Source organism: Fulvimarina thalattae, assembly GCF_040239565.1.
Taxonomy (GTDB): Bacteria; Pseudomonadota; Alphaproteobacteria; order Rhizobiales; family Rhizobiaceae; genus Fulvimarina.
In genome coordinates, this window is the sequence record NZ_JBEHWS010000015.1 from 56,817 (window position 1) to 111,659 (window position 54,843).

Genomic DNA, 54,843 nt, shown 5'->3' on the forward strand with positions numbered 1-54,843 from the left:
GACCGCCGATACCGTCAAAGAGCGCGGATCGCTGCGCTGCGGCGTGAACACCGGCCTGCCGGGCTTTGCCTCGCAGAATGACCAGGGCGAATGGCAGGGTCTCGACGTCGACTATTGCCGTGCCGTTGCAACCGCCGTTCTCGGCGATCCGCAGGCCGTCACTTTCTCGCCGCTCTCGGCCGTGCAGCGCTTCCCGGCACTGCAGAACAACGAGATCGATCTTCTGGCCCGTAACACGACCTGGACGATGGACCGCGACACCGCGCTCGGCCTCGATTTCGCAGGCGTCAACTACTATGACGGCCAGGGCTTCATGGTGAAGAACGACCTCGGCGTGAATTCTGCGCTCGAGCTGTCCGGCGCGACCGTCTGCGTCCAGTCCGGTACGACCACCGAGCTCAACCTCGCCGACTATTTCGAAGCCAACGACATGGATTACAATCCGGTCGTCATCGAATCCCAGTCGGACGTCAACTCGGCCTATGATTCCGGCCGCTGCGACGTCTTGACGACGGACGCCTCGGGTCTCGCCGCGTCGCGTCTCGAGATGAGCAATCCCGACAACCACACCATCCTGCCGGAGATCATCTCGAAGGAGCCGCTCGGGCCGGTCGTACGCCAGGGCGACGATCAGTGGGGCGACATCGTCTCCTGGACCCATTTCGCGCTTCTGAACGCGGAAGAGCTGGGTGTCACGCAGGCCAATGTCGAGGAGATGAAGAACTCCGAGAATCCGGACATCCGCCGTCTTCTCGGCCAGGACTCCAACTTTGGCGAGCCGCTCGGCCTGCCGCAGGACTGGGCCGCTCAGGTCATCTCCGCCGTTGGCAACTATGGAGAAATCTTCGAGCGCAATATCGGCGTCAATACGCCGTTGAAGATCCAGCGCGGCCAGAACGCGCTCTGGACCGACGGTGGCCTGCAATACGGTATGCCGGTTCGCTAAGGCCGATAGTGGAATAGCGGACGCTTTCGCGACCGCACCCGCCTGAAGGCATTAAGAAAGCGGGATCGGCCGGCATCGGCCGGTCCCGCCCTGACAAATCAAAAATATAAAAGCCCTTACCCGAAGAGGTTTGAATGGCTACGGATATCGAGACGTCCGGTGGCGCGCGTGCGTCATCTTCGTCGTCTTCGTCAGGATTGTTGAACAATCCGGTCTTCCGGTCGATCGCGATCCAGGCGACGTTGATCATCGGGCTCGCCCTGTTTGTCTGGTGGCTGGTCGACAACACCGCCCGCAACCTTGCCCAGGCCAACATCGCTTCCGGCTTCGGCTTTCTTGGCGACCGGGCTGGTTTCGACATCGGGCAAACCCCGATCGAATATTCGAATTCCTCGACCTACGGCCACGCGTTGATCGTCGGCCTCGTCAACACGCTGATAGTGGCAGGCGCCGGCATCATCTTCGCGACCTTAGTCGGTTTCATCATCGGCATTGGCCGGCTCTCTCAGAACTTCCTAGTCCGGCTGCTTTCGACGGTCTATGTCGAGATTTTTCGCAACATTCCACCGCTGCTGGTCATCCTGTTCTGGTATTTCGGTGTGATCTCGGCGCTCGGAAGTCCGCGCGGCATCTCCGAGAATCCCTTCGGCTTCTACCTCACCAATCGCGGTCTTCAGACGCCGAGCTTTGCGTTCGAGGTGCTTGCATGGGCGAGCTTTGTCGTCTTCGCCATTGCCGTTGTTGCCGCCATCGTGCTCGCCCGGCGCAACAAGAAGCATCAGCTGAAGACCGGCGACCGTAAGCCCACGCTGTGGCCGGTTCTGGGCCTCGTCATCGGCCTGCCTCTGATTGCTTTCCTCGTCACCGGCATGCCGGCCACGATCGAAGTGCCAACCCCCGGCACATTCAACCTTCAGGGCGGCTTCCAGATGAAGCCCGAATTCGTGGCGCTCTTTCTCGCCTTGTCGCTCTACACGGCGGCCTTCATCGCGGAGATCGTGCGTGCCGGTATCATGTCGGTCTCCAAGGGGCAGACTGAAGCATCCTCGGCGCTCGGTTTGCGGCGCGGTTTGACGCTCCGGCTGGTGATCGTGCCACAGGCCTTCCGGGTCATCATCCCGCCGCTGACCAGCCAGTATCTAAACCTCATCAAGAACTCCTCGCTGGGCCTTGCCATCGGCTACCCGGAGCTCTTTGCCATCGGAACCACGGTTCTGAACCAGTCGGGCCAGTCGATCGAAATCATCGTCATCTGCATGGGGATCTATCTCACGATCAGCATCGTGGTCTCGATCTTCATGAACTGGTTCAATTCCAAAATGGCCTTGGCCGAGCGGTAGGGAGCCCGATCCATGCAGGAACATGCCAACGCCTACGTTGCGACCGAAGAGCTGCCGCAGCGTCCGCCGCCTGAAAGCGATGCCGGTCCGATCGCTGTCCTTCGGAAGAACCTTTTCGCGACGCCCACCGATGCCATACTGACCATCGCCTGCGGCAGCTTCATCGCCTGGGCGGTGTGGAATCTCTTCAATTTCGTCTGGCTCGACGCCGTGTTCGAAGGGGCCAGCCGTGAGGCCTGCCTCGTCGAGGGTGGTGGCCATGGTGGGGCCTGTTGGGCCTTCGTAGAGGCGAAATTCGGCCAGTTCATCTACGGCACCTATCCCACCGCCGAGCGCTGGCGGGTCGATACCGTGTTCGTGCTTCTCGCGCTTCTCGTCGCCGGCCTTCTGATCCCGAGCGTGCCCTATAAGCGGATCAATGCGATCCTGCTCTTCGCGGTCTTTCCGGTCGTCACGCTGGTGCTTCTGACAGGCGGCGAGTTCGATCTTGCCGGCGGCGCGATCGCACTCATCTTCGTGCTGGCGGCTGCCGCCACCCTGAGTGCGGTGGGTTCGGTGCCCCGCATCAGCTTTTCCCGGCTCGATATGCGGATCGCGATCTGGCTCCTTCTCGGCGCCCTTGTGCTGATGTTGCTCGCGGTCGTGTTCGGGACGGCCGAGTTCGAGATCATCGGCTTCTCCTTCAGCCTGCTGACTGTGCTCGCTTTCGTCGCCGCGCTCGGCGCCATCGCTATCGCGGTGAAGGTCGGTCTCGGCTCAGGGCAGACGACGATCAAGAGCGTGGTGACGCCGGCCGTCATCGCGGTCCTCTTCATCTTCGCCATGACGGCCGATTTCGACCTGCGTTACGTGCCGACCAATCTTTGGGGCGGACTGATGCTGACGCTCGTCGTCGCTCTGTCGGGTATTGCCGCGTCCCTGCCGTTCGGTGTGCTTCTCGCCCTCGGGCGGCGTTCGCAAATGCCTGCGGTCAAGCTGATCTGCGTCATCTTCATCGAATTCTGGCGCGGCGTTCCGCTGATCACCGTCCTCTTCATGGCGACTTTCATGCTGCCCCTCTTCATGCCGGAGGGCGTGAACTTCAACTCGCTTCTGAGAGCTCTTGTCGGCGTTGCCCTGTTCGCTTCCGCCTACATGGCCGAGGTTATCCGCGGCGGCCTGCAAGCGATTCCAAAGGGTCAGTATGAGGGTGCCGATGCCATGGCGCTCAGCTATTGGCAGAAGACGCGGCTGGTCATCCTGCCGCAGGCCCTGAAAATCGTCATTCCCGGCATCGTCAACACCTTCATCGGGCTCTTCAAGGACACCTCGCTCGTTTACATCATCGGCCTGGCGGACCTCCTTGGCACGGTGAAGCGTGGGTTTGCCGATCCCAACTGGATCACGCCGACGACGCCTGCGACCGGGCTGCTCTTCGCCGCCTTTGTCTACTGGTGCTTCTGCTTCGGCATGTCTCGCTATTCGATCTTCGTCGAGCGTCGCCTCGACACCGGACATAAATGATAAGGACCGACCACCCATGTCGATGACACAAGAATCAGCGCCGGCTCCAACGAAGAAGCTGGAGATTTCCGACGAGGTCGCGGTGGAGATGGACCACGTCAATAAGTGGTACGGAGAGTTCCACGTGTTGCGCGACATCAATCTGACCGTCCACAAGGGCGAGCGGATCGTGATCTGCGGCCCATCCGGCTCCGGTAAATCCACGATGATACGCTGCATCAACCGGCTGGAGGAGCACCAGAAGGGTCACATCGTAGTCGATGGGATCGAACTCACCGGCGATCTCAAGAAGATCGACGAGGTGCGCCGCGAGGTCGGCATGGTGTTCCAGCACTTCAACCTCTTTCCGCACCTGACGATCATGGAGAACTGCACGCTCGCGCCGATCTGGGTTCGCAAGATGCCCAAGAAGAAGGCCGAGGAGATCGCGATGCACTATCTTGAGCGCGTCAAGATTCCGGAGCAGGCGAACAAGTATCCCGGCCAGCTCTCCGGCGGTCAGCAGCAGCGCGTTGCTATCGCGCGGTCCCTCTGCATGAACCCGCGCATCATGCTCTTCGACGAGCCCACCTCCGCGCTCGATCCGGAGATGATCAAGGAAGTGCTGGATGTCATGGTGGGGCTCGCCGAAGAGGGTATGACCATGCTCTGCGTCACCCACGAGATGGGCTTTGCCCGCTCGGTTGCGAACCGGGTGATCTTTATGGATCGGGGGCAGATCGTCGAACAGAACGAACCACAGGCCTTCTTCGAGAACCCGCAACACGAGCGCACAAAGCTGTTCCTTTCGCAGATTCTGCATTGATATCGTCACGCGCTGCCATGTCAGCAGACGCCAAGGCGATACGATTTTGTTCCGCTGGCAAACGGTCGGCTTGACGAGCCAGATTGACGGCTCATCTCGCCGGAACGCTCGATCACGTTTCGCGTTACCAGTCGGGACGCCGTATGAGCACGGGTTGCCCTGCTCAAGGACATGGCTTTGGCAAAAAAAGAAGAAAAAGCGGCTAGCGACAATTCGAGTTCCGCTACTGCAATCGGGCTTGTCACACGGCAATCGGTGGAGGTCGGCCCACGCTGGGCCGTGATCGGCATCTTTTTCATGATGCTGTTCGGCGGGCTCTATCTGACGGCGAGCTTCGTCCTGCCAGTCATCATCGCGGTTCTTTTCGCGCTCGTGATGAGCCCGATCGTGCGGTTTCTTCGGCGCAGGCTTAAGATCTGGGAGCCGGTCTCGGCATTCTTCCTCGTCATCGGATCGCTGACGTTTCTCACGCTCGGTTTCTACATGCTGAGCGATCCGATCACGAATATCATCACGAATGCGCCCGAATATGCACGGGCCGTGGATCGGGAAATCCGCACCGTCCAGGCCCGTTTTGAGCGTTTGCAAGAGGCGAGCGAGAATGTGGGCCAGGGAGACGGCAGCGATAGCTCCAGTGAGCTTCCGCCTTCGCCATTCGCGCAGCCTACGCAACCGGAAGATGACGGCCCGGAAGAGGTCGTCGTAAAAAATCCGGGTCTCATCGACAATGCGACCGACGAGCTACCGACGATTCTCGCGTCCATCGTTTTCGCTCTGGTCTTCCTGTTCTTCCTGCTCGCATCGGGTGACATGTTCTATGCCAAGCTGGTGCGGCTGATGCCGACGCTGTCAGACAAGAAACGCGCCCTTCATATCGCCCACGATATCGAGCGCGAACTGTCGCGCTACTTCCTGACGATCACGATCATCAACACCGGCCTCGGTCTCGCTGTGGGAACCGGGCTCTGGTATATCGGCATGCCGAGCCCCGTCGTTTTCGGCGCGCTTGCGACACTGCTCAACTTCATCCCCTATCTCGGGGCGCTCTTCGGCATGGCGCTCGTCGGCGTCATCGCGCTCGCCGAATTTGGAAATCTCGCGGGCGCGGCCGGCCCAGTGCTCATCTATCTCGCCGCCACGACAATCGAGGGACAGTTCGTGACGCCGCTGATCGTCGGACGCAGGCTGCAGATGAATGCTGCGGCAGTGTTTCTGTCGGTTGCCTTCTGGGGCTGGATCTGGGGCGTCCTTGGTATGTTCCTCGCCGTGCCGCTGATGGTCGCGATCAAGGTCTTCGGGACCTATACGGAAGCGCTTTCGACCTTCGGCGCCTTCCTTTCCGGCGAAGATACGCCCGACGACGACGATTAAGCTGTATTCTTTGAAGGAAAAAAAAACCGGGCTTTGGGCCCGGTTCTCATGAATTCTTCAGTGGGTCGTTCGGATGTCGCTCCGAAACCGGATGTTTCTCAGAGAACACCCACGACCATCGCCCCGATGAAGGCGAACGCGGCACATACCATCAGCAAGTTGAATGAACGCATGACTTCCATGTGTCTGTCTCCTTCTCCGGCGTAGCGCCACTTCTCTGGAGAGAGAAACGGCGGGCACGCCCGAATATCCACCGGCCGGACTCGTCATGGAGCCCATAATGATCGGCAGGTATCGGTAAGATTGGTCGAAGGGGCCGGGGCGTACAAGAGGGTTTTAATGCTGCAGTGCACTCGCTAGAGCGCAAGACGCCGTAGCGGCACTGATGCGAACCCGCCCACAAGGGCGCTTGCGCCATTTCGCAAACGCACATCAAAACTTTGAATGGAAACTTCTCTGATAAATCTATGCCTTGGAAATAGCTTCTTCCAAGGTAGCCGCGATTGCCAGCGCGCGGGCATCTCGCCCGAAACGAGCTATGATCGATATCCCCAACGGCAGACCGCTTGACGTAGCAAGACCGGGAACGTTGACGACTGGATTACCTGTGAGCGTCCAGAGCTTCGAGATTGTCGGGTCACCCGTGGACGAGAGCCCCTCGGGCGCCGGGCCATATGCGGAAGGCGCAATAATGGCATCGACGCTTTCGAAGAGTCCGTTGGCCGCCTTGCGCGCGACCCGTGCCGCCCGGCGTGCCGTGTCGTATTCCTCGGGCGTGACAGCGACGCCATCGTCGAGGATCGCCTTCACTTTCGGCCCGATACGCGCGCCCGCGCTTCGATGTTCGTGCATGAGCGCCCGGCTCGCCTCGTAACCCTGGATCGCCATATGCGCGTCCCGGCCTTCTTCGAGGGCGCCCGGCTCTTCCATCTCGATGATACGCGCGCCGGCTTTCTCGGCAATATCGCGAATTCGCTCGAGCGCCTCGACCATGGACGGCTCGATGTGATGGTCGAGCGTCGTGCGATAAAATCCGAGTGTCAAATTGGAGAGCGTTTCCGCTTCCCCGATACGCAATGCCCGGCCCGTGAGAAGATCGGCGAACATCGCGACATCCCGAACACTTGCGGCGAAGAGCCCGGCTGTATCGAGAGACCAGGCAAAGGTTTTCATCCCGACTGTCGGCAAAAGGCGGAAGCTCGGCTTGAAGCCGGCGATACCGCAATAGGCGGCCGGTCGCACCACCGAGGCACCGGTCTGTGAGCCGTAGCTGGCGGCGCAGAATCCGGCGGCGATCGCAGCGGCAGAACCCGAAGACGAGCCGCCCGGGGTGTGACCGGGAGCGGCCGGATTCTTCGTGTCGGTCGGATCGAGCGAGGCGAGCTCCGTGGTCACGGTCTTGCCCATGATCGTCGCGCCCTGCGTCCTGGCCATGGCCACCAGCGATGCGTCGAACCGGGGTTGATGGCCGGCATAGAGTGAAGAGCCCATCTCCGTCGGCATGTCGGCTGTATCGAAGATATCCTTTATGCCAATCGGGATGCCGGCGAGCGGGCCTTCGGGAGCGTCGCCCTTATCTTCGGAAAGACATGCGAACGCGCCGATATCACCGTCGCGCGAAACGATCCGGGAGCGGCTCTCGGCGACGACATCAGCCGGAGCGAGCGATCCCTGACCAATCGCTTCGAGAATTTCGCAGACGCCTAGGCGGTCGCGGTCGAGAACGGATGGTGACATTGGGCACTCCTGCGGACATCGTCTTGCCAAGAGGCCATAGAGTAAGGCTACAAACTCTAGAAGCCAGCCGGACACCAGACCTCATCCGCGATACGCAACGTCCGCCGGAGATCCGAAAACCTCCGGCGAACGTCATCACCACACTCGACTGCGCCCCGCAGATGAGTGTGGTGTCGTTCGACCGAGAGGGTCACGGCCAAACGTCTCTATGATCTCGAAGGGTCTTGATTCCCCGCCTGGTGCGTCGAACCCGCGCTCGATGGCCATGTCCGTCTGAACATGCCGTCGTCTTCAGTTTCGCGTTCTGAGCTCTCGCCCCAAAATAGTAAGTTCCATGTATGGAGTGGTCGCCGTATATTCAATTCTCGTTATGTATAATTTTTTGAGCCGCGCGGTTCGGTCGCGGTAGTCCGTATTTTGAATATTATCGTACGAAGCTGACGTTCCGAGGCGTATGCTCGAGGACCCAGGCAACGCAGGCATCGACGCTTTCGAGCGTGAACTGCACGCCTCGAAGGACCGGGCGTACGATCATCACGACCGGGATGCCAAGCGTTTTGGCGGCCTCGATCTTGGCGTAGGAGCGCTCCCCACCGGAGTTACGGCACACGAGATGTGTGATGCGGTGAGCACGGAACAGATTGGCTTCGGCCTTGGCGCTTGCTCCCGGCCGTCCGCGAATTATCTCGGCCGGAATATCGAGCGGCAAATCCGGCGGCTCGATCATGCGTAGAACCGGCTTGAGATCGTACCGGCCGGCGAATGGGCTCAGATGTTGCCGCCCGAGCGCGATGAAAGGGTGTGATCCTGAGGGGAGGGCGGATGCCGCTTCCATCTCGTCCGCGACGATGAGCCATTGGTCGCCCGTTTTTTGCTTCCATGGCGGGCGGAGCAATTTCGCATGAGGCACGTCGGCCATGTGCGCCGCGTTCACTGCATTCTCGGCAATCTGCCTCGCGAAGGGATGGGTCGCATCGATGAGGACTGTAATCCTCTCCGCCTTCAGATAGGTCGCAAGACCTTCTGCCCCGCCGAAGCCGCCGCTGCGAACGGCGACGACATCCGGCAGCTCTGGATCACGGGTTCGCCCCGCCAGGGAGAGGATGATATCGAGATGTGGTGCCTGCGTAACAAGCTGGCTGGCGAGTGTGTTGGCTTCGCTTGTTCCCCCCAGGATAAGGACGCGGCAGCTCTTTTCATCGAACATGGGTGATCACCGTGCCAGCCCTATCGACCACGATCACATCGATCGCGATCGGCACTGCTAGGCAGAGCCGTTCGGCGGTTCGTTTCGCTGCCACGCCGACGCGGCGCGCGAGATCGAAATCTTCGGCCATCGCCAGCGAAAGCGCATGACCGGCCGTATTGGCTGAGCCAATCTCTTTAGCGAGGCTGTGATGTCCGGCCTTTTCGGCAAGGTCCTTCAGAAACGCGAAATCGACCTGACTGCGGCCCGAATGAAGGTCCATCGCGCCTTGGGCAAGTTTGGTGAGCTTGGCGAAACCGCCGGCGATCGTCAGGCGCTCGACGGGATGGGTCCGCAGATATTTGACGAGACCGCCCGCGAAGTCCCCCATGTCGAGAAAAGCGAGATCGGGCAGGTCCGGATAGACGCTGCGCGCCGCCGCCTCGCTCGCCGATCCCGTGGGACCGACGAGGTGTTCTATACCAGCGGCGCGGGCGACATCGACGCCGCGATGGATCGCGTGGATCCAGGAGGCGCAGGAAAACGGATGGACGATGCCGGTGGTGCCGAGGATCGAGAGCCCGCCGACGATTCCGAGGCGCGGATTCCACGTTTTCTCGGCTAGTTGTTCGCCATCCGGGATCGCGATCGTGATCTCCACGCCGCAATCGCGATCGTGGATCGCGCGCAACTCATCGACGACTTCGCGCATCATCGAGCGTGGCACGGGATTGATCGCGGGCTCGCCCACTCCGATCGGCAGCCCATCGCGCGTCACGGTTCCGACGCCGTCTCCCGCGCGGAACACGATGTCCGGCGGCCCGTCGAGCAGCCGCACGGTCACGATGATCTCGGAGAGATGGGTGACATCTGGGTCGTCGCCGGCATCCTTGATGATGCTCGCCGTCGCCGTCTTCCCGGAAAGTTCTTGTCGGCAGAGCGCGAAGGCTGGCGTCTCGCCCTTCGGAAGGCGGATCGTGACCGGGTCGGGGAAATCGCCGGTGAAGAGCGCGCTCAAGGCAGCTTTTGTGGCGGCGGTGGCACAGGCACCCGTCGTCCAGCCGCGCCTGAGGCCGGTGGTTCCGTCTTTCCTGCTCGCCTCGTTCCGTTCGTCGCTCATGGCGCTGTTATAGGCATCCGTGCAGCTTGCGAAAATCTCATGCGAAGCAAAGGCCGAACAGGGCTGCGATCTCGGTGAGTTGCTGAACAGCGCCGAGCGTATCGCCGGTCTGGCCTCCGAGGCGGCGCTTGAGCCACCACCGAAAGCCGGCGAATGTCAGGGTTCCAAAGGCGAGGGCGAGCAGTGCAATGCCGATGCTGAAGCCGAACCCTGTGAGACAGACGAAGATCGCGCCACCGATTGCGAGCGCGATCCATGCGTCGTGCCTGTCCGGCCGACCGACACTCTCCGCAAGCCCGCCGGCATCGGCCGTCGGCAGGCTCGCCCAGAGGAGAGCCATGAACCCGCGGCTTAGGGCGGCCGCGCCGAGCGCGCCGAGCGCTGCCGTGAGCGGGGAGAAGGCAATCAGTTCGGCGAAGATTGCGATCCGCGCTGCCGCCGAGATGATAAGCGCAAGCGCACCATAGGTGCCGACGCGGCTATCCTTCATCACTTCGACCGCCCGCTCTCGCGGGAGGTGACCGAAAAGCCCGTCCGCGACATCGCCAAGCCCGTCCTCGTGCAGAGCCCCCGTCATCAAGACCGCCGCCGCGACCGCTATGACCGCGATGAGGAGCGGCGACAGGCTGAATTGCGGAATGAGAAAGAGGACGAGCGCCGATGGAGCCGCGGCGATCAGACCGGCAACCGGAAAAGCGGTGACGTCCTTCCCAAGGGGATGAGGACCGTCGTCGAAGGCGGAGGCGACCGGCGGCAAGCGCGTCAGGAATGCGAGCGATCGAAGGAGGCGTTTGACGGGGTCCGGCATGGGCTCGCGCAGTTGGGGCGGGATGGCCCCAATCTCTCGCAGGCTTGGCACGGGCGGGCAAGCGGGCGATGCGATGCCGGTCGGGCCGGTGTCATCTGCCGCTTTCAGCTGAGCACTACCAGCGCAACAACCGCCGGCCGATCAGAGCCCCTGTCGCGACGAGGATCGCGCTCGCGATCGGATACCATGTCGCGACGAAGAGGGGCGAGTCGTCGGTACAGTGGGCTGCATAGAAGAATGCCCCGATGGCGGCGGCCGCCAGACCACAGAGCGCGCCTTGCAGCGTGGGGCGCAGAGGTGCTCGCTTTGAGGATGCGTAGAGGAACAGGCCCAGCGGAACGATGCCGAAGAGCGGGATCGTGGTGAGGCAAGAGGCAAAATTCGTACCGACCATCCGTGATTCCCATAACCCTTGAGGAATCGTCGCAAGCTCGGCGATCACCGAAGCACAGAGCATGAGCAGCGGAACGCTTAGGAACGCCAGCTTGCGCTTGTCACCAGTCGGACGTGCGAGCTCCTTAAGGGCAAGAAGCGCCGTGCCGGCGAATATCGCCGTCAGCAGGAACTTGAAGTTGAAGCGCACTGTCTCCAGCGCGGAGAAGAAGTCGGGCCGCACGCCGATCGTCGCGACCATCGCAAGAGCGGTGGCCACGATCCCGCCGAGCGCTGCAAGCGGCCAGCCCAGGACTGCGAGTCGGGGATTTTCGGCGGCTTCCGCCTGAAGCTGTGATATGAGTTGATCGGTTTGCATCGGCTACGATCCGTCGCGCTCGGAAAGAATCTTGAGGCCGCGATGGAAGGCCACCCGCACCGCGCCGCGGCTGATTTCCAGGCGTTCTGCCGTTTCCTCAATACTGCGCCCCTCAATGGAGATCGCCGTCACCACTTCCCGCGTGCGGCCATCCAGCGTATCGACCGCCTTCTTCACATCGAGCGCAACGAGGCCGGTCTCGTCAGGTTCGATCGCCATCGCATCGACATGATCGGAGATGTCGACCTCGATCCGCTTTCCGTGCTTTCGGAAGGCATCGATCGCCTTGTAGCGCGCGATCGCAAAGAGCCAGGGTTCGACCGGCTCGTCAGTCCGCCAGGTATGTCGTTTGGCGTGGACCGCCATCAATATCTCCTGAACCAGGTCCTCTGCATCGAAGCCCGGCAGCCCCGGCGGCAGCTTGCGGGCGCAAAAGCCGCGCAGGAGCCGTGCAGCGCTTTCCAGAAATTGGCCGTAAGAGCGATTGTGTCCTGAGAGGCCCGCCCGAAGAAGGTCAGACATCTCGCTCAGCGCCCCGGTCGTTGCGGACTTCACGATAATGCTTTCGGTCGGGAAGGGATCATCGTTACGCGGCCCCTGGCGAAAAATTCGAACGGACGGTGTGAAAGAAATTGCGGCCGGCCTGAAGTTCGAGGATGCTTTTCCCTACACCAGTTCGGCCGATTCCGCATCCATCATGCTCGGTGTCACACCGTCGCTCAAAATCGGGATGACCGTTTTACTGCTCCGTGATATGTCGATTGCCATGACGTTCGTGCCCGATCTTTCCACGCTGTTCACCTTCTTTCTCGCCGCGATCGTCCTCACGATTACGCCGGGACCGGATATGACTCTGTTTGTGGGGCGGACACTATCTCAGGGTCGGGCGGCCGGCATGGCGTCGATGCTGGGCGCGGCGAGCGGCATTCTCGTCCACACCTCGCTTGCGGCCTTCGGCATTTCCGCTCTCATCGCGGCTTCGCCCGAGGCGTTCTTCGTCCTCAAATTATTCGGCGCTGCCTATCTCGTCTTTCTCGCCGCGCAGGCGATCTTTTCCGGCTCGGCGCTCAGCCTGAAGACGGGCGAGCGAAAGAAGGCGAAGTCCCTCTTCAGTCACTGGCTGACGGGTATCGGCATCAATCTGCTCAACCCGAAGATCATCCTGTTCTTCGTGACCTTCCTGCCGCAATTCGTCTCTGCCTCCGACCCGCACGCAGCCGGAAAGCTCGTCTTTCTCGGCGTTTTCTTCATCGTCGTCGCCGTGCCCTTGAGCGTGCCGATGATTCTGGCGGCCGAGTCGCTTTCCGAGATGCTGATGCGAAAGCCGAAGGTAACGCGCGCGATCGACTGGCTCTTCGCCGGGGTTTTTTCGGCCTTCGCGGTGAGAATTCTCCTTGCTCAGGGCAAGTAGCTTCCACCCGGAAAACCGCCCTTGCACCGCGCCGGAAAAGGATTTATCTCGGACCCCGATCGCGGGAAACGCTCCCGCCCGTGCGGTTGTAGCTCAGTTGGTTAGAGCGTCGGATTGTGGCTCCGAAGGTCGCTGGTTCAACTCCAGCCAACCGTACCATTCACTTTTCGCAGGAAACTTAGTGAGTTGAGGCTTTCGCCATAGGCGCGCGCCGTGGTTTTTACGCCGCATCCACGATGCCGCGGCTGTTCTTGATTTGCGAGGGTTTCCCGGTACTGTCGGCAGTTCTATGCGATATGGAATGGAACATGTCGCGGCACGGGAAGGGACGCCCGCAATGAACCGCAAACTTCGCTTTATGCTGTGGAACGCGCTGATAGCCGGCTTAGCCGTGTTGGCCTTCATTGTTTTCTATCAGACTCTGCTATGACTCAGTGAATTGCCCAGCGCCTTCTATCGGCCCTCGCAGGATCACCAGAATCAGCGTGTCGGCCTCCATGGCACGCGGAAACGTCCAACACGCTATCTTTTTGATGATAAGGGTGATCGGCCTCGCGATCGCACGGTTCTTCTGTGGAGTAAGACGGCCGATGAGGAACATTGCCGATGCCGATGGGGGCGTTAGGTCTCATGGAGGCGACGGCATTCAAGCAGCGCAATGACAGGATAGTTTCCGATGGCAGAGAACACCAAGACTGAAACTGTCACGAGGACCGGTCCAACGGCTCCGTCGAACCTTCACGATGGTATGCCGATCGCCGACAAACGGGTCGGCTTCGGGAAGGGCGCAGGCAAGTGGCTTCTGGTTTTCTGCGTTGCTATCGTTGGTGCCCTGCTGCTGTTCGGCGGAATTTTCTGAACGACGAGAGCGACCCGCCTGTGATCCGACGAAGGCCTATGCGGGCATCCTTATCTATTCACGCCTTATAGTGCGTTATTCGTCTCTCCGCTGAAATTGCAGCAGAGCGCTGAGGCCGAAAGGGTTTGATAAGTAATGTCCGGATCGACGAAGCTCTTGATAGCCCGAGAGCAGAAGCCGGCGCGGAACAGGCAAGGTAGGTGCTTGCGAGAATTGCCTGTTTGGGTGCGGTTAACCTGAGCCTAACCATTTGCGGCCGCTGATCTGAACTTTCGAGCGCGTGTTCGCTTATCGCGATGAAGCTCTCGAAGGAACCAGCCCATGCAAGGCAAATCACTCTTACAACAGCTCGAAGACCATGGGATCGGCCTCCTCCCGATGCTGAAAGAGATCGACAGCGCCGAGGTGCGCCACGCGATCCGCGAGTTCATATCGACGGTTCAAGCCGTCCGCCTCCTCACCGAAAAATTTGGTACGGACGAGCCGTCTTCGTTGTCAGATGCAGCGGAGACATCTGAGACGACTGCGGACGTCGCCTAGCGAACGGATTAACCCGCTGAATATCAACTGTTTACATTTGTCGCGCAATGTCGCTGGCGGCCTCATGTAAATAGCGAGTTGAACGGAATGACCCAGCACATCGGCGACCTTGTCGTCTCAGGCGAGATCGAGCAGTCGGGGCAGGTAACTGGCACGACCTATGTTCGCTCTGGCGGACGTATTGTCGCTCACGGCCAGCTTCTGGGAGGTTTGGTTATCGAGAAAGGGGGAGCCGCAATTCTCCACGGGCAAAGCGCGCGGAACGTCGTCAATCACGGCCACTTGCTTCTGTTCGGTCAGATTGCCGGTCAGCTGATAGGCTCTTCCCCGCTGAATTCGCTTGAGCGTGGCCAGATCATGGGGCGCGATCTGGAGCTCCCGGCGGGAATGCACCAGACCGCCTGATTGTCACGTGTCGCACGACGCCCGGCAATGGGTGTGCGGCAGTCGAGCATCATTGCCCTTTGCATTGGTGTCTTGCCATCGATGGTTCCCTCGGTTTCATAAGTCTGTCAGCCGGTTCGCGTAGCGCTCCGCGGCGCTTCAATCGAATCGAGGACGGCCGTCAGTGGCAACGCACGAAACCAGCAGCGAGACACTTCCCTTTCCGCGTCGGCGCAAGCGGCTTGCCGGTCTCGTCATCGTCGGCGGTATTGGCTTCGGCGCGCTTCATCCCGATACGATTCCGGTGCTCATCGTCTTCGTTGCGGCGATCCTCGCACTCCTCTTTTGGCCATCGAAGAGAACGCGGAACCCGGCGCCGCAGACGGAGACACGGCCGGAGCGGGATCGGCTGGATGCCGGCGCGGAGGCGGTGGTCGAAGCGCTCGCCGAGCCGGCTCTCGTCGTCGACCGCGAGTTGACGCTCACCTACCAGAACCCGGCATCCGTCGCGCCGCTCGGCCGTCTGCAACTCGGCGAGCCGATCCATCTGCGGTTCCGTGCGCCTCACGTTCTCTCCGCGATCGACGATGCGATTGCGAGTGGCCGGCGCACCGCGACCGCGCTCGACGAGCGTCGCGGTGCAGACCGCAGCTTCCAGATCGAAGTGCTTCCGGTCCCAAGCCGAGACGGCGGCGAGCCGTCAGTCTTCCTCGTCATCTTCTACGACCGCACGGTCGCGCGGCAGACAGAGCGGATCCGGACCGATTTCGTCGCCAATGCGAGCCACGAACTGCGCACCCCGCTCGCCTCGCTTACCGGCTTCATCGAGACCTTGCAGGGTCCGGCGCAGAACGACGCGGAGGCGCGCGAGAAGTTTCTAGCCATCATGCGCGATCAGGCAGGCCGCATGTCGCGGCTGATCGACGATCTTCTTTCTCTCTCGCGAATCGAGATGAAGCGGCACCTGCCGGTTAGCCAGCCGGTGGAGCTCGGCGAGATCCTGCGCAAGGTGGCAGATCAACTCGCCCCTCTGGCGGATGACATGGGAATCGCCATCGAGACCGACATCGGCGAGGAGCCGGTGCGAGTCGCCGGTGAACCCGACGAGCTGATGCAGGTCTTTTCGAACCTTCTCGAAAACGCCTGCAAATACGGCCGGGAAGGCGAGCGCGTCGTACTTCGCCTCAAAACCGGCGAGGAGCGCGGTCGGCCAATCGCCGACGCCACCGTGGTCGATTTCGGCCCCGGCATCGCGGCCGAACATCTGCCGCGTCTTACAGAACGGTTTTATCGGGTCGACGTCGGCAGTTCGCGCGCGATGAAGGGGACCGGCCTCGGCCTTGCAATCGTTCGCAACATTCTCCTGCGTCACAAGGCCCGGCTGATGGTCGAGTCTGAGGTCGGGGAGGGCGCAAGTTTCACGGCACGATTCCAGAGATTGTCGGAAAGATCGATCGTATCCTGAAAAGCGAATGCAATACAAAAGCTTAGGGTGTCATAAAAGCGTAGTTCAACTGTCATATATCGTTCGCGGAAACTCGTTAGGCATAGGCCGAATTCGGGGCTCTGGCACTGCAGCATGAGGCTGCGAAGGGCACCGCTTTCCCCCTTCAAACTCCACCAAGGAGAACTCCCCCGTGAACACCAAGCTTTTCACCAGCCTGATGGTTGGCACCTCGCTCGCATTCGCTGCTCCGGCTCTCGCCCAGTCGAACAAAGCCGTGCAGGTCGCCGGCTCCTCGACCGTGCTTCCCTACGCCCAGATCGTCGCCGAGAACTATGGCGAAGTCTTCCCGGACTATCCGACCCCGGTCGTCGAGTCGGGCGGTTCCTCGGCTGGTCTGAAGCAGTTCTGCCAGGGCGTCGGTCCGGACACGATCGACATCGCGAACGCGTCTCGCCAGATCCGCGACTCGGAAGTCCAGGCCTGCAACGATGCCGGCGTCACCGAGATCAGCGAGATCAAGTTCGGCTATGACGGTATCGTCTTCGCCTCGGCCGCCTCGGGCGCATCCTTCGCGCTGACCCCGGAAATGGTCTACAAGGCCATGGCCGCGCAGGTCCCGCAGGACGGTGAGATGGGCGCGAACGCCTATGCCAACTGGTCCGATGTCGATGCCTCGCTTCCCGATCAGGAGATCGCGGCCTTCATTCCGGCCTCGAACCACGGCACCCGCGAAGTCTTCGAAGAAAAGCTCCTGCTTCAGGGTTGTGAAGACTCCGGCGCCATGAAGATGATGATGGACGGCGGTATGGACGAGGACGGTGCGGAAGACGCCTGCATGCAGGTCCGCAACGACGGTTCGATCGGTGAAATCTCCGGCGACTACACCGAGACGCTCGCCCGCATCGATGCCAACCCGCAGGCGGTCGGCGTGTTCGGTCTGGCCTTCTACGAGCAGAACCAGGACAAGCTGCAGGTCGCGACCGTCAACGAAGTTACCCCTTCGGCCGAGACGATCGCTTCCGGCGAGTATCCGGTTTCGCGCCCGCTGTTCTTCTACGTTAAGCGCGCCCATCTCGGCGTCGTTCCGGGCCTTCAGGAATATGTCGAGTTCTTCCTGAACGAGCAGATGACCGGCGAAGGCTCACCGACGGTCGAATACGGCCTCGTCCCGCTTTCCGCTGACGAGCGCCAGACGCAAATGGACCAGTTCGAGAGCGGCGAGAGCGTCTCCGTCTCGGGTTAAGCGGCCCACCGCGTGGAGGCGCCGTTCCGTTTGGCGCCTCCGTCTTGCCTTATGAGCATAAACCCGGCAGCCATCTCGATGCGAAGCCGGGTTTATTTAAAGGGCGCCGTCCATTGCGGCGACGAGGCCCGGCAGGCTCCGTTCGACAGCGAACGTGACGCTGACTAGCCGATCCGCAACTTTTTCAGAAAGCGGACACCGTGTCGACAAGCTTCATCATCCTCGCCGTTCTGTTGATCGGCGCGATCGGTGCGTTCTTTGCCTATCGGCGTGCGAGCGAACTGAGAGCCGAGAAGGGCGCCAAGCCCCATTCGCGTCCGGTCTATCACGCGAGCTACGTCCTCTCATGGGCCTGGGTGCCGTCGCTTCTGCTGCTCGCTACCTGGTTGATCGCTTCGCCGATCCTCAACGAAATCCAGGTCCGCAGCTCGTTTCCCGAAGGCGCCGTTGCCGAAGCCGGTCTCACCGACGATCTTGCCTCGGGCATCGTTGAATCTATCGGGGCGGGTCTGCGCGCCCTGCCAGATGACGAGCGTGGAGAGATCAGCGAGACGACCAGGATCGAAGAAGCGCTGCCGCTGTTCCGCGACTATGGCATCCCGATTGCCTCGGCGAGCCAGGACTGGATGCTGCCGATCGCCATCCAGAGTAATTCCTTTGGTGCAATCAGCCGCTGGCTGATGACGGTCGCCGTCCTTCTCCTCGCAATGGGAGGCGCCTTTTACGGTTACCGTAATATCCGCACGCGTCTTCGTGCGCGCAACAAAGTCGAGACGGTCATCAATGCGGCGCTGATCGCAGCTTCCTCGATCGCGATCATGACGACCGTCGGCATCATCTTTTCCATGCTTTTCGAGAGTGCCGACTTCTTCTCCCGCGTCAACGCATGGGAGTTCTTCTTCGGCACCACCTGGGAGCCCCGTTTCAGCGCGGCCGGTTCCGGCGGCGAGACCGGCCAGTTCGGCCTCATCCCGCTTCTTGCCGGCACGCTCTATATCGGCGCGGTCGCCATGGCCGTCGCCGTCCCGATCGGGCTCTTCGCCGCCATCTACATGGCCGAATATGCCGACAACCGGACGCGCTCCGTCGCCAAGCCCCTGCTCGAAGTTCTCGCCGGTATCCCGACCATCGTTTACGGCTTCTTCGCGCTCGTCACCGTCGGTCCGTTCTTTCGCGATCTGTCAGCCCAGATTTCGGGGCTCCTGACCGGTGATTATTCCGCCTTCATTCAGGCCCAGAGCGTGCTGACGGCGGGCTGCGTCATGGGCATCATGCTGATCCCCTTTGTCTCCTCGCTGTCGGACGACATCATCACATCGGTGCCGCGCTCGCTGCGCGACGGCTCCCTCGGCCTCGGCGCGACGCGCTCGGAAACGATCAAGCGGGTGATCCTGCCGGCGGCGCTGCCAGGCATCGTCTCGGCGCTGCTACTAACGGCCTCTCGCGCCATCGGCGAGACGATGATCGTCGTTCTCGCGGCCGGCGTCGCGGCAAACCTCACCATCAATCCATTCGAGGCGATGACCACGATCACGGTCAAGATCGTCCAGCAGCTGACGGGCGACCTCGAATTCACCTCGCCCCAGACGCTGGTCGCCTTCGCGCTCGGCATCACGCTCTTCGTGATCACGCTCTGCCTCAACGTCTACGCGCTTTACATCGTGCGGAAGTACAAGGAACAGTACGAATGACCGACGCGACCGCGAACGGCATTTCCGATCGGTCCGAGGCCGCAACCGGCCGCCGCGACATCGGCATCAAGAAGCGATACGCCGCCGAACGTCGATTCAAGGCCTATGGCATGATCGCCATCGGACTCGGCGTCGCCTTCCTCTTCATCCTTCTGTGGAGCGTCGTCTCGAAAGGCTACACGGCGTTCTGGCAGAGCGAGATCGAGGTTCCGATCACGTTCTCCGAAGAGGTCCTCGGAACGGTGGAGGATGGCGCGAAAAACCAGTCCAAGCTGATGATGGCGAACTATCCCCAGCTTGCCCGTGACGGCCTCATCCAACTGCTCGACATCGATCCGGAGAACAAGGAAGCGGTGAGCGCGGCCAGTGCTCTCGTCTCACAGGGCGTCCGCGTCGAATTGCGCGACATGGTGCTGAACGACCTGTCGATCATCGGCAACACCGAGGATGTCTGGCTCTATGCGAGCTCCGAGTTGGACAGCGCCCTCAAAGGCTCCTACGACCTCACGGTCGAGGAAAGCCGCCGCCCGATCAGCGATCTCCAGCTCGAATATATCGAGCGCCTGGAAGAGATCGGCGCGCTGGAACAGAACTTCAACTGGGGCCTCTTCACCTTCGGCGCCTCTTCGCGGGCCGAGACGGCGGGCCTTGGCGTCGCGATCATCGGCTCGGCCTATATGATGCTGATCGTGCTGGCGCTGGCATTGCCGATCGGCGTCGCGGCCTCGATCTATCTCGAAGAGTTCGCGCCGAAGAACAGGTTCACCGATCTCATCGAGGTGAACATCAACAACCTCGCGGCCGTCCCCTCGATTGTCTTCGGTATTCTCGGCCTCGCCGTCTTCATCAACTGGTTCGGCCTGCCGCGTTCGGCGGCGGTCGTCGGCGGACTGGTGCTGACGCTCATGACGTTGCCGACGATCATCATCGCGACGCGGGCAGCCCTTCGCGCTGTGCCACCCTCGATCCGCTGGGCGGCGCTCGGCCTCGGTGCCTCGAAGACGCAGACCGTGTTCCATCACGTCCTGCCGCTCGCAGCGCCCGGTATTCTCACGGGCACGATCATCGGCCTGGCCCAGGCGCTGGGCGAAACCGCTCCTTTGCTTCTCATCGGCATGGTCGCCTTCGTGGCCGACTATCCGCAGACGCCGATGGACTCGGCGACGGCACTGCCGGTCCAGATCTACATGTGGGCGAACGAGGCCGAGCGCGCCTTCCAGGAGCGGACCTCGGGCGCAATCATGATACTCCTCGGCTTCCTCGCCCTGATGAACCTGACGGCGATCTTCCTTCGCCGCCGCTTTGAACGCCGGTGGTAGGCTCGTTAAAGGGACAAGACCAAATGGATATGTCGAGAGCGATTTTCGAAAAAGGACCAGCCGTGTCGGAAGACAAGAACAAGAAGATGGTGACCAGGGATGTGACGGTCCACTACGGGCAGAAGCAGGCTCTGAACGGCATCAGCCTCGATATCAAGGAGCGTCAGGTCACCGCGCTCATCGGTCCGTCCGGCTGCGGCAAGTCCACCTATCTTCGCTGCCTCAACCGAATGAACGACACGATCGAGAGCGCCAAGGTCGGCGGCAAGATCATGCTCGATGGTGAGGACATCTATGACCCTGATCTCGACGTGGTCGAACTGCGGGCCCGCGTTGGCATGGTCTTCCAGAAGCCGAATCCCTTCCCGAAGTCGATCTGGGAAAACGTCGCCTACGGACCGAAGATTCATGGCCTTGCCAAGAACAAGACCGAGCTCGAGGAAATCGTCCATACGAGCCTCAAGCGCGCCGGCCTCTACAAGGAGGTGAAGGATCGTCTCGATGAGCCCGGCACGGGCCTTTCCGGCGGTCAGCAGCAGCGCCTCTGCATCGCCCGTGCGATCGCCGTCGAGCCGGAGGTCATCCTCATGGACGAGCCCTGCTCGGCGCTCGACCCCATTGCGACGGCGACGGTCGAGGAACTGATCGACGAGCTCAAGCAGAACTATACCATCGTCATCGTCACCCACTCGATGCAGCAGGCCGCCCGCGTCAGTCAGGTGACGGCGATGTTCCATCTCGGCGATCTGGCGGAGGTGGATGACACCGAGAAGATGTTCTCGAATCCCGAGGACAAGCGCACGCAGGACTACATCACCGGCCGTTTCGGCTGATTCTGGAGCAAGCGGCCGGCCGAACACCCGGCAAGGCCGCGGCAGACGTCCAAACCATTCAGGGAGGCCTTCATGGCTTCGCATATCGTGTCGTCCTATGAAGACGAACTGAAATACATCGTTCGCCGCATCTCCGAGATGGGCGGTCAAGCCGAGCGCATGCTGGAACAGGCGGTGACCGCCCTCGTTCGCGGCGATGCGGGGCTTGCACAGTCGGTGATCGCCGACGACGTCATGCTGGATTCGGCCCAGCGCGAGGTCGACGAAAAGGCAATCATGACCATCGCCAAGCGCCAGCCCATGGCGATCGATCTGCGCGAGATCGTCGGTGCGATCCGCATCTCGAACGATCTCGAACGCATCGGCGATCTTGCCAAGAACATCGCCAAGCGCGTTCTCGCGGTCCATCACCACGCCCAGCCGAGCCAGCTGGTACGCGGCATAGAGCATCTGTCGGAACTCGCGGTCGACCAGCTGAAGGACGTGCTCGACGCCTATGGCGAACGCGATCACGAGCGGGCGATTGCCGTGCGCGACAAGGACGAAGAGATCGACGCGGTCTACACCTCGATCTTCCGCGAACTCCTCACCTATATGATGGAGGATCCGCGCAACATCACGTCCTGCACGCATCTTCTGTTCAGCGCAAAGAACATCGAGCGCATCGGCGACCACGCGACGAACATTGCCGAGACGATCTACTATATCCGCACGGGTGAAGAGATGAAGCCGGATCGGCCTAAGGGTGATCGGTCCGCGACCGTCACTCAGAAGAGCGTCGAGGAAGCCGTGGAAGGTGCTACGGGATGAGCCTTCGTGTGACCGTGGTGGAGGACGAGGAGGCCCTCGGTGTGCTCCTCCGCTACAATCTTGAAGCCGAGGGCTACGAAGTAGAGGTGATCGCCCGCGGCGACGAGGCCGATCTGCGGCTCAAGGAGGACACGCCAGACCTTCTGGTTCTCGACTGGATGCTGCCGGGCCTGTCGGGCGTCGAAATCTGCCGCCGGGTGCGCCAGCGCCCCGACACGGCCCAGCTGCCTGTCATCATGCTGACGGCCCGTGGCGAGGAAAGCGAGCGGGTTCAGGGGCTTTCGGTCGGTGCTGACGACTATGTGGTGAAGCCGTTTTCGATGCGTGAATTCACGGCCCGCGTGAAGGCGATGCTTCGTCGCACGAGTCCTGAAAAGATTGCGAGCCTGCTTACGGCCGGTGATCTCGAACTCGATCGCTCCGCCCACCGCGTACGGCGCTCGGGACGCGAGCTGAAGCTCGGACCAACGGAATTCAAGCTGCTCGAATTCTTCATGCAGGCGCCCGGTCGCGTCTTTACCCGCGAACAGCTGCTCGACGGCGTCTGGGGCCGAGACATCTATGTCGATGAGCGGACGGTGGACGTTCATGTCGGCCGGCTGCGCAAGGCGATCAACCGGGTGCGAGACCGCGATCCGATCCGCACGGTACGCGGCGCCGGCTATGCGCTCGACGAGCAGTTTCTCGCTGGCAAGACAGCGCCGTCTCGTTCGAAGCTGAAGGAAGCGGCAGGGTAGGGCGCCTTCGCTTTCGCTTCCTGCTGAAAGCGTATCACCGAAGTTCATCGGCCGATCGCGAAACGTCATGCCTGGCTGATATTGCGCCGTGGTAAGTCCGGAGAACAGGGTCGGCGCGGGCGCTGCGCTCGCTGTTCTTCGATGGAGTTCGCAGGATGACTGCTTCCTCACCTTTTCACGGGCTGTCCGCCTTTCCGATCACCCCTGCTGACGGTGAGGGGCGCGTCGATACGGAACTCCTCGGCCGGCTTCTGGAACGGATCTGCGCGTCCGGCGCGGACTCGATCGGGCTCCTCGGCAGCACCGGCACCTATGCCTATCTCTCGCGCGCAGAGCGCAAGCGCGCCGTCGATGCGGCTGTCGAATGCGTTGGGGGCCGCCTTCCGGTGATCGTCGGGGTCGGTGCGCTCAGAACCGACGAAGCGCAGGCACTCTCCCGCGACGCCGAAGCGGTAGGCGCGGATGCACTGCTGATGGCGCCGGTCTCCTATACGCCGCTGACGGAAGAGGAGGCTTATCAGCACTATCGTACGGTGGCCGGTTCGACGGGGCTCGATCTCTGTATCTACGATAATCCGAGTACAACGCATTTTTCTTTCAGCAACGATCTCGTGAAACGGCTTTCCAAGGTCGATCGGATTGTTGCTGTGAAGCGCCCGCCCGCCGTTGACGGTGATTTCGATGGCGAGATTGCCGCGTTGCGGTCGCGAACTGGGCTTTCGATCGGCTACAGCGCGGACTGGACGATCGTCCCGGCCTTTCTCGCAGACGCCGATGCCTTCTACAGCGTCATTGGAGGCACGATGCCGGACCTGGCGGTGCGTCTCGCTGCGGCTGCCCGCTCCGGACAAACCGAGCAAGCACGCCGGCTCGACGCGGCCTGCGCGCCGCTTTGGGATGTCTTCAAGGCCTATGGCAGCTTGAGGGTGATGTATGTGCTGCTCGATATTCTCGGATTGGGCGAGGCCGATCTGCCACGTCCGCTGCTGCCGCTCGGTTTTCCCGAGCGGCGCCGTATCGAAAAGGCGCTGGAAGCGCTTCCAGCCTGACGTCTTGATGGCAATGCGTTATGCCGCGCCATGCCTGCTGCCGTGGAAATGATGCACCGGACCGTTGCCCCCGCCCACTGAAAGCGTGTCCGCCTCGGCGATCGCCGCGCCGATATAGGCTTTCGCTCGCCGCGCGGCCTCGATCGGCGTGAGCCCGAAGCCGAGGCCCGTCGCGAGAGCCGAGGAAAGGGTGCAGCCGGTGCCATGCGTGTTCTTCGTCTCGGTTCGCGGTGCACGCAATTCGAACGTCTCGTCACGCGTGACCAAAAGATCGGTCGCCTCGTGGTCACCCGGCAGGTGCCCGCCCTTCATCATCACCGCCGTGCAGCCGAGTGCGAGGAGCAGTTCGCCCTGCCGTCGCATGCCGGCGATGTCATTGGCCGTTTCCTGACCGAGGAGGTCCCCCGCTTCCGGCAGGTTCGGCGTCAAGACTGTCGCGCGGGGTAAAAGAAGTTCACGCAGTGCCGCCACAGCTTCTTCCGCCAGCAAGCGGTCGCCGCCTTTCGCGACCATCACGGGATCGAGGACGACTGGCGCGTCGATTGTCTTGAGGACATCGGCCACCGTCCGAACCGTTTCGACATCGCCGAGCATGCCGATCTTGATCGCGTCGATACGAATATCGTCCCGGATCGCCACGATCTGCGCACTGATCATGTCCGGTGCGACGATGGTAAACCCGCGAACGCCCTGGGTGTTCTGTGCTGTCAGTGCGGTTATGGCGGCCATAGCGTAGCAGCCATTGGCCGAAATCGCCTTGATATCAGCCTGTATGCCTGCGCCGCCAGATGGGTCCGAGCCTGCGATGGAAAGGATATTGGGGATCATCGGGGCCTTCGGCTGATGAGGAATAAGATTGAACGCATGTCCGAGGGCTTCTGCCACAAATTTCGTCATCCATCATCTTGAGTGCAAGTCCCTGATAAGGAATGTGTCCGATAATGCGCGCCGGGCGCAGCGCGATCCTGCGTAGCGCCTTTTTCCATTTGGTTCGTTATATCAAATGCCGGATGCGAGGGGACGTTGGATGGCGGAGAGATCACTGGGAGAGACGGTGTTCGCAGACGACATCGAGAGCGCGCTCCAGAACGAATCGAAAGACATCGCTGGCGCGGTCTTCGATCTTGCGCCTGTCCCACTCTGGCTAGAGGACTTCAGCGGTGTCAAAAAAGTGCTCGACCACTGCCGGCAAGATGGGGTCGTGTCGCTGCGCGAGCATCTGAAGGAACATCCGGAGATTGCCGCAGAAGCCGCGCGTTCCATTCGTCTGATTGCCGTCAACGACAAGGCGATCGATGTTTTCGAGGCTAACAACTTCCAGCATCTCAAAGCCAATCTGTCGACCGTCTTCTCGGGCGACATGTTCGAGACTCACATGGCCGAGCTCATACAGCTCTGGGAAGGCAATGGGGGCTTTGAGAGCCATGGCGTCAACTACACGCTGACCGGCCGGCGGCTGGACGTGCAGGTGAAAGGCCGCATTGTGCCTGGCTACGAGAGCGACTGGAGCCGCATGCTCGTCTCGACCGAGGACGTGACCGAGCGCGAGGTCGCCCTGCGGCGGCTTGGGCGCAGCGAGGAGTTTGCGCGCGGCCTTTTCGAGCACTCCCCGATTTCCCTCTGGGTCGAGGATTTCAGCAGCATCAAGGAGCTGCTCGACGACGCACGCATGCGCGGCGTCGAGGATTTCCGCACCTTTCTCGACGTGCATCCCGAATTTGTCGAGCGCTGCATGAGTGAGATTCACGTCGTTGATGTGAACCGTCACACCATTAAAATGTTTGCCGCAAGGGACACGAACGACCTTCTCTCCAGGCTGACGGAAGTCTTTCGCGACGACATGCGCCCGCATTTCAAGGAACAGCTGGTCGAACTCTGGGCCGGCACGCTATTCCAGTCCCGCGAAGTCGTGAATTATACGCTCGAAGGCGAGACGCTGAATCTTCACATGCAGTTCTCGGTCTTCCCGGGTCATGAAGAGGACTGGTCGCTGGTGCTAGTGGCGCTCACCGATATCACTGCGCGCAAGAAGGCCGAGGCCTATCTCGAATATCTCGGCAAGCACGATATCCTCACCAAGCTGCACAACCGCTCGTTTTTCGACGACGAACTGAACCGGCTAGAGCGGCGCGGCGTGTCGCCGGTAACGGTGATCGTCGCCGATCTCAACGGCCTGAAGAGCGTGAACGACAGTCTTGGCCATGCCGCTGGAGACGCACTTTTGCGACGGGCTGGCGAAGTTCTGCGGGAAACCGTGAAACGGCCCTACCAAGTTTCGCGCGTCGGTGGCGACGAATTCATCATCTTGATGCCGTCGGCGGACGAGGCGGAAGGCCGGCACCTCATCGCAGAGATTGAGGAACTGATCGACATCAACAACCAATTTTACAGCGGCTCGACCCTGTCTTTTGCCATGGGGCTTGCGACAGCTCGCACGGGAGAGCGGCTGGAAGAAACTGCCCAGCGAGCCGATCAGGCGATGTACGAGGCGAAGAGCGCCTTCTATTCCGATCCTACGCGCGAGCGTCGGCGCTGACCGACGCTCTTCGGTGACGTTTCAGGCATATTCATAAGGCCCGCCGCGCTTCAGCGCCTGGCGGTAGGCGTCGCGTTCGTGAATGCGGGTGAGGAAGGCTCGCAGCTTCGGGCGGTCCTGATAACCGAAACGCTTGCCGGCGGCTTCGACCGGGAAGCTCATCATGATATCGGCGACGCTCATCTTGGGGCCGGCGAACCAGCCGCTCCCCCCGATCGCGTTCTCCCAATGATCGAGATGGTTGCGGATCTCGGGCGCGACGAGAGAGCTTTCTACCTTTTCCATGGCCATCGAAAGCATCGACTTCACGAAGAACGGCGCACGTTTTGGGATCATGTTCAGGACGAGCATGAGAAAAAGCGGCGGCATCGCCGAGCCTTCGGCGTAGTGGAGGAAGTGCCGTGCTTGCCAGAAGTCGTCGGTATTCTCGGCCGGCATCAGACCGTGATCCGTTTTCAAGGACAGGATGTATTCTATGATCGCGCCGGTTTCCGCGATCGTACGATCCTCATGCGTGATGACCGGCGATTTCCCGAGAGGATGGATCTTTCGCAAGGCTTCCGGCGCGCGCATGTCCGGTTCGCGCTGATAATGCCTGACGTCGTAGTCGAGACCGAGCTCCTCGAGGAGCCAGAGCACGCGCTGAGAACGGGAATTGTTCAGGTGATGGACGGTAAGCTTTTCGCTCATGCCGCGTTCTGTGTGGTCGAGCGCACCATGGTCGAGTAGATCGAGCCGGCATCCTGGAAACCGCGAATCGTGTTCACCGTTTCAGGATCGCGCAAAAGGCGTGCCACCTTGGACAGGGCCTTCAAATGATCAGCGCCGGAATTTTCCGGCGCGAGCAGAAGAAAGACGAGATCGACGGGTTCTTCATCGAGCGCATCGAAGTCGACGGGCTTCTGGAGGCGCGCGAAGATGCCGGTAATCTGCGCCAGATCGGCTAGCTTCCCGTGCGGGATCGCGATGCCGTTGCCGACACCGGTCGAACCCAGCTTTTCCCGATTGAGGATCGTTTCCAGAATTTCTCTTTCCGGGCGACCGATCAGCTCAGCGGCTTTGGCCGCCATTTCCTGCAGGACCTGACGCTTCGACGTCGCCTTGAGCCCGGGCAAGATTGCCGCCGGCTCGATGAGCGATTGAAATTCCATGGAAACGACCTCTCGTGTTCTCTGGAGCAAGCTCGTTCAAGAACCTTGCCCGTTCCTCACGCGTCGCGTGCGTAGGTCGAGGGGTCGACCCAGCCTACATTTCCGTCGGTGCGGCGAAAGACGATGTTGATATCGCCCGAATTGGCGTTTCGGAAGAGAACGAGCGGACCATCTTGACGGTCGAGCTCCATCACCGCATCCGCAACCGACCGGGTGCCGACATTGAGGGTCGTCTCGGCGATGATCGCCGGTGCGTAATCCTCCGGGACCTCCTCGGTCTCTTCCGGGATGGCTTCCATGATCTGATAGGCGAGCGTCTTGTGCCCGCCATTGGCATGATGGTCCTTCAGACGGCGCTTGTAGCGGCGCAGACGCTTGTCTAGCTTTTCAGAGGCCTCGACGAAGCTGGTTTCCGGATCGTGGGTCTGGCCCTGGGCCTGGAAGACCACGCCGGTATCAAGATGGATCACGCAATCGCAGGAATAGCGGCTTCCGTCCTTGGCGACGACGACCGTCGCGGAATAATTGCCGTCGAAATATTTGTCGACGGCTTCGTTCAAGCGGTCTTCAATTCGGGTCCGAAACGCCTCGCCGACTTCCATGTGCTTGCCCGAAACACGTACAGCCATAACGCTATCCTTTTCGCATTCTCTCCGACATCCGCGGACCTCTTTCGAAGCCCCACGAACCACTGGCGCAAGGACACCCTAGACGCTTTTTTCCGTCCCTGCATCCTTGCAATATAGGGACCTTCCGGAGGTGGCGCCTTCTATGAAGGCCCTTTGGGGATGTCAACGTGCGAGATAGTGAGTCGGTTCAGCCTGTTACGGCGGCGCACTGTCTTACGATGCGAGGCGCCGCGCATTGAGCTCACGCCGGCGTTGGATCGAAGACGGGATCGACTGAGCCTCCCGGTATTTCGCCACCGTGCGGCGGGCGAGATCGATCCCCTCCTTATTGAGGATGGCGGCGATATCGTCATCGGAGAGAATCTTGCCCGGGACTTCGGCGTCGATCAGTCGCTTGATGCGCAATTTGACGCTTTCGGCCGAATGGGCATCGCCGCCGTCGGCCGCCGCGATCGCGCGGGTGAAGAAGAAACGCATTTCAAAGACGCCGCGCGGCGTCGAAATGAATTTCATGTTGGTGACACGGCTGACGGTCGATTCGTGCATGCCGATGGCTTCGGCGACCGAGGCCAGGGTCATCGGCTTCATGCCGCTGACGCCGTTTGCGAGGAAGCCGCCCTGTCGTTTCACGATCTCCTCGGCGACCTTCATGATCGTCTGGGCGCGGCTCTCGAGCGCCCGTTCGAGCCAGCTTGCCGATTGGAGGCATTCGGAGAGGAAGCTCTTGTCCTCGTCCGTTGTCGCATGCTTGCGCACGCGCTTCAGATAGGTCCGGTCGGTGAGGACACGGGGCAGGGTATCGGGATTGAGCTCCACGACCCAGCCGCCTTCGCCGTCCGCATTGATCAGCACGTCCGGTTCGACGCCTTCGCCGCCTTTGCCATCGAAGGCGTGGCCCGGCTTGGGATCGAGCGATTTGATCTCGGCGAGAATATCAAGAAGGTCGTGATCGTCTTCGCCAGTCAGCCTGCGCAGCGCAGCGAAGTCGCGATTCGCAAGCAGCTCGAGATTATCGATGACCTTGGCGATGACCGGATCATAGCGGTTCCGGCGCTTCAGCTGGATCGCCATGCAGTCCTTGAGGTTGCGTGCGAAGAGACCGGCAGGCGAAGCCTCAGTCTGAAGTTTTACAAGTACAGCGCGCGTTCGCACGGGATCGAATCCGTTGGATTTCGCGAATTCATCCGCGTCGCAGCGGCAATAGCCATTCTCGTCAAGTTCGTCGGCGAAAGCTTCGGCGATCGCGCGGGTTTCATGGCCTCCTGCGATATCGCGCGCCTCGTTGAGGGCATGGCCAAGGAGGGAAATCTTGTCGTCGGCGACATTGGCAAAGCCGGTGTCGGGACCACTAAACTGTTGCCCGGACCCTGACGAGCTACCGAAACGCCCTGTATGGGAAATGCCTGAAGGCGCATCCACCGGCGGCGGGCCGTCCTCGGATTGAATCGATTTCACCAATGGCTTGGCTGGCGCCATGGCGAGAAGAGGGTTGCGCTCAACCTCCGACTCGAGAAACGTCTTCAGCTCGCCATGGCCGTACTGAAGAAGGCGGATCGACTGCAGAAGCTGCGGCGTCATCACCAGCGATTGGCTCTGCCGGAACTGAAGTTTAGCCGCTAGCGCCATAAGCTTGGTTCGACCCGAGGTCCTGAACGCCGCTCTGGTACACAATTGCTTTTCCGCGCTCGAAGCGGCTTTCGTCGCACGGCAGGCCTATAAGAAAGCGCGACCCGGCTAACAATGTCAACGCGAGCCGGGAGCATCGCCGCGCAATTAAAAACTAAATTGGTCGCCAAGGTAAAAGCGTCGAACGTCCGCGTTGTCGACGATTTCCTGCGGATTGCCGTGGGTCAGAAGGGCGCCCGCATGCATGATGTAGGCCCGGTCGATGAGGCCAAGGGTCTCTCGGACGTTATGATCGGTGATCAGAACGCCAATGCCCCGGCGGGTCAGATGGCGCACAAGGGCCTGGATATCGGCGACCGCGATCGGATCAACGCCGGCGAAGGGTTCGTCGAGCAGCATGAAGGTCGGCTTCGAGGCGAGCGCGCGGGCGATCTCGCAGCGCCGCCGCTCGCCGCCTGAGAGGGAGGTCGATGGCTGCTTGCGCAGATGGTCAATGTGGAACTCCTCGAGCAGCGAGGTCAGTTCTTCTTCACGCTTTGCCTTGTTCGGCTCGGAGACTTCCAGCACTGCCCGGACATTGTCCTCGACGCTCAGACCGCGGAAGATCGAAGCTTCCTGCGGCAGATAGCCGATGCCGAGTCGTGAGCGCCGGAACATCGGCACCTTCGTTACGTCGAAGCCGTCGAGCATGATTGCGCCCTCGTCCACGGGAACAAGGCCGGTGATCATGTAGAAACAGGTCGTCTTGCCAGCGCCGTTTGGTCCGAGCAGCCCTACGGCCTCGCCGCGCCTGACCGACAGGCCGACCTGATCGACGACCCTGCGGCCGCGATAGGTCTTGGTCAGGCCGGAGGCCGTCAGAATGCCGAGGCCGCTCGCCTCGGAACCAAGGCCGTCAGCGCTCTCCTGCTGGTCGGCCGAGGCGCGCATTTCGATGTCCGTATGTTCCTGCAAGATCAGTTCGAGTCTTGGCCTGGGGTGAGCATCATGCGAACCCGGCCGCTGCCGCTGCTCCCACCGTCGCAATTGCTCGATTCGAGCCGGGCCTGACCTGTGTCCATCTGGATTGTCAGGCGGCAGCCCTCGGCGACGTTTTCCCCCTGGCTGAGAACGACGTCACCCGTCATGACGACGACATTGCTCGCCATGTCGAACGAGGCCCGCTCCGCCGTCGCGACCTGATCCTGCGACTTCACATAGACCTTGTTGGAGGCTTCGAGGCGTTCGATCGAACTCGACCCGCCCGGCAGGTTCGAGCCGCCGGTTGAAGTGCTCTGCCCGTTACCGCCGCCACTGTTGTTATAGTGGACAATCAGCTTGCCCGTGCGCAGCTGGGTCGGGCCCTGTGCGACGGAGACATTGCCTGTAAAGGTCGCGATCGCCGCTTTGTCGTCGACGTCGAGCGTGCTCGACTCGATCGAGATCGGCTGGTTGCCGTCGAGCTGGAGCCCGGTGAAATTACTACCGAGACCGCCCTCTTGTGCCGTTGCAGGCAGAGAAAGCATGACAGCAGCGCCCGCGATGAGCGATGTGGAAATGGCCGCATTCAAGACGCGCATGTTTATTGGTCTCCAGTCTCGATTGGCGCCGCTTCCGCCAGACGCGGGTCTTCGGTTTTCGTTTTACGGGACATCATATCGGCGGAAGCTGGATTGAGCTTCATCGAGACGCCACCGGAGAACCGGATCTTGTCGCCGTTATCGCTGAGAGACATGCCGTTCGCGCGGATTTCCTGGTCGGCAGTCTTGATGTGAACAGGCTCCTCGGTTGTCAAGGTTCCCGCAGTGAGATCGATGCCGGCGGACTGCATCTCCACCTGAAGGCCGTCGTCGGTCTTGATGCTCATTCCGCCAGTCAGATTGAGTAGCTGGTCATTCGGATCATAGTGGCCGGCAGATGCACGGATGACGGCGTTGGTCTTGTCGCTGACGGCGACTTTCGCGTCGATGCCTTCCAGATCGATCGCGCCGCCGGTGATGGCCTGCATCGCTTTCTGGGCTACGAGTTCGAAGGGCCTGTCGTTGGAATCGACGCCGGACATGCGCGGATCGTCCATCACGACCCTACCGTCCTCGATCGATGCGCCACTGATCCGCACGTCGTCGGGGATGGCGCGCGCGATTACCGTCACGCCAATCCCGCCGAGAACGATGAGACCGCCGATCAACGGCAGAACGACCTTCAGCATGCGGACGCGCTTGCGCGAACGTACTGCACGCTCGAATTCGCGCTTCATCGCGGGGCTTAATTCCCGCGTGTCGCCGCCGGCCTCAGGGGCTTGCGCGATCTCGTTCTTGCTGTGGCTATCCGTCAAATCAGATATCCCCTCGCGTGTCTCAAAGCTCGTCGGCGCATAAAGATGAGCGCCATAACCGGCGCTACATCGCCAACCTTTACGGGGTTTGTGAGGCAGAACGGGATTATAGGCGTCTTGGCGTATCTTTGCGAGTCTTGGCGGCTACTCTTGCATATCCTGATAAACGGAGCACCGCAGCCTCAAAGCCTCTCGACTTGCCCGAAGGAAGCATGATGTCGGAAGATGCTTCACATCCAATGCGTTAGCGGCAAAGTTGGCGCCGCAGCGTCTGAGCCTCCTGAAGACGATTTTTGCTAAAAACCGCATGGGCATGTCGTCAGAGCGAAATCCGGCTTGCTGCGCGCTACCCCTACCGCGCAAATTCGCAGCTTCTCAAGTTTTGACGGACCGGCTCGTTAGAATGCGTCGTAAATGCCGCTTTACAAGACGGTGCGGCTGGATGCAGGACAAACCGAACCACACACATGGGACGGCACCCAAACGAGGAGCGCTCCGCATTGTCCGACACAGACAGCCTCATTGATCGGCGATCGCTCAGGCGCAAGCTGACCTTCTGGCGGGTCGCCGCAGTGCTGGCGGTCATCTTCGCCGTTGCGATCGGTGTTCTCACCAATCTCGGCAATCAGCCAGTGGGAGATCAGATTGCGCGGGTCTCCATCGAGGGCATGATCACCGAAGACCGCAAGATGCTGGAGCTGTTGGACAAGCTTAGAACCGAGGACGCCGTCCGTGCGGTCGTCGTGCGGATCGACTCGCCCGGTGGAACCACGGTCGGAGGCGAGTCGCTCTACGAAGCGGTGCGCAAGATCGCGGAGGTCAAGCCGGTAGCCGCCGAAGTCGGAACGCTCGCTGCTTCTGCCGGATACATGGTGGCCGCCGCGACCGATCATATTGTCGCGCGTCGCACTTCTATCGTCGGCTCCATCGGCGTCCTCTTCCAGTATGCAAATGCCTCGGAGCTTCTGGACAATATCGGCGTGAAGGTGGATGCGGTTAAATCCTCGCCGATTAAGGCCGAGCCGTCACCGTTCGGCCCGCCGCCGCCAGAGGCTTTGGAGATGATCGATGACCTGATCATGGACACCTACGACTGGTTCCGGGATATCGTCGCCGAGCGTCGTGGTCTGTCGCGTGCCGAGTTGAACGCCGTCGACGACGCATCGGTTTTTTCCGGACGTCAGGGGATGCAACGTAAGCTCGTCGATGCGATTGGCGGCGAGGAATCGGTGCGCCAATGGCTTGAAGAGGAACGGGAAATTCCCGCGGGGCTCAAGATTGTGGAGCGTGAGCCGGAAGATGAGGACGCGCCGTTTTCTTTTCTCTCGGCGAGTATTTCCGCACTTGGAACTTCATTCGGCCTTTCCGATGGCTCGATTCCGGCCTCAATCCGCGCTTTGAAGCTTGACGGATTGGTGTCGCTCTGGCAGCCTTCAACTTAAAGTGAACTCTCTGATTTCCAGTTTGAGAGGTCGTTTCCGGGGCGCCCCTTTGCTAAGCGCGAGCGAAACGAATTAAAGGATTTACATCGTGATCAAATCGGAACTGGTCCAGGTCATCGCGAACCGGAATCCGCATCTCTATCAGCGGGATGTGGAAACGATCGTGAACGCCATCTTTGACGAGATTACCGAGGCGCTCTGCGAGTCCAATCGTGTGGAGCTTCGTGGGTTCGGGGCGTTTTCCGTGAAAAACCGTCCGCCCCGCACGGGCCGCAATCCCCGCACCGGCGAAGCTGTCGAGGTCTCGGAAAAGTGGGTTCCGTTCTTCAAGCCTGGCAAGGAACTGCGCGAGCGCCTGAACGACGCTTGATCCCGGCTCGGTCTTGGCCGGTCTTTGGTGGAGCCGGCGACTAAGCGTATCCATCAATCGACAATACTATCTTGCCCTGCATCGGTGCCTGCCCGCGATCGCCTGTGCTTCACTGCTATACGGCCCAGGTCGTCCGAATGCCTGTGTTCTGCGGTGGGGCGATGGTCTCCATCATCTTTGGCGGCACCTTTCCCGAGCGATGCAATTGACAGACCGGCCTGCGGCGGCATTTCCTAAGCCTTGGGCGCGGTGACTCGTTTGATTTCTCCGCGGCCGTGAACCGAATGCCCGCCAAGGGATGTGGAGAGTCTAAGAAATGATAGCCCGGGTCCTGACCGTCGTCGTCCTGCTTCTCGTCGCCATTCCCATCGTGACGTTCTTGGTGATCAATCGCGGGCCGGTCGACCTCACGCTCGATCCGTTTGGCACCATGCCACAATTCACGTTCGCGATCCCGCTCTCGCTGATCATGATCTCGGCGGCGCTGGTTGGCGTCGTACTCGGCTGCATCTTCACCTGGATATCCGAGGGCACCTATCGGCGCGATTCCTGGCGCCGGAAGTTCGAAATGGAAAAGATGGAGCGGGAAAAGAAGGAGCAGGCCGAGGCTCTCAAGCGTCTGCGTCAGGAGCGTGTCGAACGGGCGGGCAACGAGGGTGGCAATTCCCAGCAGCCGTCGATCGCAGGCGCACCGACCGCGTCGTCGCGGATGATCCAGGCGCACTGACCCGCTCTTCGCTTTCACAGATATTCTGTCGGGTCTCGCCCCAGCAGCGCCCTCCGATAAAAACGAGCAGCAAAGCAAAGCCCGGCGATCCATCGGATGCCGGGCTTCCTTTTTGTCTGCTGGCTGAAAAGGCCTTGGCTCAGGCGCTGACAGTTTCGCCTTCGACCTTTGCGTCTCCGCCTGCAACCCGTTTGGCGAAGCAATCGAAGAATTCCGACGACAGCTTCTTCGCTGTCGAATCGATGAGGCGTCCGCCGAGCTGGGCCATCTTGCCGCCCACCTGGGCGTCAACCTGATAGGTCAGGATTGTCTCTTCGGGGCCGGCCTCTTCGAGATGGACGTCCGCGCGGCCCTTGGCGAAGCCGGCGATGCCGCCCTTGCCCTCGCCGACGATCGAATAGCTCTCCGGCGCATTGATGTTTTCCAGTCGTACATCGCCTTTGAACGAGACCTTCATGGGGCCGATCTTGACCTTGACCGTCGCGTTCATCGTGTTGTCGTCGTTCAGTTCGAGGCTCTCGCAGCCCGGAATGCACTGGCGGAGCGTCTCCGGATCGTTAAGCTCCTTCCACACCGTCTCGCGGCTGGCAGGCAAGCGATATTCGCCCTTGAGTTCCATGAGTTCCTCCCGATCAAGATTTCACTGCGACAGCATCATTTGTCGCACCCAGGCCTAGTTTCTCCTCTTTGTCCGCTTTGCCAAGGGCAAAACCAGCGTTTATGCAGCGCGTTGAACCAAAGAATGACATCGGCCCCAATAGAAAAGGCGGTGAGCGCGTGGCGCGTGGACGCGGGAAATCAGAGGCGAAACCGGGGCGTACCAAGGACCGTCGGTCGGGCGGCGATCGCGGCTCTCGGACGCGGGCTTCGGTCGAGAAGTCGAACACACGTGCTCAGCCGAAGGCCGAAGCCGGGCCTCTTCCGCGCGAGCGGATCGATATCCCGGCTGCCGTGGGCGATCGGCCAGAACTTGCCGCTCCAGTCATCCTGACAGTTGCGCCGACCGACGACTATTCCCTGCTCGATTCCGGTGCCGGCGAAAAGCTGGAGCGCTACGGTCCGCTCACGATCCGGCGTCCCGAAAACCAGGCGATCTGGCCGAGACGCCAAAGTGAAGCCGATTGGGACCGCGCCGATGCGATTTTCACAGGCGACACAGACGAGGAGGGCACCGGGCGCTGGCGCTTCACGGGCGAAGCACTCGGCGAGACCTGGCCGCTTGCTTACGATGGGCTTGCCTTCCACGGACGGTTCACGAGTTTCCGCCATACCGGTGTCTTCCCCGAACAGGCAGCCCATTGGGCCTTCGTTGATGAAACCGTACGCGCGGCGAAGCGGCCGGTGAGACTTCTCAATCTCTTCGGCTATACGGGGCTGGCCTCGCTGGTCGCGGCGCGGGCCGGCGCCGAGGTGACCCATGTGGACGCCTCCAAAAAGGCGATCGGCTGGGCGCGCGAGAACCAGGCGTTGGCGGAGATGGAGGACGCGCCGATCCGCTGGATCTGCGAGGATGCTGTCAGGTACTGCGAACGCGAAGTGAAGCGCGGCAATCGCTATGACGCGATCCTTCTCGACCCACCGAAATTCGGGCGCGGGCCGAAGGGCGAAGTCTGGCAGATACTCGAAGACCTGCCCTATCTCCTCGGCCTCGTTCGCATGCTTTTGTCGGAAAAAGCTCTGTTCGCGATCCTCACGGCCTATTCTATCCGCTCCTCCTTTTATTCGCTCGCCGAGCTGACCCGCGAGGAATTTCGCGGAATGGGCGGTCGGATTGAGGCCGGCGAACTCCTCATTGCCGAAGACGGCGCGGACGCGCGGCTTCTCTCCACATCCCTCTTTGCACGCTGGACAGCCTGACGATGAACACCGGACATGACGCACCAAAGCGCAGTGTCTCCGCTCCCGGTCGGGTGAAGGAGATTTCGAGCACGGCCAATCCGATCGTCAAGGATATCCGCGCGCTCGTTCAGAAAAAGCATCGCGACGAGACCGGGCTGTTTCTCGCCGAAGGATTGAAGCTGGTTATCGACGCGCTCGATGCCGGCTGGGAGATCGAGACCCTCGTCGTCGCGCGCGCCGCGCAGGACAGCGCTCTGCTGCAAAAGACGGCCTCCCGCACGGTGGCCCTCGGCGCTGATCTCATCGAGGCCAATCACAAGGTTCTGGAAGCGATCACCCGCCGCGACAACCCGCAGAACGCCGTCGGCGTCTTCAAAAAGAAGACGGTTCCGCTCGATAGGCTCGCTCCAAAGCCGACCGAGGTCCTGGTTGCCCTCGACCGCGTGCGCGATCCCGGCAATCTCGGCACAATCATGCGGACGGCCGATGCAGTTGGTGCGAAAGGCGTCGTCCTCGTCGGCGAGACGGTCGATCCATTCTCGCTGGAGGCCGTGCGTGCCACCATGGGCTCGATCTTCGCAGTGCCGGTATCGCGTGTCACGGAAGCGGCGTTCATCGAATGGCGGACTGGCTGCAAGGCGCCGCTGATCGGCACCCATATGAGCGGGGCGACCGATTACCGGATGCCGGATTACGGGTCCAAGGGCAGCGTCCTCGTCATGGGTAACGAGCAGGCCGGTCTCACCGATGCGCTCGCGAATGCCTGCGACACGCTCGTGCGAATTCCGCAGGTCGGACGGGCCGATAGCCTCAATCTCGCCGTAGCCACGGGTGTGATGCTGTTCGAGGCAAGGCGCGAAATTCTGGAGTTATGATGCCGTCGCGAAATCTCGTTCTGGTCAACATCACCCTCGTCGTCCTCGCCGTCTTCCTCGACCAGGCGGTGAAGGCGCTCGTCGTCATGACGATGGAGCTCGGCCGGGAAATCCCGCTCCTGCCATTTCTTTCGCTGCTCCATGCCCGCAATACCGGGATCGCGTTCTCGATGTTCGCCGGCACCGGCCCGCTAGGTCTTGCTCTTCTCGCGGGCACGGTGCTCGTTGGCGTCCTCTACCTTTGGGTGAAGACGCCGGCGGATCGAAAGCTGACCCATTTCGCGCTTGCCATCGTTGTAGGCGGCGCGATCGGCAATCTCATCGACCGGCTCGTTCTGGGCTATGTCGTCGACTATGTGTTCTTTCATACGCCGCTCTTTGAATTCGCGGTGTTCAACCTCGCCGACAGCTTCATCAGCGTGGGCGCACTCCTGATCGTTCTTGACGAAATTCTGCTGACCCCGATGCGCGAGCGCCGGATGAAGCGGGAGAGCGCTGCCGATTGACTTCGGGCCGCAATGCCCTTCCTCCCCGGATAAGAAGGAAACCGCGAAAACAAGGGAGGGCGATCCATGGCCGATACGTTCCGGGCAGTGCTGATCAGCCGCGACGAGGACAAGAACCAGTCGGTCGAGATGACCGAGCTGAGCCCCGACGACCTGATGGAGGGTGATGTCGACATCCGCGTCGAAGCTTCCACCGTCAATTACAAGGATGGCCTCGCGATCACCGGCAAATCGCCGATCGTGCGCAAATGGCCGATGATCCCCGGCATCGATCTCGCGGGCGAGGTGATCGAGTCCCGCAACAAGGAATGGAAGCCGGGCGACAAGGTCGTGCTCAATGGCTGGGGCCTCTCCGAAACCCATTACGGTGGATATTCCGAGCGCGCCCGCGTGAAGGGCGAATGGCTGGTGAAGCTGCCGGACGCCTTCTCCGTGAAGGAGGCCATGGCGATCGGCACGGCCGGCTATACGGCGATGCTTTCGGTGCTGGCTCTGGAAGATGCAGGGTCAAAGCCCGAGGATGGCCCAGTCATCGTTTCGGGCGCTACCGGCGGCGTCGGCTCGGTCGCCGTCTCGGTTCTCTCCAAGCTCGGCTGGGAGGTGATCGCCGTCACCGGTCGGTCCTCGGAGTCGCAGTATCTGAAGGACTTGGGCGCCTCGGAAATCATGGACCGTGCGGAGCTGTCGGAGAAGGGCAAGCCGCTGGAGAAAGAACGCTGGGCGGCAGGTGTCGACTGCGCGGGTTCCCACACGCTGGTCAACATGCTCGGCGGAACGAAGCGTCACGGTAGCGTGGCAGCTTGCGGTCTCGCTCAGGGCTTCGACCTTCCCGCAACCGTGATGCCGTTTATCCTCAGGGGTGTCTCGCTGCATGGTATCGACTCGGTGATGGCTCCCAAACCCCGCCGCGAACAGGCCTGGCAGCGCTTGGCGAGTGATCTCGACAAGGCCAAGCTGAAGGAAATCTCCTCCGAGGTTTCGTTCGATCAGGTCATCGATACGGCGAAATCGCTGATCGACGGCGAGGTGCGGGGCCGCGTCGTCGTCAATATCTGATCTGCCGTCGAAAGCGTCTGGAATCACCTTGCAGCGCCGCCTATGAAAACGGCGGCGCTGGCATTTATGCCCGGCATTGAAATCCGCTCTTGCCATAGCCACTCTGCGTTGAGAGACGGGAACGCGCGGCGGCGTCATTTGTTTATCACGGTCAGAATGCGAGTGGACAACCGTCATTGGAATTTCGCCAAGGCGAGCTAATCTTGCCGCGACATTTCTATGGGGTGGGATTGATAAAGATGGCTGCAATCGCTGACACTGCATGGACGACGCCGCTCACAAGAAGTGGCGGCGAGCCCCCTCAGTTTCCCGGCGCCGGCTTTCTCAAGCGCGGCGTCCCGGCGAAGATCATGCATCTTGCGACCCGCTTCGATCCCAACGGCCCGGTTCTTGGCCGCATCGGCTCGCTGGAGGTTCGGCTTGCCCGTTCGCCCATGGAGGTGAAAGCCGCCCAGCAGCTGCGCTACCATGTCTTCTATGAAGAGATGAGCGCGAAGCCTTCTCGGGTTCAGCAGCTGACCCGGCGCGACAAAGACGGGTTCGACCGCTACTGCGACCACCTCCTCGTTATCGATCAAGACCGGACCGGTCCGATCGCGGACCGCATCGTAGGGACGTATCGCTTGATGCGCGAAGCCGGTGCCCGGCTCGCCGGCGGCTTCTACACGGCCGGCGAATTCGACATCGCGCCGATGCTGGCCCGCCATTCCGGGCGCCGGTTTCTCGAACTTGGGCGGTCCTGTGTTCTCAAGGATTATCGCGGAAAACGGACGGTCGAACTGCTGTGGCAAGGCATCTGGGCTTATGTGATCGCCCACGATATCGACGTTCTCTTCGGTTGCGCCTCGATTGAAGGCACGGACCCGGAGAAGATTGCCAATTCTCTAGCCTTCCTGCGCGAGGCTGCTCCGGCGCCGGCGGAATGGCACGTGCGGGCCCATGCGAGCCGCGGCACTTTTGCCGACGACGCGGCGCTCCCGATCGATCCCAAGCGGGCGCTTGCCGGCCTTCCGCCGCTGCTCAAGGGCTATCTCCGGCTCGGCGGCTGCATCGGCGAGGGAGCAGTGGTGGACAAGCAGTTCGGGACGACGGACGTCCTGATCGTATTGCCACGCGAGCGCATCAATCCGCGCTACGTCAACCACTACGGCACTGATGCAGGACGTTTTGCGGCTTGACCGTGTGAGAGACCGTTCGAGTTATTCGCCGTAGAAGCAGCGATAGGCGACATAGGCATCGCCAATGCCGCGTGAGCGGTATTGGTTGCGCCACCGGTTGGCATCTCCGCGCGAGCCGGGACCGATCGCGACAACCCACATGCCTCTGCCCGCATTCGGACTGTCCGAAGAGTCGAGCCCCCAGGCCGAGCCGCCCACCTGATTGGCGCGTCGGTTGGCGGCGTTGAAGCTCGAAAAGGCGCCGGCAAAGGCAAAGTAACCGCAGCTGTCGGCGGCGTGAGACGGCGTGGCGACAAAAGCGGCGCTGCCGAGAGCCGCGGCGAAGATCCAATGTTTCAACATCGTACCACTATCCTTCCTTGGCCCCAGGCAGAAAGGATGCCTCGGCTTGTGACGCAAGGCAAGCTCCTAACAACGCTCACTTTTCGCGCAGGATGTAATCTGCTCTTAAGCTCATGAGCATTTTTTCACTGGTGAGCCTAATTTTTGTTCACTTGGGTCGCGTGCCGATCTAAAAGTCAGCTGCGCAGAAGTTCGGCAACGGCTATGCGGCAGTGCAAAATGGGCTATGGCACGACGCTTGCCTTCTCTCCTGTAACCCCGCCGCGACGAGCGGGAGATCACGCAGGAGAGAGCTTACATGAATTCACCGAAGAATTGGCTGAAGCGTTTGGGAGCCGCCGCTCTCGTTGGCTCCGCCATTGTCACCGGCGCCTTCGCGCAGGATTCCTCCGGCGAAGCGCCGAGCGGCGAGCCGATCAAGGTCGGCGTCCTTCACTCGCTGTCGGGCACGATGGCGATTTCGGAGACGACGCTCAAAGACGTCATGCTGATGCTGATCGAGGAGCAGAATGCCAAGGGCGGCGTGCTCGGCCGGCCGCTCGAAGCCGTCGTCGTCGATCCGGCCTCCGACTGGCCGCTCTTTGCCGAACAGATGCGCCAGCTCGTCTCGCAGGACGAGGCGGACGTCGTCTTCTGCTGCTGGACGTCCGTGTCGCGCAAGTCGATCCTGCCCGTCGCCGAAGAGCTGAACACCGTCGTCTTCTATCCGGTGCAGTTCGAGGGTGAAGAGTCCTCGCGCAACATCTTCTACACCGGCGCGGCGCCTAACACCCAGGCGATCCCGGCCGTCGACTATCTGATGGAAGAAGGCGTCGAGCGCTGGGTGCTGGAAGGCACCGACTACGTCTATCCGCGCACGACCAACAAGATCCTCGAGCAGTATCTGAAGGACAAGGGCGTCGCTGCCGAGGACATCCTCGTCAATTATACTCCGTTCGGTTTCTCCGATTGGCAGACTGAAGTCTCGCGCATCAAGGAATTCGGCTCATCCGGCAAGAAGGCCGCCGTGGTCTCGACGGTCAACGGCGATGCCAACGTGCCGTTCTACAAAGAGCTCGCCAACCAGGGCATCGAAGCGACCGATATTCCGGTCGTCGCCTTCTCGGTGGGTGAGGAAGAACTCGCCGGCATCGATACGGGCCCGCTGGTCGGCCATCTCGCCGCCTGGAACTACTTCATGAGCGTCGATACGCCCGAGAACGAGGACTTCATCGCCAAGTGGCATGAATTCATCGGCAGCGAAGACCGTGTCACCAACGATCCGATGGAAGCCCATTACATCGGCTTCAACATGTGGGTGAAGGCCGTTGAAGAGGCCGGTACCACCGATGCGGACGCCGTCATCGACGCTCTGCCGGGCATCGAGCAGGCCAACCTGTCGGGCGGCACCTCCGTCATGGGCAAGAACCACTACATCTCCAAGCCCGTCCTGATCGGCGAGATCAACGACGAAGGTCAGTTCGACATCGTTTCGGAAACCGATGACGTCGTCGAAGGCGATGCGTGGTCCGACTTCCTGCCGGAATCCAAGGTGCTGATGGCCGATTGGACCGATCCGATCAATTGCGGCAACTACAACACCGACACCGAAAGCTGCGGTGGTGCGGGTGCCGAGGCTCCGTCGGAAGAACCGGCGGCCGAAACGGACGAGACCTCGACGAACTAAGTCGTCGCTATCTCGAAGATAGACGCGTCAATTTCCTCCCAAGACTGACGCGTATCTGGGCGGCCACTCGGGCACCATGGGGTGGCCGCCCACTTGAAATGACCGAAACCACTTGGCTCGTTGCTTCATGATCACCTTGATCCGCAGGCTTGCCGCGTTCATGTTTTGCGCGGCCCTGTTCTCTGTGTCGGCAAACCTCGCGAGCGCGCAGGATGCCGTACCTGCCGAGGAGCCATCCTCTGCCGCAAGTGCTGAGCAAGCCGCACCGGAACCGGCCGCGATCATTCAGGACTTCGGCGGCAAACAGAGCTACGACGACACCGAAGAGGTGATCTCACGCCTCGCGGCGACCGGCGATCCGGCGGTCGCCCGCGCGCTTCGGGCGCTCCGCGAGGGCGATCTCTATTGGCGCGAGAGCGATGAAGCTGTCTTCATTGCGGCTCGTGAAGGCGACAACTACGCTCTGACAGATCCCTATACCGGCGAGGACGTCGGCACCGCTCCTCGCGGCGATATGAAAAAGGTCCGCGTCAAGAATTCGATCCGCAACGCCGTGACCGGCGCGCTCGGCTCGCTGACCCTCAGATCCGACAATCCCGCTCAGCGCATGCGCGCGGCCAATACGCTGTTCGGCGAAGCGAACCCGGACATGATCGAGCCGCTCGACGCGGCGATCGAAGCCGAAGAGGATCCATCGATACGCTCCGCCATGGAGCAGGCCCGTGCCGCCGCGATCCTGCAATCGGATCGACCCGACGAGGAAAAGGCGGAGGTCACGAGCGTCCTCGCCCAGCGCGGCGACCGGCAGGCCCAGACCTATCTCAATGCCTTTGCGGCCTCCACCGAAGACGACGCGGCGCGGGTCGCCGCCACTTCGGCAGTCGCGCAGATCCAGTCCAACATCAACTTCTGGAATCAGGCGCAGAACATCTGGTACGGCCTCTCCCTCGGCTCGGTGCTGCTTCTCGCCGCGATAGGCCTTGCCATCACCTTCGGTGTGATGGGCGTCATCAACATGGCCCATGGCGAGATGGTGATGCTGGGCGCCTACACGACCTTCGTCGTGCAGGATCTGATCCGCACCCATACGCCGGACCTGTTCGCGTGGTCGCTGGCGATCGCCCTGCCGCTCGCCTTCCTGGTTTCCGGCCTCGTCGGGCTCATCATGGAGCGCGGGCTCATCCGCTTCCTTTACGGGCGACCGCTTGAAACCCTGCTCGCAACCTTCGGCGTCTCGCTGATCCTGCAACAGGCCGTCCGCACGATCTTCGGCCCGACGAATCGCGAGGTCGGCAATCCCGACTGGATGTCTGGCGCCTTCGAGGTTGGCCTGATGTCGGTGACCTGGAACAGGCTCTGGATCATCATTTTCGCGCTGGTCGTCTTTGCGGGCCTGCTGCTCGTTCTCAACAAGACCGTGCTCGGCCTTCAGATGCGGGCGGTCACCCAGAACCGGCAAATGGCTTCCGCCATGGGCATCCGCACGCCCTGGGTCGATGCGATGACCTTCGCGCTTGGCTCCGGAATTGCAGGCATCGCGGGCGTCGCGCTCAGCCAGATCGACAACGTGTCTCCCAATCTCGGCCAGGGCTACATCATCGACAGCTTCATGGTCGTTGTCTTCGGCGGGGTCGGTAATCTCTGGGGTACGCTCGTCGGCGCCATGAGCCTCGGCGTCATCAACAAGTTCCTCGAGCCGTATGCCGGCGCGGTTCTCGGCAAGATCGTCGTGCTCGTGATCATCATCCTCTTCATTCAAAAGCGGCCTCGCGGCCTGTTCGCGCAAAAGGGACGCTTCGTCGACGCATGATTTTCGCCAAGTATCTCGGGCCGCGTGTCTGGTTCCTCGTCGTGTTGCTTGTCGCGGCCGCGATTCTGGTACCGATGGCAAGCCTTTGGCTCCCGCGCTCCCATCCGTTGCATGTACCATCCTACGCCGTGCCGCTGATCGGCAAATATATCTGCTACGCGCTGCTCGCCCTCTCGCTCGATCTCGTCTGGGGCTATCTCGGCATCCTCTCGCTCGGCCACGGGGCCTTCTTCGCGCTCGGCGGCTATGCGATGGGCATGTATCTGATGCGGCAGATCGGCTCGCGCGGCGTTTATGGTGACCCAGTCCTGCCGGACTTCATGGTCTTCCTGAACTGGCAGGAACTGCCTTGGTACTGGTATGGCTTCGACCAGTTCTGGTTCGCGGCATTGATGGTGATGGTCGCGCCGGGCCTGCTCGCCTTCGTCTTCGGCTTCTTCGCTTTCCGATCGCGCGTCACCGGCGTCTATCTTTCGATCATCACCCAAGCGATGACTTACGCCCTGCTGCTCGCCTTCTTTCGAAACGACATGGGCTTTGGCGGCAATAACGGCCTCACCGACTTCAAGGATATTCTCGGCTTCTCGATTCAGGCGCCGGAAACCCGAGCATCGCTGTTCGCCGCAAGCTGCATCGCGCTCGCACTCGGCGTCATCGTGGTCGGAGCGATCACGCGATCCAAGCTTGGCAATCTGATGATCGCGGTCCGCGATGCCGAAAGCCGAACGCGCTTCATCGGTTGGCGACCGGAATATGTGAAACTCTTCGGCTTCACGGTGTCTGCCGTGATGGCGGGAATCGCGGGTGCTCTCTACGTACCCCAGGTCGGCATCATCAATCCGGGCGAATTCGATCCGGTCAATTCGATCGAGATCGTCGTCTGGGCCGCCGTCGGCGGGCGCGGAACGCTGATCGGCCCGATTCTCGGTGCGCTTCTCGTCAATTATGGCAAGACGATCTTCACATCGATCGCGCCCGAATTCTGGCTTTTTGTTCTGGGTGGGCTCTTCGTCTTCGTGACCATCTTTCTGCCGCGCGGGATCATCGGGACGATCGATCATGGCTGGAACGGATGGAAAGAGCGGAGGGCGTCGAAGGAACGTGAAAAGGGCGAGGGGACGACCGAGCCCGCGCCAAGCCCGGCGGAATGACCATGACCGACCATTTCACAGCACGCCGGGAAGCGGCCGAACAGGCCAAGACCCTGGAAGAACCCCAGGGCCAAGACGATACGACTGCAACTCAAGAAGCGACAGGCGGGGGCCTGAGCGCTCCGCCGGCGACAGAACCGGATGCGGACGAGGGGCCAATGGCCGCGCCGGAATGGAAGTCGCCGGCGGACGCGGCTTCGCCCGATTTTGCTCCATCCGCTCCGCAAATCTCGGAGAGCGACGGAGAACCGGTACCCGTTGAAGAGCCGGTCGTCTCGCCACATCCTTATGCAACCCAGCTTCGCAACGAGCGTATCGAAAAGGAAAAGCGGCTCGGCGCCCGCCGCGAGACGCTTCTCTATCTCGACGGCGTCAACAAGACCTTCGACGGCTTCAAGGCGATCAACAATCTTTCGCTCGTCGTCCAGCGCGGCGAAATGCGCGCGATCATTGGCCCTAATGGTGCCGGTAAGACGACGATGATGGATATCATCACCGGCAAGACGCAGCCCGATAGCGGCGATGTCTATTTCGCCGGGGATGTCGATCTTACGAAATACGACGAGGCGGCGATCGCCTCCATGGGCATCGGTCGCAAGTTCCAGAAGCCGACCGTCTTCGAGAGCCTGACGATCGAGGATAATCTCCGGCTTTCGATGGACGGTTCGCGCTCCGTCCTGAAGACGCTGTTTCATCGCAAGAGCGGCAGGGAGCGCGATCTGGTCGAGAATATTCTCGAAGAGACGCGGCTCAAAGACAGGCGTCACGCGAGGGCCGCCGAACTTTCCCACGGCCAGAAGCAGTGGCTCGAGATCGGCATGCTTCTCGCCCAGGACCCCGAACTCCTTCTCGTCGATGAGCCGGTCGCCGGCATGACGGACGCCGAAACGGAAGAGACCGCGCGCCTCCTGCGCAAGATTTCCGAGACGCGCTCGGTCGTCGTGGTCGAGCACGACATGCATTTCGTGCGCATGCTCGGCGTAAAGGTGACCTGCCTGCACGAGGGTACGGTTTTGTCTGAAGGATCGCTCGACCATGTCTCGAACGACGAGCGCGTGATCGAGGTTTATCTGGGCCGATGATGTCTCGCACCTTTCAGGCTTCAGGAACCGAGGGTTTCTATTGCACAACCTGTCCACGTCGATATAGGCCACTTCATCGCGATAGAAGGATGAAGAGGCAGTCTGAAATGCACATACTGGGAATTCTGATCGGGGCGCTTGCTTTCGTCGGTATCTGGTGGTGGCGCTTCAAGGCAGCGCGCGAAGTGGCCGGGGAAATCGGCGATGCGGCCGGACGCATGCGCGGTGCCTATCGCCGCAGTCGATTTCGCGCCAAGGCGAACAAGGCCTCCCTGACGGCGATCGACGATCCCCGCACTGCTGCGGCAGTCGTCCTCGTAGCAGCCATCGAGGCGGGCCGTCCCCTAACCGACGAAGACGAACAGGCAATTGCGAGATGGCTGAAGGACGTGGCGGACGATCCGGATGCTGAGGAAACCGTGATCTTTGCCCGCTGGGCTTCTCGGCACAGCTACGACTTTCGCGGTGTCATGCGTGCGCTGACTCCTCTTTTGCGGCAGACCCTCGGCCCGAAGGAGCGCGACGACCTGATCGAGGCCACGAGCATGATGATCAATCGACGGGGGAGTTCAAACCTCGAACAGCGGGGCGCGCTGGTTCAGCTCCGCGATGCCCTCGAACCGAAGAATGTGCGACAGCGCCCCCTATGAGGACGAGAACATGCTGACCGTCTCCAATGTCGATCTCTATTACGGCGCTGCGCAGGCGCTGCGGAACGTCTCGCTCGAAGCGAAGACCGGCAAGATCACCTGCGTTCTCGGACGCAACGGTGTCGGAAAGACCTCGCTCCTGCGGGCGATCATCGGCCAGCAGTCGATCCGTCGCGGCGAGATCCTGCTGGAGGATCAGAAGCTTGGAAAAGCGGCACCTTATGCGCGTATACGCAAAGGCATCGGTTTCGTGCCCCAGGGCCGCGAAATCTTCCCGCTGCTCACGGTGAAGGAAAATCTCCAGACCGGCTTTGCCCCGCTCAAAAGCGACAAGAGCGTGCCCGACCATGTCTACGAGCTCTTTCCCGTGCTGAAGGATATGCTGTCCCGGCGCGGCGGCGACCTTTCCGGCGGCCAGCAGCAGCAGCTTGCCATCGGCCGGGCGCTGGTCACACGGCCCAAGCTTCTGGTGCTCGACGAGCCGACCGAAGGCATTCAGCCCTCGATCATCAAGGATATCGGAAAGGCGATCCGCTTCCTGCGCGACGAGTTCGGCATGACGATCCTGCTCGTCGAACAGTATCTCGATTTCTGCCGCGAACTCGCCGACGAAATCGCCATCCTCGATCGCGGCGAGGTCGTTCACCGCGGTGTCGCAAGCGATCTCGACCGGGACGATGTCCGCCGTCACCTGACGGTCTGAGAACCGACTGATCCGAAGGGCAGAGCACAGGGCTCCGGCGGCCTAATCGTCAACCCGGTTCCAGAAGCCGCGTTTGCGGCCATGCACCTGCCGGAGCCGCTCGACGAAGGCGGCATGATCTTCCATGAAGCCGAAATCGGCGATTTCCGCTGCCAGTCGTTCACATTCTCCAAGATGCCGGGCGGCATGCTTGTAGCGGCTCGACCTGCCCTCATCGAGCGTGAAATCGATCATCGCGCGCAGGAGCCGGGTTGCCGCCAGCGGATGGGAGGGTGACAGTCGTTCGCTAGCCGGTGTGAGCAGATGGTAGAGATCGCCGTTCCATGCGCGTTCGGGATCAAGCACGAGATCGGCAGAGCGCTTCAGGTCCGGCCATTCGATGAAGAATCCGAGCGCATCGTGCGGGTCTTCCCGGTCGCCGACTGAAGCCAGCACCTTGGCCTCGGTCTCGACATCCTCGAATTCCGGCAGCCGTGCGATGTAGTCTTTCAGCATCTGCACATCGAGGCGCTTCTCGAAACAGAGCCAGCGGAAAGCCTGGGCGTCCGCCGGCCTGCCGGCCGCTTGGAGCGCCGCGATATAGGCTGCTTCCCACTCCGGTTCGATGAAATCGGTAACGATCTCCTCCGGGCTTTCCAACACCCCGGAAAGCGCCTCCAGCGCGTCTTCCGATCGACCAGCCTGAAGCAGCCGGTCCGCGATTTCCGCCGCGACACTCGGCACCGTGCGTTCGAGTTCGGAATGTCGGGCGACGAAATCGTCGACATCTCCTTCGGCATCGGCAATGGCGCGCAGCGCGGTGTCGCTGCGATGGCGCTTGCTGAAAGCCTCGAACTCGTCCTCGTACATCGGGCCGTTCAGCGAGTAGGCGACGATGCGGCGCTGCGCATCGGGCTTACGGTCGACGGGTTCATTCGCCCAGTCGAGCACCTTCGCCTTGAGCGCCGCCAAGCCCTTGCTGCCGAGCACCGGCGCAAGTTTTTCGATCAGATCGTCGAACTGGCCATGATCGTTTTCGGTCAGCGCTGTGAAGACCTGCCCGGCAAGGGTTTCCGGCGGCGGAGAAACGCGTACCGCAAGCGCGACCAGATCGTCGATCGCCTTGCCGAATTCAGCCATGACGGTGCCCGAACCATCATCCGTGCGCTCGAAAATGCCGTTTGCCAGGGCCAGATAGCGCCACAGAAGGTCGAGCGCCTCGGCCGGATCGCTGGGGCCCAGCGTGTCGACGATGGCGTGTCGCTGGCCTTCGAGGTCCTTCACGAGATCCTTGCGCTTGCGCCAGCCGACCCGAGACTTCGCGTTGGCGATCGCCGTCAGCCGTTTGCGAATTTCGTGCGCCGCGCTTTGCGGGCTGGCTTCATGGGCGAGCTCCAGCCGAAGACGCCGTTTGGCGGTCGCATCGCCTGTCGAAATCTCGATGAGAAGCTCGGCGAGACGTTTTGCGCCAAGCGCTTCCAGATTGTCTGCGTTGAGCGTCGTACGCGATGCCATCAGCCCGTCCTGCTCTCGTCACCGCTTGAAGCGCGTTTGCGGTAAGTCTCCCAACCCTTCGCCCTGAGATCGCAGGCCGGGCAAGCGCCGCAGCCATAGCCCCAGTCGTGAAAATGCTCCCGGTCGCCGTGATAGCAGGTATGAGTGTCCTGGCGCACGAGATCGACCAGCGCTTCGCCGCCGAGCCGTTCGGCAAGCGCCCAGGTCTCGGCCTTGTCGAGCCACATCAGCGGCGTGTCGAGAACGAAGCGCGCTTCCATGCCGAGATTGAGCGCCAGCTGCATCGCCTTCACCGTATTGTCCCGGCAATCGGGATAGCCGGAATAATCGGTCTCGCAGACCCCGGCGACGATGTGCTTGAGACCACGACGATAGGCGACAGCTCCCGCGAATGTGAAGAAGAGGAGATTGCGGCCCGGCACGAAGGTGTTCGGCAAACCGTTCGCCTGCATCGTGATCTCGGCGTCGCGCGTCAGCGCGGTCTCGCTGATTTTTCCGAGCGCGTCGATCTCGATCACATGGTCGGGCCCCAGCCTCTCGCCCCATAGAGGAAAGACCGTTTTCAGACGGTCCAGAACATGTGGGCGGATATCAAGTTCGATCGAATGCCGCTGACCGTATTCGAAGCCGATGGTCTCTACATGGCCAAACCGCTCAAGCGCCCAGGCAAGGCAACTGGTCGAATCCTGCCCTCCGGAAAAGAGCACGAGCGCGGTTTCGCCTTCGTCCATGGTCCGCCCACCTCGATCTATCGTGCAAAGTTCTGCCGGTTCGCCTTCTTGCCCCCATAAAGGTCACTCCATCTCGGTTGAAAAGCGCGAGAGGGGATTTTCCCGAAGCCATGCGCCCGAAACTGCTTCATCTGATGAGAAGCGTCAGGCCGATGCTCAATAAAAAGCTGTCCTATGGTGTTCCATATCGAAATCAAGCGCGGATATGGTGGCGAGAATCGGATCACAAGGCCGCCTCTCCCGAACGCCTGAGTACACGCACTTGGCCCGTCCGACCCGTCGTTCCAGCACGATCCAAGCGTCGTCCGCTGAGTTGCCGACGCCGGCGATCCGAAAAAGCCTCGAAGAACCACGTCCCGATTTGAAGAATTATCATGCGGCTTTTCAGGCGAAATGCTCGTAATTCGCATGCCGCTGGAACTAGATCGCTTCCATGCGTCTCAAGAGCCTCTCCCAATTGGCTTTCGAGAGCCTGCCGCGCCACGGTTTAGCAGTCCACCGGTCGACACCTGCCCGGGCGAATATCCACGCGGGTAAGAACAACCATCCAAACCCGCGTCACCGGGGTTGCGTCGAATCCCGTCTAGCGCTTATGAGGGATCCCGGAGAGGTGGCCGAGTGGTCGAAGGCGCTCCCCTGCTAAGGGAGTATACCGGAAACGGTATCGAGGGTTCGAATCCCTTCCTCTCCGCCACGGATTTTCCACTCTCCGCCACTTAAAATCCCGCTGATTCACGCATTCGACCCGGTCGACACACCCGTTTCGGGAGTGTGGGAATGTCGGTTTTGGCTGGTGTATCGTCCGGTGTATCGTGCCGTGTATCGCGTCGAGGATTACCGAGGCGGACCGAATCGGACGTCAATCGACGCGGGGCGGGTCCCTATCTCGTCCGGTCCGGGACGATCTATCTCTTCCAGGTCCGCCTTCCGAAGGATCTGGGTGGCGGTCGCTCGAGGCCGCCGATCCGGATCAGTCTCGGGGCCTGTTCGGCGCGCGAGGCACGGCGCAAAGCCGACCTCCTTGCAGCTCACGCACGGGGGCGGTTCGAGGAGTTGAGGGGCAGACGGTTGGCTGAAGGCAAAGATGAGGACGGCGCGCAAGTTGAGGACAAAACGCCGACCATTTCCGGAGAAACTCCAGAGGAAGCATTGGTCGAGATGCGCGGATGGCTGAAGGCGCATCACTCCTTCATCGCTGGTGAGCCTCCTCGTCCGAATCCAGACCAGGAGGCCGCGTTCGAGGGATGGCGCGGCCTGGTCAACATCGGACGTGAGATCGCCAAAGGCTCCGAAGGCAATCCAGTCATTGCCGACAATGCGGACATGCTGAAGGAGAAGTACGTTGCCAAGCTGATGGGCACGGAAACGTCCGCAGCCGCGATCAAGTCTGTCGATGCGACGCCAGCGTCTCAGACGCCATCGCAGTCTGCCGCTCCGGCAATCGCAACTCCCGCGGCGGCCGTTCCGCAGACGATGACCGACGCTCGGCAGAGTTTGTCGACGCCCTTACAAATGCAGGACCTGCTGGACGAGCACGGACAGAAGGTCCCTGCATTCAAGCTTGATCGACGTTTCGTGCCGCGTCCGGCCTCGACAATGCCGCTCTTCAGTGAAGTCTCTGACGACTATCTGGCGGCCCGGGCGGACGCTTCCGGGGGTAAGAACAAGGATCTCAAGACAGCCCGCTTTCGGCGGGACCTCTTCATTGAGCTGATCGGAGACCATCCCGTCGACACCTATGATGGGTCCGACCTCCAGGCCTATATCAGTCTCCTGACCTTCTGGCCCGCCAGCGTCGCGGAACGTCCAAAGCATATGACGGCGCGCGAGATCATCGACCGCAACCGCGATCTCCACGCCAAGCCGCTGGCGCGCAAGGCGCTTCAGGAGGGCTATGTCAGCATCGTCAAGACGATGATCGGCTACAAGTCCGCGACGCTCGGCTACCACAACCCGTTCACGCATGTTCGGGTCTGGTGGCCGAACACGGCCGCACCTCCCGTCTCGGCCGAGCCTTTGAGTGCGGAAAAGATTTCCGCGATCTTCAAGGTCGGCGTCGAGAGCGGGCTTCTCGACAATGCCCTTCTTCCGCTGCTTGGGCACTTGACCGGACGACGTCTCGGCCTGCTCATTCACCTGAAAGGTCACGACTTCCGCGAGAAGTATCACGGCGTTCACGTCGCGCAGACATCCGGGATCACGCAGATCAACGGCGTCTGGAAGCGCGTCCCGTACAAAACGAATGCGAGCACGAGCTTCTTCGTTCTCAACGACTTTCTCGATGAGATCGGCTTCGTGCATTGGGCGAAGGGGCTGGGCGACGCTTTCCTGTTTCCCGAACTCATGCGCCTTGCCGATCCGAGCAAGAGCGCCTCGTCCTACATGGGGCGACTGTTCGAGCGGGCGGGTGTCGAGAAGAGCCGCAAGGAGGTCTTCCATTCGCTGCGCGGCGGGCAGATCGAGGACATGCGCGACGCCGGGATCAACCCGCGCGACAGCAGGTTTCAGTCCGGCCATGCCATCAGTGTCGATGAGCACGAGGGCTATGGCTACAAGACGATCACCGAAACGCGCGCCCGGGAGCTTGCAAGGCTACCGCTCAATCCGTCCATCGACTACTCGGTGTTCCGCGGTCTCGACTTCGCCAAGATGGCGAAGTGCAAACGGACCAGAGGACGACAGACACGGCCGTAGCTGACGCCTACGGCCGCACAGACGAGGGCGACGAGTTCCGATTTGCCTTTCTGTAAAAGCCGAAGTCCTCGGCATTTGAGCGAACGCGTTCTCCGGGTGTTCAAACCCGGAAGGGTAGACCGTCCTTCGACCACACGGAGGATGGGTGATGACGAAGACGGAACCGCAAACCAATGTTCGGCCTTCGAAGCAGGAATGCCAACGCCTGCGTGCGATCGCCAAATGCGCGAAGAACGCCAATGGCCGAGCGCTGGAGGACGTCTTCGAACTCGGAGCGAAGTTCGAGGAGGCGGCGGAACTGCTGCGCGGCACCTTCTCGAGCTGGGTTCGACAGGAGTGCGAACTCGATCCGCGAACCGCTCTTGGCTTCCGAAAGGCTCATACGGTCCTGGCGGATCATCGAAAGATGCTTCTGAAGCGCAAGGTCTCGCCGAGTGTCGTCGTCCTGATCGCAGAGGCGGAAGTGGAGGCTCGCGAGCAGGCTCTCGTCGCGATTGCTTCCGGTCGGTCCCTGACCGCGAGGGAAGTACGCCGCGTTCTGCGCGGGACCGTTCCCGATCAGCCGAAGACGGCGGCCAGCGTATTGAAGCGCGCGGCCCGCAGCGGCGCCGACCGTCTCATGTCGGAGATCGAGGCGCTGGAGCAGGCCGTTCTCTCTCCGGAATGCTCGGACGAGGATCGGGGCAAGTTTGCTTCGGAGGCTGCACGTCTTCTACCGATCGCATCCTACCTTATCGGCGAAGACGGCGACGCAGGTTCGCCCGTTGGGAAGCTGAGACGCTGGGCGGACGGCGATTTTGCGGTCGCGCTTGAGGTCACGGAGGAAGATCACGCCGAACCCGAAAGCAAGGAGGACTACACGAGTGCCACTCAGTCCGCAGCTTTCGTCGCTCGTCCCGCTTCGAAACTCGGTTGTCTCGAGCACCCGTACAAGCATGACTTAACCGCTCTCGAACTCTTTGCGGGCGCAGGCGGCATGGCGGCTGGGCTCGCACAGGCCGGATTCCGTCACGCTGCGCTCGTCGAATACCTGCCCCATGCCTGCGAAACGCTGCGCGCTGCTTTCGGGAGCGAGCATGTTATCGAAACGGACGTGCGCTCTTACAAACCCAATCGAGCCGAACTCGGTCCGATCGATCTCCTTTCTGGCGGTCCGCCATGCCAGCCCTTCTCAATTTCAGGCGAGAGAGGCGGCTCTTCGGACAAGCGCGACATGTTCCCGGAGTTTCTGCGTCTGGTCGGGCACGTGAAGCCCCGATCGATCCTCATCGAGAACGTCGAGGGGCTGTTCCATGCACCGTTCGATTACGACCGCTTTCAGATTCAGGCCCGTCTGAAGCGGATGGGTTATACGACCGAGTGGCGGAAGGTCACCGCGACGCATTTCGGTGTGGCGCAGAACCGGGTCCGCTCAATCCTCGTCGGCTTCCGGGACAGAGATGTCATGGCGCGCTTCGTCTGGCCGACCGCGACCGTTCCTCACTATGTGTCCGAGCCCCTGACTGTCGACGGTGAATTGCTCGACTTCTTCCGCGCCAAAGGCTGGAACCCGTCGGAAGAAGATCTGGCGGGCATGGCCGTTCCGGCGCCTACACTGACTGGTGGCAGCGACAAGAAGTGCGGGGCGGATCTCGGTCAGCAGCACGCGCGGGAGGTCTGGGAAGAGATGGGGTTCGTCGGAACCCGGATTGGACGGGAGCTTCCGAAGAAAGACCACGAAGGACCCGTCGAGATCACGAACGCGATGTGCGCCAGGCTTCAGGGCTTCCCGTCCCTGTGGCCCTTCGCCGGAGGACACGTCGCGGTCTACAAACAAATCGCCAACGCCTTCCCGCCTCCGGTGGCGCGGCTCCTTGGATGTGCGATCGCCTCGGCTCTCACAGGAAAAACCGTCGACCATGGTGGGTACCTCTTCACACAAGCCATGCGACCGCTGAATGCACTGCGCAGGCGAAGCCTTCAAAACAGGGTGCCCACCGGGGCCGTGCGGACCCAACTTCCGATCGACCGGCCTCGCCCGGCTCGGGCGCTGGATCTTCGAAGCCTGCAAGCTGCGAGCGAAGCGATGGAAGACGACGATGCGCTCGTCTGGATGAACTGACGCGTCCGATGCCGAACGCGTCGTTTGGGTGCAACCGGATCTGAGCAATATCCGATTAGCGAGTTTGAGCACGAGGATCTGGTAGTTGGGTCAAGCTGTGCGATGCTGATGATGCATTCGGAGCAAGACTGGGAAATCATTTCCGCTCTGCGGCCGAGAACGAACCCGCTTCCGCGGGAGGGCGCCTGTCTCTTCGTTCACGGATTTCATAAGGAAGATCACGTTCTGATTGAGCGTCGCCCGGTGCGGGCAGACGATCCTGGCTCCCTTTACCCTGTGG

General features: G+C 61.3%; 52 protein-coding genes, 2 tRNA genes and 1 pseudogene (1 of these 55 cut by a window edge). 37 read left to right on the forward strand and 18 right to left on the reverse strand.

Translation table 11 applies throughout. The features are described from left to right. From ABRA89_RS16650 to ABRA89_RS16670, 5 genes are all read left to right on the forward strand, one after another. Positions 1-946: the 3' portion of an amino acid ABC transporter substrate-binding protein gene (locus ABRA89_RS16650; protein WP_349942620.1), read on the forward strand. Its footprint begins 74 nt before the window's first position; only the last 946 of its 1,020 coding nucleotides appear in the window; the start codon falls outside the window, past its left edge; it ends in the stop codon at positions 944-946. Between the two features lie 134 nt (positions 947-1,080). Continuing rightward, positions 1,081-2,286, forward strand: a complete 1,206-nt coding sequence (locus tag ABRA89_RS16655; RefSeq protein ID WP_349942621.1) for an amino acid ABC transporter permease — start codon at positions 1,081-1,083, stop codon at positions 2,284-2,286. Between the two features lie 12 nt (positions 2,287-2,298). Then, positions 2,299-3,789, forward strand: a complete 1,491-nt coding sequence (locus ABRA89_RS16660; RefSeq protein WP_349942622.1) for an amino acid ABC transporter permease — start codon at positions 2,299-2,301, stop codon at positions 3,787-3,789. 22 nt (positions 3,790-3,811) lie between these two features. Continuing rightward, positions 3,812-4,594, forward strand: coding sequence for an amino acid ABC transporter ATP-binding protein (locus ABRA89_RS16665; protein ID WP_349942664.1), 783 nt, complete (start codon positions 3,812-3,814; stop codon positions 4,592-4,594). Between the two features lie 171 nt (positions 4,595-4,765). Further along, a complete protein-coding gene (locus ABRA89_RS16670) occupies positions 4,766-5,965 on the forward strand; it encodes an AI-2E family transporter (RefSeq protein WP_349942623.1) in 1,200 nt (399 codons plus the stop codon). Positions 5,966-6,430: 465 nt separating this feature from the next. Here ABRA89_RS16670 and ABRA89_RS16675 read toward each other — a convergent pair whose 3' ends face one another. From ABRA89_RS16675 to ABRA89_RS16700, 6 genes are all read right to left on the reverse strand, one after another. Then, a complete protein-coding gene (locus ABRA89_RS16675) occupies positions 6,431-7,702 on the reverse strand; it encodes an amidase (RefSeq protein ID WP_349942624.1) in 1,272 nt (423 codons plus the stop codon). A gap of 424 nt (positions 7,703-8,126) precedes the next feature. Beyond that, positions 8,127-8,909 (reverse strand): cobalt-precorrin-6A reductase, encoded by a 783-nt coding sequence (locus ABRA89_RS16680; protein WP_349942625.1) that lies wholly within the window; start codon positions 8,907-8,909, stop codon positions 8,127-8,129. Continuing rightward, positions 8,899-10,008: a cobalt-precorrin-5B (C(1))-methyltransferase gene (locus tag ABRA89_RS16685; protein WP_349942626.1), complete on the reverse strand. Its 1,110-nt coding sequence runs from the start codon at positions 10,006-10,008 to the stop codon at positions 8,899-8,901. Before ABRA89_RS16685 ends, ABRA89_RS16680 begins: the two co-directional genes overlap by 11 nt. A 37-nt stretch (positions 10,009-10,045) precedes the next feature. Next, the gene (gene cobS / locus ABRA89_RS16690; protein WP_349942627.1) at positions 10,046-10,816 is read right to left on the reverse strand and encodes an adenosylcobinamide-GDP ribazoletransferase; all 771 of its coding nucleotides are present in this window, start codon (positions 10,814-10,816) and stop codon (positions 10,046-10,048) included. 115 nt (positions 10,817-10,931) lie between these two features. Then, positions 10,932-11,567, reverse strand: coding sequence for an NrsF family protein (locus ABRA89_RS16695; RefSeq protein ID WP_349942628.1), 636 nt, complete (start codon positions 11,565-11,567; stop codon positions 10,932-10,934). A 3-nt stretch (positions 11,568-11,570) separates the two neighbouring features. Continuing rightward, positions 11,571-12,122: a sigma-70 family RNA polymerase sigma factor gene (locus tag ABRA89_RS16700; RefSeq protein WP_349942629.1), complete on the reverse strand. Its 552-nt coding sequence runs from the start codon at positions 12,120-12,122 to the stop codon at positions 11,571-11,573. Positions 12,123-12,333: 211 nt separating this feature from the next. Here ABRA89_RS16700 and ABRA89_RS16705 point away from each other — a divergent pair, with 211 nt between their 5' ends. From ABRA89_RS16705 to ABRA89_RS16765, 13 genes are all read left to right on the forward strand, one after another. Further along, a complete protein-coding gene (locus ABRA89_RS16705; RefSeq protein ID WP_349942665.1) occupies positions 12,334-12,978 on the forward strand; it encodes a LysE family translocator in 645 nt (214 codons plus the stop codon). Between the two features lie 82 nt (positions 12,979-13,060). After that, positions 13,061-13,137 (forward strand) — tRNA-His (locus ABRA89_RS16710). Between the two features lie 517 nt (positions 13,138-13,654). After that, positions 13,655-13,837 (forward strand): hypothetical protein, encoded by a 183-nt coding sequence (locus ABRA89_RS16715; protein WP_349942630.1) that lies wholly within the window; start codon positions 13,655-13,657, stop codon positions 13,835-13,837. A gap of 321 nt (positions 13,838-14,158) precedes the next feature. Beyond that, positions 14,159-14,377, forward strand: a complete 219-nt coding sequence (locus ABRA89_RS16720) for a hypothetical protein (protein WP_349942631.1) — start codon at positions 14,159-14,161, stop codon at positions 14,375-14,377. A gap of 87 nt (positions 14,378-14,464) precedes the next feature. Then, entirely contained in the window at positions 14,465-14,782 is a 318-nt protein-coding gene (locus tag ABRA89_RS16725) for a hypothetical protein (RefSeq protein ID WP_349942632.1), read from the forward strand. A gap of 163 nt (positions 14,783-14,945) precedes the next feature. Continuing rightward, complete coding sequence (locus ABRA89_RS16730; RefSeq protein ID WP_349942633.1) at positions 14,946-16,226, forward strand: ATP-binding protein; 1,281 nt, start codon at positions 14,946-14,948, stop codon at positions 16,224-16,226. Between the two features lie 199 nt (positions 16,227-16,425). Then, the gene (locus ABRA89_RS16735) at positions 16,426-17,451 is read left to right on the forward strand and encodes a PstS family phosphate ABC transporter substrate-binding protein (RefSeq protein ID WP_349942666.1); all 1,026 of its coding nucleotides are present in this window, start codon (positions 16,426-16,428) and stop codon (positions 17,449-17,451) included. A gap of 200 nt (positions 17,452-17,651) precedes the next feature. Beyond that, on the forward strand, positions 17,652-19,142 hold the full coding sequence (pstC, locus tag ABRA89_RS16740; protein WP_349942634.1) for a phosphate ABC transporter permease subunit PstC: 1,491 nt from the start codon (positions 17,652-17,654) through the stop codon (positions 19,140-19,142). Then, positions 19,139-20,461 carry a phosphate ABC transporter permease PstA gene (gene pstA, locus ABRA89_RS16745; RefSeq protein WP_349942635.1) on the forward strand — a complete coding sequence of 441 codons (1,323 nt, stop codon included), beginning with the start codon at positions 19,139-19,141 and terminating at the stop codon, positions 20,459-20,461. Before pstC ends, pstA begins: the two co-directional genes overlap by 4 nt. An 86-nt stretch (positions 20,462-20,547) precedes the next feature. Next, positions 20,548-21,294, forward strand: coding sequence for a phosphate ABC transporter ATP-binding protein PstB (gene pstB, locus ABRA89_RS16750; RefSeq protein WP_349942667.1), 747 nt, complete (start codon positions 20,548-20,550; stop codon positions 21,292-21,294). Positions 21,295-21,366: 72 nt separating this feature from the next. Then, positions 21,367-22,104, forward strand: coding sequence for a phosphate signaling complex protein PhoU (gene phoU, locus ABRA89_RS16755; RefSeq protein WP_349942636.1), 738 nt, complete (start codon positions 21,367-21,369; stop codon positions 22,102-22,104). Then, the gene (phoB, locus tag ABRA89_RS16760) at positions 22,101-22,841 is read left to right on the forward strand and encodes a phosphate regulon transcriptional regulator PhoB (RefSeq protein ID WP_349942637.1); all 741 of its coding nucleotides are present in this window, start codon (positions 22,101-22,103) and stop codon (positions 22,839-22,841) included. The genes phoU and phoB overlap by 4 nt, the downstream gene beginning before the upstream one ends. Before the next feature lie 155 nt (positions 22,842-22,996). Continuing rightward, on the forward strand, positions 22,997-23,890 hold the full coding sequence (locus tag ABRA89_RS16765; protein ID WP_349942638.1) for a dihydrodipicolinate synthase family protein: 894 nt from the start codon (positions 22,997-22,999) through the stop codon (positions 23,888-23,890). Positions 23,891-23,908: 18 nt separating this feature from the next. Here the strand turns inward: ABRA89_RS16765 and thiD are convergent, their stop codons facing one another. Next, positions 23,909-24,718 (reverse strand): bifunctional hydroxymethylpyrimidine kinase/phosphomethylpyrimidine kinase, encoded by an 810-nt coding sequence (gene thiD, locus ABRA89_RS16770; RefSeq protein ID WP_349942668.1) that lies wholly within the window; start codon positions 24,716-24,718, stop codon positions 23,909-23,911. 199 nt (positions 24,719-24,917) lie between these two features. Between thiD and ABRA89_RS16775 the strand changes: the two genes are divergently transcribed. Further along, positions 24,918-26,426: a sensor domain-containing diguanylate cyclase gene (locus ABRA89_RS16775; protein WP_349942639.1), complete on the forward strand. Its 1,509-nt coding sequence runs from the start codon at positions 24,918-24,920 to the stop codon at positions 26,424-26,426. 21 nt (positions 26,427-26,447) lie between these two features. Here the strand turns inward: ABRA89_RS16775 and ABRA89_RS16780 are convergent, their stop codons facing one another. From ABRA89_RS16780 to lptC, 7 genes are all read right to left on the reverse strand, one after another. Beyond that, the gene (locus tag ABRA89_RS16780) at positions 26,448-27,116 is read right to left on the reverse strand and encodes a glutathione S-transferase family protein (RefSeq protein ID WP_349942640.1); all 669 of its coding nucleotides are present in this window, start codon (positions 27,114-27,116) and stop codon (positions 26,448-26,450) included. Beyond that, complete coding sequence (gene ptsN, locus ABRA89_RS16785) at positions 27,113-27,577, reverse strand: PTS IIA-like nitrogen regulatory protein PtsN (protein ID WP_349942641.1); 465 nt, start codon at positions 27,575-27,577, stop codon at positions 27,113-27,115. Before ptsN ends, ABRA89_RS16780 begins: the two co-directional genes overlap by 4 nt. A 56-nt stretch (positions 27,578-27,633) precedes the next feature. Further along, a complete protein-coding gene (gene hpf / locus ABRA89_RS16790; RefSeq protein WP_349942642.1) occupies positions 27,634-28,206 on the reverse strand; it encodes a ribosome hibernation-promoting factor, HPF/YfiA family in 573 nt (190 codons plus the stop codon). A 213-nt stretch (positions 28,207-28,419) separates the two neighbouring features. Then, on the reverse strand, positions 28,420-29,832 hold the full coding sequence (gene rpoN, locus ABRA89_RS16795) for an RNA polymerase factor sigma-54 (RefSeq protein ID WP_349942643.1): 1,413 nt from the start codon (positions 29,830-29,832) through the stop codon (positions 28,420-28,422). Positions 29,833-29,979: 147 nt separating this feature from the next. Then, positions 29,980-30,762: an LPS export ABC transporter ATP-binding protein gene (gene lptB / locus ABRA89_RS16800; protein WP_349942669.1), complete on the reverse strand. Its 783-nt coding sequence runs from the start codon at positions 30,760-30,762 to the stop codon at positions 29,980-29,982. A gap of 26 nt (positions 30,763-30,788) precedes the next feature. After that, positions 30,789-31,391, reverse strand: coding sequence for an LptA/OstA family protein (locus tag ABRA89_RS16805; protein ID WP_349942644.1), 603 nt, complete (start codon positions 31,389-31,391; stop codon positions 30,789-30,791). Between the two features lie 2 nt (positions 31,392-31,393). Next, on the reverse strand, positions 31,394-32,146 hold the full coding sequence (gene lptC / locus ABRA89_RS16810) for an LPS export ABC transporter periplasmic protein LptC (protein WP_349942645.1): 753 nt from the start codon (positions 32,144-32,146) through the stop codon (positions 31,394-31,396). A 500-nt stretch (positions 32,147-32,646) separates the two neighbouring features. On the opposite strand from lptC, the gene sppA reads away from it, so the two are divergent. From sppA to ABRA89_RS16825, 3 genes are all read left to right on the forward strand, one after another. Next, the gene (sppA, locus tag ABRA89_RS16815) at positions 32,647-33,588 is read left to right on the forward strand and encodes a signal peptide peptidase SppA (protein ID WP_349942646.1); all 942 of its coding nucleotides are present in this window, start codon (positions 32,647-32,649) and stop codon (positions 33,586-33,588) included. An 88-nt stretch (positions 33,589-33,676) separates the two neighbouring features. Further along, complete coding sequence (locus tag ABRA89_RS16820; protein ID WP_349942647.1) at positions 33,677-33,958, forward strand: integration host factor subunit beta; 282 nt, start codon at positions 33,677-33,679, stop codon at positions 33,956-33,958. A 316-nt stretch (positions 33,959-34,274) separates the two neighbouring features. Next, positions 34,275-34,685 (forward strand): LapA family protein, encoded by a 411-nt coding sequence (locus ABRA89_RS16825; RefSeq protein ID WP_349942648.1) that lies wholly within the window; start codon positions 34,275-34,277, stop codon positions 34,683-34,685. 139 nt (positions 34,686-34,824) lie between these two features. Here the strand turns inward: ABRA89_RS16825 and ABRA89_RS16830 are convergent, their stop codons facing one another. Further along, positions 34,825-35,304 (reverse strand): CoxG family protein, encoded by a 480-nt coding sequence (locus ABRA89_RS16830; RefSeq protein WP_349942649.1) that lies wholly within the window; start codon positions 35,302-35,304, stop codon positions 34,825-34,827. A gap of 101 nt (positions 35,305-35,405) precedes the next feature. Here ABRA89_RS16830 and ABRA89_RS16835 point away from each other — a divergent pair, with 101 nt between their 5' ends. From ABRA89_RS16835 to olsB, 5 genes are all read left to right on the forward strand, one after another. Next, entirely contained in the window at positions 35,406-36,542 is a 1,137-nt protein-coding gene (locus ABRA89_RS16835) for a class I SAM-dependent methyltransferase (protein ID WP_349942650.1), read from the forward strand. Positions 36,543-36,544: 2 nt separating this feature from the next. Then, positions 36,545-37,399, forward strand: a complete 855-nt coding sequence (locus ABRA89_RS16840; RefSeq protein WP_349942651.1) for a TrmH family RNA methyltransferase — start codon at positions 36,545-36,547, stop codon at positions 37,397-37,399. Further along, a complete protein-coding gene (gene lspA, locus ABRA89_RS16845; protein ID WP_349942670.1) occupies positions 37,399-37,905 on the forward strand; it encodes a signal peptidase II in 507 nt (168 codons plus the stop codon). Before ABRA89_RS16840 ends, lspA begins: the two co-directional genes overlap by 1 nt. A 66-nt stretch (positions 37,906-37,971) precedes the next feature. Then, a complete protein-coding gene (acuI, locus tag ABRA89_RS16850) occupies positions 37,972-38,961 on the forward strand; it encodes an acrylyl-CoA reductase (NADPH) (RefSeq protein ID WP_349942652.1) in 990 nt (329 codons plus the stop codon). 239 nt (positions 38,962-39,200) lie between these two features. Continuing rightward, complete coding sequence (olsB, locus tag ABRA89_RS16855; RefSeq protein ID WP_349942653.1) at positions 39,201-40,139, forward strand: l-ornithine N(alpha)-acyltransferase; 939 nt, start codon at positions 39,201-39,203, stop codon at positions 40,137-40,139. Positions 40,140-40,160: 21 nt separating this feature from the next. Here the strand turns inward: olsB and ABRA89_RS16860 are convergent, their stop codons facing one another. Further along, a complete protein-coding gene (locus ABRA89_RS16860) occupies positions 40,161-40,481 on the reverse strand; it encodes an SPOR domain-containing protein (RefSeq protein WP_349942654.1) in 321 nt (106 codons plus the stop codon). A 298-nt stretch (positions 40,482-40,779) separates the two neighbouring features. Between ABRA89_RS16860 and urtA the strand changes: the two genes are divergently transcribed. The 6 genes from urtA (at position 40,780) to urtE (ending at position 47,543) form a co-directional block, all read left to right on the forward strand. Continuing rightward, on the forward strand, positions 40,780-42,147 hold the full coding sequence (urtA, locus tag ABRA89_RS16865; protein ID WP_349942655.1) for an urea ABC transporter substrate-binding protein: 1,368 nt from the start codon (positions 40,780-40,782) through the stop codon (positions 42,145-42,147). Positions 42,148-42,274: 127 nt separating this feature from the next. Further along, positions 42,275-43,957 carry an urea ABC transporter permease subunit UrtB gene (gene urtB / locus ABRA89_RS16870; protein ID WP_349942656.1) on the forward strand — a complete coding sequence of 561 codons (1,683 nt, stop codon included), beginning with the start codon at positions 42,275-42,277 and terminating at the stop codon, positions 43,955-43,957. Continuing rightward, positions 43,954-45,108: an urea ABC transporter permease subunit UrtC gene (gene urtC, locus ABRA89_RS16875; RefSeq protein WP_349942657.1), complete on the forward strand. Its 1,155-nt coding sequence runs from the start codon at positions 43,954-43,956 to the stop codon at positions 45,106-45,108. Before urtB ends, urtC begins: the two co-directional genes overlap by 4 nt. A 314-nt stretch (positions 45,109-45,422) precedes the next feature. Next, positions 45,423-46,190 carry an urea ABC transporter ATP-binding protein UrtD gene (gene urtD, locus ABRA89_RS16880; protein ID WP_349942671.1) on the forward strand — a complete coding sequence of 256 codons (768 nt, stop codon included), beginning with the start codon at positions 45,423-45,425 and terminating at the stop codon, positions 46,188-46,190. Positions 46,191-46,297: 107 nt separating this feature from the next. After that, positions 46,298-46,840, forward strand: coding sequence for a hypothetical protein (locus tag ABRA89_RS16885; protein WP_349942658.1), 543 nt, complete (start codon positions 46,298-46,300; stop codon positions 46,838-46,840). Between the two features lie 10 nt (positions 46,841-46,850). Beyond that, complete coding sequence (urtE, locus tag ABRA89_RS16890; RefSeq protein ID WP_349942672.1) at positions 46,851-47,543, forward strand: urea ABC transporter ATP-binding subunit UrtE; 693 nt, start codon at positions 46,851-46,853, stop codon at positions 47,541-47,543. A gap of 42 nt (positions 47,544-47,585) precedes the next feature. Here urtE and ABRA89_RS16895 read toward each other — a convergent pair whose 3' ends face one another. After that, positions 47,586-49,037 carry a DUF6880 family protein gene (locus ABRA89_RS16895; protein ID WP_349942659.1) on the reverse strand — a complete coding sequence of 484 codons (1,452 nt, stop codon included), beginning with the start codon at positions 49,035-49,037 and terminating at the stop codon, positions 47,586-47,588. Continuing rightward, the gene (queC, locus tag ABRA89_RS16900) at positions 49,037-49,768 is read right to left on the reverse strand and encodes a 7-cyano-7-deazaguanine synthase QueC (RefSeq protein WP_349942660.1); all 732 of its coding nucleotides are present in this window, start codon (positions 49,766-49,768) and stop codon (positions 49,037-49,039) included. The genes ABRA89_RS16895 and queC overlap by 1 nt, the downstream gene beginning before the upstream one ends. 604 nt (positions 49,769-50,372) lie before the next feature. Between queC and ABRA89_RS16905 the strand changes: the two genes are divergently transcribed. The 4 genes and pseudogenes from ABRA89_RS16905 (at position 50,373) to ABRA89_RS16920 (ending at position 54,563) form a co-directional block, all read left to right on the forward strand. Further along, positions 50,373-50,462: transfer RNA gene (locus ABRA89_RS16905), tRNA-Ser, on the forward strand. An 83-nt stretch (positions 50,463-50,545) separates the two neighbouring features. After that, a pseudogene (locus ABRA89_RS16910) lies at positions 50,546-50,815 on the forward strand (DUF6538 domain-containing protein); the annotation flags it as partial. 21 nt (positions 50,816-50,836) lie between these two features. Next, positions 50,837-52,462 carry a site-specific integrase gene (locus tag ABRA89_RS16915; protein ID WP_349942673.1) on the forward strand — a complete coding sequence of 542 codons (1,626 nt, stop codon included), beginning with the start codon at positions 50,837-50,839 and terminating at the stop codon, positions 52,460-52,462. A gap of 148 nt (positions 52,463-52,610) precedes the next feature. Next, positions 52,611-54,563 carry a DNA cytosine methyltransferase gene (locus ABRA89_RS16920; protein ID WP_349942661.1) on the forward strand — a complete coding sequence of 651 codons (1,953 nt, stop codon included), beginning with the start codon at positions 52,611-52,613 and terminating at the stop codon, positions 54,561-54,563. Positions 54,564-54,843 lie beyond the last annotated feature (280 nt).

What these genes read in the sequence shown, in the direction of transcription:
- ABRA89_RS16805 (WP_349942644.1), bottom strand. Translation starts at nt 31,391, where the DNA reads ATGCGCGTCTTGAATGCGGCCATTTCCACATCGCTCATCGCGGGCGCT.
- ABRA89_RS16660 (WP_349942622.1), top strand. Translation starts at nt 2,299, where the DNA reads ATGCAGGAACATGCCAACGCCTACGTTGCGACCGAAGAGCTGCCGCAG.
- ABRA89_RS16860 (WP_349942654.1), bottom strand. Translation starts at nt 40,481, where the DNA reads ATGTTGAAACATTGGATCTTCGCCGCGGCTCTCGGCAGCGCCGCTTTT.
- lptB (WP_349942669.1), bottom strand. Translation starts at nt 30,762, where the DNA reads ATGCGCGCCTCGGCCGACCAGCAGGAGAGCGCTGACGGCCTTGGTTCC.
- ABRA89_RS16895 (WP_349942659.1), bottom strand. Translation starts at nt 49,037, where the DNA reads ATGGCATCGCGTACGACGCTCAACGCAGACAATCTGGAAGCGCTTGGC.
- ABRA89_RS16685 (WP_349942626.1), bottom strand. Translation starts at nt 10,008, where the DNA reads ATGAGCGACGAACGGAACGAGGCGAGCAGGAAAGACGGAACCACCGGC.
- queC (WP_349942660.1), bottom strand. Translation starts at nt 49,768, where the DNA reads ATGGACGAAGGCGAAACCGCGCTCGTGCTCTTTTCCGGAGGGCAGGAT.
- ABRA89_RS16675 (WP_349942624.1), bottom strand. Translation starts at nt 7,702, where the DNA reads ATGTCACCATCCGTTCTCGACCGCGACCGCCTAGGCGTCTGCGAAATT.
- ABRA89_RS16720 (WP_349942631.1), top strand. Translation starts at nt 14,159, where the DNA reads ATGCAAGGCAAATCACTCTTACAACAGCTCGAAGACCATGGGATCGGC.
- ABRA89_RS16885 (WP_349942658.1), top strand. Translation starts at nt 46,298, where the DNA reads ATGCACATACTGGGAATTCTGATCGGGGCGCTTGCTTTCGTCGGTATC.
- hpf (WP_349942642.1), bottom strand. Translation starts at nt 28,206, where the DNA reads ATGGCTGTACGTGTTTCGGGCAAGCACATGGAAGTCGGCGAGGCGTTT.
- cobS (WP_349942627.1), bottom strand. Translation starts at nt 10,816, where the DNA reads ATGCCGGACCCCGTCAAACGCCTCCTTCGATCGCTCGCATTCCTGACG.
- ABRA89_RS16695 (WP_349942628.1), bottom strand. Translation starts at nt 11,567, where the DNA reads ATGCAAACCGATCAACTCATATCACAGCTTCAGGCGGAAGCCGCCGAA.
- ABRA89_RS16765 (WP_349942638.1), top strand. Translation starts at nt 22,997, where the DNA reads ATGACTGCTTCCTCACCTTTTCACGGGCTGTCCGCCTTTCCGATCACC.
- ABRA89_RS16840 (WP_349942651.1), top strand. Translation starts at nt 36,545, where the DNA reads ATGAACACCGGACATGACGCACCAAAGCGCAGTGTCTCCGCTCCCGGT.
- ABRA89_RS16655 (WP_349942621.1), top strand. Translation starts at nt 1,081, where the DNA reads ATGGCTACGGATATCGAGACGTCCGGTGGCGCGCGTGCGTCATCTTCG.
- phoU (WP_349942636.1), top strand. Translation starts at nt 21,367, where the DNA reads ATGGCTTCGCATATCGTGTCGTCCTATGAAGACGAACTGAAATACATC.
- ABRA89_RS16825 (WP_349942648.1), top strand. Translation starts at nt 34,275, where the DNA reads ATGATAGCCCGGGTCCTGACCGTCGTCGTCCTGCTTCTCGTCGCCATT.
- olsB (WP_349942653.1), top strand. Translation starts at nt 39,201, where the DNA reads ATGGCTGCAATCGCTGACACTGCATGGACGACGCCGCTCACAAGAAGT.
- pstB (WP_349942667.1), top strand. Translation starts at nt 20,548, where the DNA reads ATGGTGACCAGGGATGTGACGGTCCACTACGGGCAGAAGCAGGCTCTG.
- ptsN (WP_349942641.1), bottom strand. Translation starts at nt 27,577, where the DNA reads ATGGAATTTCAATCGCTCATCGAGCCGGCGGCAATCTTGCCCGGGCTC.
- ABRA89_RS16835 (WP_349942650.1), top strand. Translation starts at nt 35,406, where the DNA reads ATGCAGCGCGTTGAACCAAAGAATGACATCGGCCCCAATAGAAAAGGC.
- urtC (WP_349942657.1), top strand. Translation starts at nt 43,954, where the DNA reads ATGATTTTCGCCAAGTATCTCGGGCCGCGTGTCTGGTTCCTCGTCGTG.
- ABRA89_RS16775 (WP_349942639.1), top strand. Translation starts at nt 24,918, where the DNA reads ATGGCGGAGAGATCACTGGGAGAGACGGTGTTCGCAGACGACATCGAG.
- ABRA89_RS16735 (WP_349942666.1), top strand. Translation starts at nt 16,426, where the DNA reads ATGGTTGGCACCTCGCTCGCATTCGCTGCTCCGGCTCTCGCCCAGTCG.
- ABRA89_RS16705 (WP_349942665.1), top strand. Translation starts at nt 12,334, where the DNA reads ATGACGTTCGTGCCCGATCTTTCCACGCTGTTCACCTTCTTTCTCGCC.
- phoB (WP_349942637.1), top strand. Translation starts at nt 22,101, where the DNA reads ATGAGCCTTCGTGTGACCGTGGTGGAGGACGAGGAGGCCCTCGGTGTG.
- ABRA89_RS16830 (WP_349942649.1), bottom strand. Translation starts at nt 35,304, where the DNA reads ATGGAACTCAAGGGCGAATATCGCTTGCCTGCCAGCCGCGAGACGGTG.
- urtA (WP_349942655.1), top strand. Translation starts at nt 40,780, where the DNA reads ATGAATTCACCGAAGAATTGGCTGAAGCGTTTGGGAGCCGCCGCTCTC.
- ABRA89_RS16715 (WP_349942630.1), top strand. Translation starts at nt 13,655, where the DNA reads ATGGCAGAGAACACCAAGACTGAAACTGTCACGAGGACCGGTCCAACG.
- ABRA89_RS16725 (WP_349942632.1), top strand. Translation starts at nt 14,465, where the DNA reads ATGACCCAGCACATCGGCGACCTTGTCGTCTCAGGCGAGATCGAGCAG.
- ABRA89_RS16670 (WP_349942623.1), top strand. Translation starts at nt 4,766, where the DNA reads ATGGCTTTGGCAAAAAAAGAAGAAAAAGCGGCTAGCGACAATTCGAGT.
- ABRA89_RS16665 (WP_349942664.1), top strand. Translation starts at nt 3,812, where the DNA reads ATGACACAAGAATCAGCGCCGGCTCCAACGAAGAAGCTGGAGATTTCC.
- pstA (WP_349942635.1), top strand. Translation starts at nt 19,139, where the DNA reads ATGACCGACGCGACCGCGAACGGCATTTCCGATCGGTCCGAGGCCGCA.
- ABRA89_RS16780 (WP_349942640.1), bottom strand. Translation starts at nt 27,116, where the DNA reads ATGAGCGAAAAGCTTACCGTCCATCACCTGAACAATTCCCGTTCTCAG.
- rpoN (WP_349942643.1), bottom strand. Translation starts at nt 29,832, where the DNA reads ATGGCGCTAGCGGCTAAACTTCAGTTCCGGCAGAGCCAATCGCTGGTG.
- ABRA89_RS16920 (WP_349942661.1), top strand. Translation starts at nt 52,611, where the DNA reads ATGACGAAGACGGAACCGCAAACCAATGTTCGGCCTTCGAAGCAGGAA.
- urtB (WP_349942656.1), top strand. Translation starts at nt 42,275, where the DNA reads ATGATCACCTTGATCCGCAGGCTTGCCGCGTTCATGTTTTGCGCGGCC.
- urtE (WP_349942672.1), top strand. Translation starts at nt 46,851, where the DNA reads ATGCTGACCGTCTCCAATGTCGATCTCTATTACGGCGCTGCGCAGGCG.
- thiD (WP_349942668.1), bottom strand. Translation starts at nt 24,718, where the DNA reads ATGATCCCCAATATCCTTTCCATCGCAGGCTCGGACCCATCTGGCGGC.
- acuI (WP_349942652.1), top strand. Translation starts at nt 37,972, where the DNA reads ATGGCCGATACGTTCCGGGCAGTGCTGATCAGCCGCGACGAGGACAAG.
- lspA (WP_349942670.1), top strand. Translation starts at nt 37,399, where the DNA reads ATGCCGTCGCGAAATCTCGTTCTGGTCAACATCACCCTCGTCGTCCTC.
- ABRA89_RS16680 (WP_349942625.1), bottom strand. Translation starts at nt 8,909, where the DNA reads ATGTTCGATGAAAAGAGCTGCCGCGTCCTTATCCTGGGGGGAACAAGC.